Origin of the sequence: Pseudomonas sp. NS1(2017) (assembly GCF_002269425.1) — a bacterium.
GTDB classification, from domain to species: Bacteria; Pseudomonadota; Gammaproteobacteria; order Pseudomonadales; family Pseudomonadaceae; genus Aquipseudomonas; species Aquipseudomonas reactans.
Genome location: NZ_CP022960.1, coordinates 2,651,726 through 2,708,773 on the forward strand (window position 1 = coordinate 2,651,726; position 57,048 = coordinate 2,708,773).

At 59.7% G+C, this 57,048-nt stretch carries 54 protein-coding genes (2 of these 54 only partly in view); 28 read left to right on the forward strand and 26 right to left on the reverse strand.

Annotation, left to right across the window (positions count from 1 at the left end; translation table 11 throughout):
• From CI807_RS12505 to CI807_RS12540, 8 genes are all read left to right on the forward strand, one after another.
• Window positions 1-317, forward strand: the 3' end of a protein-coding gene (locus tag CI807_RS12505; RefSeq protein WP_095014879.1) for a carbon-nitrogen hydrolase family protein. 505 nt of this gene lie to the left of the window's left edge; only the last 317 of its 822 coding nucleotides appear in the window; the start codon falls outside the window, past its left edge; the stop codon is at window positions 315-317.
• A gap of 118 nt (window positions 318-435) precedes the next feature.
• On the forward strand, window positions 436-1,761 hold the full coding sequence (locus tag CI807_RS12510) for an APC family permease (RefSeq protein WP_095014880.1): 1,326 nt from the start codon (window positions 436-438) through the stop codon (window positions 1,759-1,761).
• A gap of 100 nt (window positions 1,762-1,861) precedes the next feature.
• Complete coding sequence (locus CI807_RS12515) at window positions 1,862-2,134, forward strand: type B 50S ribosomal protein L31 (protein WP_016970719.1); 273 nt, start codon at window positions 1,862-1,864, stop codon at window positions 2,132-2,134.
• Window positions 2,135-2,299: 165 nt separating this feature from the next.
• The gene (locus CI807_RS12520) at window positions 2,300-2,578 is read left to right on the forward strand and encodes a type II toxin-antitoxin system RelE/ParE family toxin (protein ID WP_095014881.1); all 279 of its coding nucleotides are present in this window, start codon (window positions 2,300-2,302) and stop codon (window positions 2,576-2,578) included.
• An 8-nt stretch (window positions 2,579-2,586) separates the two neighbouring features.
• The gene (locus CI807_RS12525) at window positions 2,587-2,892 is read left to right on the forward strand and encodes a HigA family addiction module antitoxin (RefSeq protein WP_095014882.1); all 306 of its coding nucleotides are present in this window, start codon (window positions 2,587-2,589) and stop codon (window positions 2,890-2,892) included.
• Window positions 2,893-3,078: 186 nt separating this feature from the next.
• A complete protein-coding gene (locus tag CI807_RS12530) occupies window positions 3,079-4,425 on the forward strand; it encodes an HD domain-containing phosphohydrolase (protein ID WP_095014883.1) in 1,347 nt (448 codons plus the stop codon).
• A 49-nt stretch (window positions 4,426-4,474) separates the two neighbouring features.
• Window positions 4,475-4,882: an NUDIX domain-containing protein gene (locus CI807_RS12535; protein WP_095014884.1), complete on the forward strand. Its 408-nt coding sequence runs from the start codon at window positions 4,475-4,477 to the stop codon at window positions 4,880-4,882.
• The gene (locus CI807_RS12540) at window positions 4,879-5,382 is read left to right on the forward strand and encodes a GNAT family N-acetyltransferase (protein ID WP_095014885.1); all 504 of its coding nucleotides are present in this window, start codon (window positions 4,879-4,881) and stop codon (window positions 5,380-5,382) included. The genes CI807_RS12535 and CI807_RS12540 overlap by 4 nt, the downstream gene beginning before the upstream one ends.
• Here the strand turns inward: CI807_RS12540 and metR are convergent.
• On the reverse strand, window positions 5,379-6,296 hold the full coding sequence (metR, locus tag CI807_RS12545; RefSeq protein WP_068936992.1) for a transcriptional regulator MetR: 918 nt from the start codon (window positions 6,294-6,296) through the stop codon (window positions 5,379-5,381). The genes CI807_RS12540 and metR overlap by 4 nt on opposite strands.
• 265 nt (window positions 6,297-6,561) lie before the next feature.
• Between metR and CI807_RS12550 the strand changes: the two genes are divergently transcribed.
• The 6 genes from CI807_RS12550 (at window position 6,562) to CI807_RS12575 (ending at window position 15,284) form a co-directional block, all read left to right on the forward strand.
• Entirely contained in the window at window positions 6,562-11,520 is a 4,959-nt protein-coding gene (locus CI807_RS12550) for a dermonecrotic toxin domain-containing protein (protein ID WP_256578749.1), read from the forward strand.
• Window positions 11,521-11,775: 255 nt separating this feature from the next.
• Window positions 11,776-12,795, forward strand: a complete 1,020-nt coding sequence (locus CI807_RS12555; RefSeq protein WP_095014886.1) for an alpha/beta fold hydrolase — start codon at window positions 11,776-11,778, stop codon at window positions 12,793-12,795.
• Window positions 12,796-12,850: 55 nt separating this feature from the next.
• Window positions 12,851-13,504, forward strand: a complete 654-nt coding sequence (locus CI807_RS12560) for a DsbA family oxidoreductase (RefSeq protein WP_095014887.1) — start codon at window positions 12,851-12,853, stop codon at window positions 13,502-13,504.
• A gap of 81 nt (window positions 13,505-13,585) precedes the next feature.
• Window positions 13,586-14,506: an arginase gene (locus CI807_RS12565; RefSeq protein ID WP_033896393.1), complete on the forward strand. Its 921-nt coding sequence runs from the start codon at window positions 13,586-13,588 to the stop codon at window positions 14,504-14,506.
• A complete protein-coding gene (locus tag CI807_RS12570) occupies window positions 14,503-14,883 on the forward strand; it encodes a transporter (RefSeq protein WP_010212789.1) in 381 nt (126 codons plus the stop codon). Before CI807_RS12565 ends, CI807_RS12570 begins: the two co-directional genes overlap by 4 nt.
• On the forward strand, window positions 14,880-15,284 hold the full coding sequence (locus tag CI807_RS12575) for an EamA family transporter (protein ID WP_033896394.1): 405 nt from the start codon (window positions 14,880-14,882) through the stop codon (window positions 15,282-15,284). Before CI807_RS12570 ends, CI807_RS12575 begins: the two co-directional genes overlap by 4 nt.
• A 4-nt stretch (window positions 15,285-15,288) precedes the next feature.
• Here the strand turns inward: CI807_RS12575 and CI807_RS12580 are convergent, their stop codons facing one another.
• Window positions 15,289-16,155, reverse strand: coding sequence for a fatty acid desaturase (locus tag CI807_RS12580; protein WP_095014888.1), 867 nt, complete (start codon window positions 16,153-16,155; stop codon window positions 15,289-15,291).
• Window positions 16,156-16,210: 55 nt separating this feature from the next.
• Window positions 16,211-16,981 carry a MipA/OmpV family protein gene (locus CI807_RS12585; protein ID WP_095014889.1) on the reverse strand — a complete coding sequence of 257 codons (771 nt, stop codon included), beginning with the start codon at window positions 16,979-16,981 and terminating at the stop codon, window positions 16,211-16,213.
• Window positions 16,982-17,209: 228 nt separating this feature from the next.
• Between CI807_RS12585 and CI807_RS12590 the strand changes: the two genes are divergently transcribed.
• The 6 genes from CI807_RS12590 to CI807_RS12615 are packed head-to-tail and all read left to right on the forward strand — an operon-like array spanning window position 17,210 to window position 24,458.
• Window positions 17,210-17,911, forward strand: a complete 702-nt coding sequence (locus CI807_RS12590) for an MtnX-like HAD-IB family phosphatase (protein ID WP_016977484.1) — start codon at window positions 17,210-17,212, stop codon at window positions 17,909-17,911.
• A complete protein-coding gene (locus CI807_RS12595) occupies window positions 17,904-19,298 on the forward strand; it encodes an aspartate aminotransferase family protein (protein WP_016977483.1) in 1,395 nt (464 codons plus the stop codon). Before CI807_RS12590 ends, CI807_RS12595 begins: the two co-directional genes overlap by 8 nt.
• Entirely contained in the window at window positions 19,295-20,161 is an 867-nt protein-coding gene (locus CI807_RS12600; RefSeq protein ID WP_095014890.1) for a carboxylesterase, read from the forward strand. Before CI807_RS12595 ends, CI807_RS12600 begins: the two co-directional genes overlap by 4 nt.
• A 16-nt stretch (window positions 20,162-20,177) precedes the next feature.
• Window positions 20,178-21,302: a GNAT family N-acetyltransferase gene (locus tag CI807_RS12605; protein ID WP_095014891.1), complete on the forward strand. Its 1,125-nt coding sequence runs from the start codon at window positions 20,178-20,180 to the stop codon at window positions 21,300-21,302.
• Complete coding sequence (locus tag CI807_RS12610; protein WP_095014892.1) at window positions 21,302-23,071, forward strand: HAMP domain-containing sensor histidine kinase; 1,770 nt, start codon at window positions 21,302-21,304, stop codon at window positions 23,069-23,071. The genes CI807_RS12605 and CI807_RS12610 overlap by 1 nt, the downstream gene beginning before the upstream one ends.
• Window positions 23,061-24,458 (forward strand): sigma-54 dependent transcriptional regulator, encoded by a 1,398-nt coding sequence (locus CI807_RS12615; RefSeq protein ID WP_095014893.1) that lies wholly within the window; start codon window positions 23,061-23,063, stop codon window positions 24,456-24,458. Before CI807_RS12610 ends, CI807_RS12615 begins: the two co-directional genes overlap by 11 nt.
• 71 nt (window positions 24,459-24,529) lie before the next feature.
• Here the strand turns inward: CI807_RS12615 and CI807_RS12620 are convergent, their stop codons facing one another.
• The 11 genes from CI807_RS12620 to CI807_RS12670 form a co-directional block, all read right to left on the reverse strand.
• On the reverse strand, window positions 24,530-24,868 hold the full coding sequence (locus CI807_RS12620; RefSeq protein ID WP_016977478.1) for a GlpM family protein: 339 nt from the start codon (window positions 24,866-24,868) through the stop codon (window positions 24,530-24,532).
• A complete protein-coding gene (locus CI807_RS12625) occupies window positions 24,868-26,217 on the reverse strand; it encodes a sigma-54 dependent transcriptional regulator (RefSeq protein WP_095014894.1) in 1,350 nt (449 codons plus the stop codon). Before CI807_RS12625 ends, CI807_RS12620 begins: the two co-directional genes overlap by 1 nt.
• Window positions 26,214-28,115, reverse strand: coding sequence for a sensor histidine kinase (locus CI807_RS12630; protein WP_095014895.1), 1,902 nt, complete (start codon window positions 28,113-28,115; stop codon window positions 26,214-26,216). Before CI807_RS12630 ends, CI807_RS12625 begins: the two co-directional genes overlap by 4 nt.
• A 55-nt stretch (window positions 28,116-28,170) precedes the next feature.
• Entirely contained in the window at window positions 28,171-28,905 is a 735-nt protein-coding gene (locus CI807_RS12635) for an amino acid ABC transporter ATP-binding protein (protein WP_003188952.1), read from the reverse strand.
• The gene (locus CI807_RS12640) at window positions 28,902-29,573 is read right to left on the reverse strand and encodes an amino acid ABC transporter permease (protein WP_010212763.1); all 672 of its coding nucleotides are present in this window, start codon (window positions 29,571-29,573) and stop codon (window positions 28,902-28,904) included. The genes CI807_RS12635 and CI807_RS12640 overlap by 4 nt, the downstream gene beginning before the upstream one ends.
• Complete coding sequence (locus CI807_RS12645; protein ID WP_010212762.1) at window positions 29,573-30,319, reverse strand: amino acid ABC transporter permease; 747 nt, start codon at window positions 30,317-30,319, stop codon at window positions 29,573-29,575. The genes CI807_RS12640 and CI807_RS12645 overlap by 1 nt, the downstream gene beginning before the upstream one ends.
• 193 nt (window positions 30,320-30,512) lie before the next feature.
• Entirely contained in the window at window positions 30,513-31,439 is a 927-nt protein-coding gene (locus CI807_RS12650; protein ID WP_016977962.1) for a glutamate/aspartate ABC transporter substrate-binding protein, read from the reverse strand.
• 375 nt (window positions 31,440-31,814) lie between these two features.
• The gene (glpD, locus tag CI807_RS12655) at window positions 31,815-33,353 is read right to left on the reverse strand and encodes a glycerol-3-phosphate dehydrogenase (RefSeq protein ID WP_095014896.1); all 1,539 of its coding nucleotides are present in this window, start codon (window positions 33,351-33,353) and stop codon (window positions 31,815-31,817) included.
• A gap of 227 nt (window positions 33,354-33,580) precedes the next feature.
• On the reverse strand, window positions 33,581-34,336 hold the full coding sequence (locus CI807_RS12660) for a DeoR/GlpR family transcriptional regulator (RefSeq protein ID WP_025856881.1): 756 nt from the start codon (window positions 34,334-34,336) through the stop codon (window positions 33,581-33,583).
• 83 nt (window positions 34,337-34,419) lie between these two features.
• A complete protein-coding gene (gene glpK, locus CI807_RS12665; RefSeq protein ID WP_095014897.1) occupies window positions 34,420-35,925 on the reverse strand; it encodes a glycerol kinase GlpK in 1,506 nt (501 codons plus the stop codon).
• 75 nt (window positions 35,926-36,000) lie between these two features.
• A complete protein-coding gene (locus CI807_RS12670; RefSeq protein WP_010212751.1) occupies window positions 36,001-36,858 on the reverse strand; it encodes an MIP/aquaporin family protein in 858 nt (285 codons plus the stop codon).
• 327 nt (window positions 36,859-37,185) lie between these two features.
• On the opposite strand from CI807_RS12670, the gene ybaK reads away from it, so the two are divergent.
• The gene (gene ybaK, locus CI807_RS12675; RefSeq protein WP_095014898.1) at window positions 37,186-37,656 is read left to right on the forward strand and encodes a Cys-tRNA(Pro) deacylase; all 471 of its coding nucleotides are present in this window, start codon (window positions 37,186-37,188) and stop codon (window positions 37,654-37,656) included.
• 102 nt (window positions 37,657-37,758) lie between these two features.
• On the opposite strand, the gene CI807_RS12685 is transcribed toward ybaK, so the two are convergent.
• Window positions 37,759-38,805: an ABC transporter ATP-binding protein gene (locus CI807_RS12685; protein ID WP_095014899.1), complete on the reverse strand. Its 1,047-nt coding sequence runs from the start codon at window positions 38,803-38,805 to the stop codon at window positions 37,759-37,761.
• Window positions 38,802-39,722 carry an ornithine carbamoyltransferase gene (argF, locus tag CI807_RS12690; RefSeq protein ID WP_038847844.1) on the reverse strand — a complete coding sequence of 307 codons (921 nt, stop codon included), beginning with the start codon at window positions 39,720-39,722 and terminating at the stop codon, window positions 38,802-38,804. The genes CI807_RS12685 and argF overlap by 4 nt, the downstream gene beginning before the upstream one ends.
• A gap of 435 nt (window positions 39,723-40,157) precedes the next feature.
• Between argF and CI807_RS12695 the strand changes: the two genes are divergently transcribed.
• A complete protein-coding gene (locus tag CI807_RS12695) occupies window positions 40,158-42,266 on the forward strand; it encodes a molybdopterin oxidoreductase family protein (protein WP_095014900.1) in 2,109 nt (702 codons plus the stop codon).
• Window positions 42,267-42,343: 77 nt separating this feature from the next.
• On the forward strand, window positions 42,344-42,682 hold the full coding sequence (gene grxD / locus CI807_RS12700) for a Grx4 family monothiol glutaredoxin (RefSeq protein WP_095014901.1): 339 nt from the start codon (window positions 42,344-42,346) through the stop codon (window positions 42,680-42,682).
• 69 nt (window positions 42,683-42,751) lie between these two features.
• On the opposite strand, the gene bfr is transcribed toward grxD, so the two are convergent.
• Complete coding sequence (gene bfr, locus CI807_RS12705) at window positions 42,752-43,225, reverse strand: bacterioferritin (protein ID WP_016977953.1); 474 nt, start codon at window positions 43,223-43,225, stop codon at window positions 42,752-42,754.
• Between the two features lie 201 nt (window positions 43,226-43,426).
• On the reverse strand, window positions 43,427-43,645 hold the full coding sequence (locus CI807_RS12710) for a bacterioferritin-associated ferredoxin (RefSeq protein ID WP_010564137.1): 219 nt from the start codon (window positions 43,643-43,645) through the stop codon (window positions 43,427-43,429).
• A 244-nt stretch (window positions 43,646-43,889) separates the two neighbouring features.
• Here CI807_RS12710 and CI807_RS12715 point away from each other — a divergent pair, with 244 nt between their 5' ends.
• Window positions 43,890-44,492 (forward strand): peroxiredoxin, encoded by a 603-nt coding sequence (locus CI807_RS12715; RefSeq protein ID WP_003172097.1) that lies wholly within the window; start codon window positions 43,890-43,892, stop codon window positions 44,490-44,492.
• Between the two features lie 65 nt (window positions 44,493-44,557).
• Here the strand turns inward: CI807_RS12715 and rnt are convergent, their stop codons facing one another.
• Together rnt and pyrC are read right to left on the reverse strand one after the other, a co-directional pair.
• Window positions 44,558-45,229: a ribonuclease T gene (gene rnt, locus CI807_RS12720; protein ID WP_010212742.1), complete on the reverse strand. Its 672-nt coding sequence runs from the start codon at window positions 45,227-45,229 to the stop codon at window positions 44,558-44,560.
• Window positions 45,226-46,272, reverse strand: coding sequence for a dihydroorotase (gene pyrC, locus CI807_RS12725; RefSeq protein ID WP_028619063.1), 1,047 nt, complete (start codon window positions 46,270-46,272; stop codon window positions 45,226-45,228). The genes rnt and pyrC overlap by 4 nt, the downstream gene beginning before the upstream one ends.
• Window positions 46,273-46,428: 156 nt before the next feature.
• Here pyrC and CI807_RS12730 point away from each other — a divergent pair, with 156 nt between their 5' ends.
• From CI807_RS12730 to CI807_RS12740, 3 genes are all read left to right on the forward strand, one after another.
• Window positions 46,429-47,337 carry an OmpA family protein gene (locus tag CI807_RS12730; protein ID WP_095014902.1) on the forward strand — a complete coding sequence of 303 codons (909 nt, stop codon included), beginning with the start codon at window positions 46,429-46,431 and terminating at the stop codon, window positions 47,335-47,337.
• A 129-nt stretch (window positions 47,338-47,466) separates the two neighbouring features.
• Window positions 47,467-48,684 carry an argininosuccinate synthase gene (locus tag CI807_RS12735; protein WP_010212738.1) on the forward strand — a complete coding sequence of 406 codons (1,218 nt, stop codon included), beginning with the start codon at window positions 47,467-47,469 and terminating at the stop codon, window positions 48,682-48,684.
• Window positions 48,685-49,306: 622 nt separating this feature from the next.
• Window positions 49,307-49,939 (forward strand): response regulator transcription factor, encoded by a 633-nt coding sequence (locus CI807_RS12740; RefSeq protein ID WP_028619065.1) that lies wholly within the window; start codon window positions 49,307-49,309, stop codon window positions 49,937-49,939.
• 84 nt (window positions 49,940-50,023) lie between these two features.
• On the opposite strand, the gene CI807_RS12745 is transcribed toward CI807_RS12740, so the two are convergent.
• The 4 genes from CI807_RS12745 to metG form a co-directional block, all read right to left on the reverse strand.
• Window positions 50,024-50,206 carry a PA3496 family putative envelope integrity protein gene (locus CI807_RS12745; RefSeq protein ID WP_012722492.1) on the reverse strand — a complete coding sequence of 61 codons (183 nt, stop codon included), beginning with the start codon at window positions 50,204-50,206 and terminating at the stop codon, window positions 50,024-50,026.
• A gap of 107 nt (window positions 50,207-50,313) precedes the next feature.
• Window positions 50,314-50,952 carry an endonuclease III gene (gene nth / locus CI807_RS12750; RefSeq protein ID WP_038847851.1) on the reverse strand — a complete coding sequence of 213 codons (639 nt, stop codon included), beginning with the start codon at window positions 50,950-50,952 and terminating at the stop codon, window positions 50,314-50,316.
• 58 nt (window positions 50,953-51,010) lie between these two features.
• Window positions 51,011-51,967: an electron transport complex subunit RsxB gene (gene rsxB / locus CI807_RS12755; protein WP_095014903.1), complete on the reverse strand. Its 957-nt coding sequence runs from the start codon at window positions 51,965-51,967 to the stop codon at window positions 51,011-51,013.
• A 112-nt stretch (window positions 51,968-52,079) separates the two neighbouring features.
• Window positions 52,080-54,131 (reverse strand): methionine--tRNA ligase, encoded by a 2,052-nt coding sequence (gene metG / locus CI807_RS12760; RefSeq protein WP_095014904.1) that lies wholly within the window; start codon window positions 54,129-54,131, stop codon window positions 52,080-52,082.
• Window positions 54,132-54,303: 172 nt separating this feature from the next.
• Between metG and apbC the strand changes: the two genes are divergently transcribed.
• Window positions 54,304-55,398: an iron-sulfur cluster carrier protein ApbC gene (gene apbC, locus CI807_RS12765; protein WP_095014905.1), complete on the forward strand. Its 1,095-nt coding sequence runs from the start codon at window positions 54,304-54,306 to the stop codon at window positions 55,396-55,398.
• 491 nt (window positions 55,399-55,889) lie between these two features.
• Here apbC and fdxA read toward each other — a convergent pair whose 3' ends face one another.
• Both fdxA and mutS read right to left on the reverse strand, forming a co-directional pair.
• Window positions 55,890-56,213: a ferredoxin FdxA gene (gene fdxA / locus CI807_RS12770; protein ID WP_003208688.1), complete on the reverse strand. Its 324-nt coding sequence runs from the start codon at window positions 56,211-56,213 to the stop codon at window positions 55,890-55,892.
• A 142-nt stretch (window positions 56,214-56,355) separates the two neighbouring features.
• Window positions 56,356-57,048, reverse strand: the final stretch of a protein-coding gene (gene mutS, locus CI807_RS12775; protein ID WP_016977945.1) for a DNA mismatch repair protein MutS. 1,899 nt of this gene lie beyond the right edge of the window; 693 of the gene's 2,592 nt are visible here — the last part of the coding sequence; the start codon falls outside the window, past its right edge; it ends in the stop codon at window positions 56,356-56,358.

Sequence of the window (57,048 nt, forward strand, 5' to 3'; positions counted from 1 at the left end):
CCTACGGTCCAACCCACCGCACCGCGATCATGGCCCGAGCCCAGGAAAACCAGGCGTTCGCGCTGATGGTCAACCGGGTTGAAGCGGGCGATGGCGACCTGGTGTTCGCCGGCGGCAGTGCGTTGGTGGACCCGTTTGGCACGCTGCTGTTTGAAGCGAAGCGTGAGGAGGGGCAATTCGCGGTTGAGCTGGATCTCGACCGACTGGCAGCGGCGCGCAAGGACTACCGCTACCTGGATGACCAGCGCATGAAATTGCCGGGTGAGGTGATTGAGCACAGCGATGGGACGCGCGAGCTGTTGATTCCACAATCTTAAGACTGGCCCTGAGGCAAGGGAGCAAGCTCCCTCGCCACAAGTGATAACTCTAAAAACAGATTCCGCTTCACCGACTTCAGTTCTGCCATAAATCTAATAATTGCGCGGAGAATCACCCATGGCTCGTTTGCAACGCACCCTGTCATTAGGGTCGGTGGTGCTGTTTGGCATCGCCTATATGACGCCGATCATTGTGCTCGGCACCTTCGGCATCCTGGCGCAATCCACTGCGGGCATGGTCCCCGCCGCTTACCTGGCCGCCCTGGTGGCGATGTTTTTCACCGCCATGAGCTACGGGCGAATGGCCTCGGCGTTTCCGGTGGCCGGTTCCGCCTACAGCTACGTGCGCAAGGCCATCAGCCCCAAGCTGGGCTTTATCGCCGGTTGGGCGGTGTTGCTCGACTATCTGTTTTTGCCCATGGCCATCTGGCTTATTGGTGCGGCGTACCTCAATTCGGCGTTCCCGGCGGTGCCGCAGTGGATCTGGGTGCTGGCCTTTATCGGCATCACCAGCGCCATCAACATCGTCGGCCTCAAGCTGGCCAACGGCATCAATGCGTTGCTGATGCTGGTGCAATTTCTGGTGTTGATTGCGTTTGTGGCGCTGTGCATTCACTACATCGGCGGTGATGCAAGCAAGCCACTGTGGACCATCGCTCCATTCTTCAACGGCCAGATGCACATGCCGTTGATCATGAGCGGCGCGGCCATCGCCTGCTACTCGTTCCTGGGCTTTGACGCGGTCAGTACGCTGACCGAAGAAACCCGCGACCCACGTCGCACCATCCCACGGGCGATCATGTTGATCACTCTGATTGGCGGCCTGATCTTCGTGGCGGTGTCCTACTTTGTGCAGATTGCCCATCCGTCATTCGAGTTCGCCAATGTGGATTCGGCGGCGTATGAAATCGCGCGCAATATCGGTGGCGACCTGTTCGTGTCGATCTTCCTGATCGGCCTGATTGTCGGCCAGTTCGCCTCGGGGCTGTCGGCCCAGGCCAGCGGTTCGCGCCTGTTGTTCGCCATGGGCCGTGACGGTGTGTTGCCCAAGTCGTTCTTCGGCGCCTTGCATGCGCGCTTCGGTACGCCGGTCAACAGCATCCTGTTGTGTGCGGTGGTGGCGCTGTTGGCGTTGAAGCTGGACGTGACCACCTCCACCTCGTTCATCAACTTCGGTGCATTCCTGGCGTTCAGCCTGGTCAACCTGTCGGTGATCTTCCATTACTGGATCGGCGCCAAGCAGCGCGGCCTGCGTGAGTTGATCCTGTTCCTGGTGTTCCCGTTCATCGGCCTGCTGGCGGACCTGTGGCTGATGGTCAGCCTCGATCACTTGGCGATCTACTTGGGCCTGGTGTGGTTGGCGATCGGCCTGATTTACCTGGGCGTGCTGACTCGCGGGTTCTCACGACAACCACCGGAAATGGACTTTCAGGAAGTCGCATAGAAGCGACGGGCCTATTCTTATTGCAATCGGTTCTCGTTTGGGCGCATGATTTGTGTTACTGTATAACAAATCGAATGCACCCAGACGCCCCGGAGGCCTTATGAAAGCTGGTATCCATCCTGACTACCGCACCGTGCTGTTCCACGACACTGCCGCCGACGTGTTCTTCCTGATCGGCTCCACCGCCGACAGCGACCGCACCCATAAACACAGCGACGGCAACACTTACCCGTACATCCCGCTGGACGTGTCCAGCGCTTCGCACCCGATCTACACCGGCCAACAGCGCAAGACCCAGGCCGAAGGTCGGATTGCCGGGTTCAACAAGCGTTTCGCTTCGTTCGGTTCGAGCCCGAAAAAAGCTGACGCGTGAGGTTTACAGGTTTCACCTCGAAGGCCGCTCCGGTATTTGGAGCGGCTTTTTTGCTTCGGTGCTGACCGTTTGTCGCTACATCCCTGAGCGTGCTCAATGACCCGTTGAATATCCTGGGAACCCGTGTAAAGTTCGGCGTTAACGAATAACGTTAAGCATTAAGCGATGATCAGAAGCTTCAAATGCGCGGATACCAAAACCCTTTTTGAAACCGGTCGAACCCGGCGCTGGTCTGCCATCGTGTCGGTGATTGAACGAAAGCTCAGCATGCTCGATGCGGCCATTGATCTTGCCGACTTGCGCTCGTCACCTGGGAACAGGCTGGAAGCACTGTACGGTGACAGAGAGGGGCAGCACAGCATCCGAATCAATGGTCAATTCCGGATCTGTTTCATTTGGGGACCTGACGGTCCGCAAAACGTTGAAATTGTGGATTACCACTGAGGTGAATCATGTTTAAAAACGGCATGCGTCCCGTACACCCTGGAGAGATTCTCAAGGAAGAGTACTTGGAGCCGTTGGGCCTTACGGCTGCAGCCCTTGCGCGGGCGCTGCATGTCTCCGCGCCCACGGTGAATGACATTGTGCTGATGCGCCGTAGCATCAGTGCTGATGTGGCGCTTCGCTTGTCCGCTGCGTTGGAAACATCCGCGCAGTTTTGGCTTAACCTGCAGACTGCTTATGATTTGCGTACGGTGGAAATTGCCAAGGGCGCTCAGATATCCAAGGAAGTGGTGAAAGTCGCGCATTGCGCCTGATGTTCCACTACTTCTTCAAACCCGGCGAGAGTGCCGGGTTTTTATTGGTGGTTGAAAAGGGGTGATACTGAAAGGCCATCACTTCCCAAAAAACCGACTAAGCTACTCAGTAATAGGCAAGTCAGTATTCGCCAGGGAGGCAGACCCCGACCATAAGGACCGCACACCGACGATCCGAGGTGTCTCATGGGAGAGTCAGTCACTTTTACCGATGCCGAACGTGCCGTGGTGCTGCTGATCGACGCTCACCCGGATGTACTCCACAGCCTCACCCAACTCTTGCGGCTGGAACCCTTCGACCTGCACAGCGCCACCTGCGCTGCGGATGCCCTGGCCATTCTCGCCAGCCAACCCGTCGACCTGGTGATGAGCGCCGCGCGCCTGCCCGACATGGACGGCGCCTCGTTGCTGGCGCATATCCATCAACACTACCCTTACACCGTGCGCATTCTGCTGACTGGCGAGACTGATTTGACCCTGATCGTCAAAGCCATCAACGAAGGCGAGATCTACCGCTACCTGAGCAAACCCTGGAAGGATGAGGAACTGTTGCTGGCGCTGCGCCAATCCCTGGCCCATCAGCATTCCGAACGCGAACGCCTGCGTCTTGAACAACTGATCCAGCAGCAGAACGATGAACTCAAGCAGCTCAACGCCACCCTGGAAAAGCGCGTGGTCTCGCGCACCAGCGAGTTGCAGCAGACCGCCGACATGCTCGACCTGGCCTACGAAGAACTCAAACACAGCTACGCCACCGGCACTGAGGTGTTCTCGCTGTTGGCCAACCTGCGCCTGCCCCGGGCCAAACAGACCAACCGGCAGATCATCGAGTTGGTACGCACCTGGTGTGTGACTCATGGCGTGGACGAGGCCAGCAACCGGGACCTGACCATGGCCGCCGCGCTCTACAACATCGGCAAGCTGAGCTGGAGCGACAGCATGATGGCCTCGCCCTCGGACCTGCTGCACAGCAGCGACCGCGAACGCTATCGCGCCTACGCCACTCAGAGCGAATCACTGCTGATGACCCTGGAACCGATGAAAGACGCTGCCCGCTTAATCCGCCATCACCAAGAGCGCTGGGACGGCAGCGGTTTCCCCGATCACCTCAAAGGCGAAGCGATTCCCGCCGGTTCGCGCCTGTTGAAACTGGCGGTGGATTTCATCGAGCTGCAAAAAGGCCTGATCCTGGAGCGGCAGATGAACAGCGACGAAGCGCTGTTGTACATCCGTAAATACGCTGGTCGGTTGTATGACCCGGTGATGGTCGAGGACTTTGTGTTGGTCTGCGCCACTTACCTCAATGACGTGACCCTGGGCGACCCCAATGTCAAAGTCCTCGGCACCCGGGAGCTGGCGGAGGGCATGGTGCTCGCGCGCAACCTCAATGCCGACAACGGTATGCTGTTGCTCAACGCCGGCAAGGTGTTGAACCTGCCATTGGTGGATAAATTGATTGCCTTCGAGACCATGGAAGGGGCGCGCTACAGTGTCTTCATCAAGGATAACGGCGATGGACTGCTTTGCGGCTGAGCCACTTCATGTGATCCTTGCGCCCTTTTGCAGCCAAGGAAGATCGTTCATGCCCTCCACCATCCGCATCGCCGCCGCCCTCCTGATCGGCGCTGACGGCCAAACCTTGCTGGTGCGCAAGCGCGGCACCCAGGCCTTCATGCAACCTGGCGGCAAGATCGATGCCGGCGAGCAGCCTGCCGAGGCCTTGGCCCGTGAGCTGCACGAAGAACTGAACCTGCGTATCGAGCCAAGCGCCGCCGTCTATCTCGGCAAGTTTTCCGCGCCTGCGGTCAACGAGCCAGGTTTCACCGTGGAAGCCGAGTTGTTCCAGGTGCAGATCGATGTGGCGGTCACGCCTGCCGCCGAGATTGAAGAAGTGCGCTGGATCGACCCGGCCGGAGATGGCGGCCTGCAATTGGCCCCGCTGACGCGCGATCTGATCCTGCCGTTTTACCGTGCCTCGCTGACGGCATGATCATTCGCACGCTGGCGGCCAGCGACGCCGAAGCGTATCGGGCGTTGATGCTGGAGGCGTATGGCGTCTATCCCCAGGCGTTCACCTCCAGCGTGGTGGAGCGTGCGGCAATGCCGCTGAGCTGGTGGGAAAAACGCTTGAGCAGCCCGTTGGATTGCCTGCTCGGTGCGTTTGACGGGGATGAGCTGGCCGGCATTGTCGGCCTGGCCTTTGAGCCGCGAGAAAAAGCGCGGCACAAGGTGACCCTGTTCGGCATGTACGTGAATGCGGACCACCAACAAAAAGGCTTGGGCCGTCAGTTGGTGGAAGCGGCACTCGACGAAGCGCGCAAACAGCCGCGCCTCAAAGTGATCCAGCTGACGGTCACCGCTGGCAATGAAGCGGCGTTTGCCTTGTACCAGCGCTGCGGCTTCATCCAGTACGGCCTGGAGCCGCTGGCGGTGCGAGTCGGTGTGGATTACTTCGATAAGATCCACATGTGGCGCGAGGTGCCGGTTTAGCGCACCGCGCTGACCCCATCCAGGGTGGAAAACGACGTGTCCTTGGCCGTCAGCAGGAAGTCGCGCATGTAGGGTGCATCCAGCATGTCCGCACGAATCCCCGCGTACAGTGTGGCAAACAAACCTTTCTCACCCAGGCGCTTGGCCTTCACGTAGCCACGCGAGCTGTACTCATGCAACGCCCAATGGGGCATGCCGCACACGCCACGGCCGCTGGCTACCAGTTGCATCATCATCACTGACAGCTCGGACGTACGCACCTGAGCCGGTTCCACATCGGCAGGCTCCAGGAAGCGCGTGAAGATGTCCAAGCGGTCGCGTTCCACCGGGTAGGTGATCAGGGTTTCGGTCAGCAAGTCTTCCGGCACGATGTACGCCTTGTTCGCCAGCGCGTGCTGGTTGGCGACCGCGAGCATGGCTTCGTAGGTGAACAGCGGCACATAGGTGATGCCCGGCAGTTCCAGCGGGTCGGAGGTCACCACCAGGTCCAGGTCGCCACGGGCCAGCGCCGGCAGCGGGGCGAAGGCGAAGCCGGAAGCCAGGTCCAGCTCGACTTCCGGCCAGGCATCGCGGAACTGGTCGATGGTCGGCATCAGCCATTGGAAGCAGCTGTGGCATTCAATCGCCATGTGCAGACGCCCGGCAGTCCCGCCGGCCAACCGCGCAATGTCACGCTCGGCACCGCGCAGCAGCGGCAGGGTGGCGTCGGCCAGTTGCAACAGGCGCAGGCCGGCACTGGTGAAGCGCAGCGGCTTGGTCTTGCGCACGAACAACGGCATGCCCAGGCGCTCTTCCAGCTCTTTGAACTGATGGGACAGGGCGGACTGCGTCAAGTGCAGGCGTTCGGCGGCTTCGACCAGACTGTCGGCCTCGCGCAAGGCGTGCAGGGTTTTCAGGTGGCGGATTTCCAGCACCGTGGCCTCCATGAGGAATATTGATGATTAACTCGAGTTCGTTGAGTTTGTCTCATGTTGCTTAGGCTGTCGACCGAGGCGTTCATATCCCGCCATACATCGCGAAAAAAACGCTCATCCATGGGGCTAGCGGCTTACACGTTGTTGGAAATAGCCAATTACGCATTTCCTGTTTCATCGTGGGGGGCGTTCGGTATTTTTCTGCGAGCCTCGTCTCGACGCGGCGTTGGGATGAGCCCATTTTTTACGCCAAGGATGCGCCTTCATGATCTACAGAAACTCATCAAGCCTGTTCGTACCTCACCAACCGTCGGCAGTGCCTGCGACCCCGCTGCACAATGTCACCTCCCTCCTGAGCGCAACGCGTGCGCCCGCCGCCGATGTGCAGGCTGGTCTGGTGTCGTCACCCCCTTCTGGACCGACCCACCTTGCAGCTCGTGCCGTAAACAGCCAGTTCGCGACACGGCCTACCGTGCACTCGGTGGTCAGCAAAATGTTGGGTGATGCCATCAAAAGCCTGTATCCCGATCTGGAACTCAACCTGGCACAGACCTCAGTGGCGGAACCGATTTCGGATAACCCGGTGCAGTACCGGCTGACGCCGTTGCTGGATATGGCGTTAAAGCAAGTGGCGCAAGGTGGTGAACTGGACTTCACCGACAAATACGGGTTACCCCAGAAACTGATCGATCAACGTACAGGTGCCACCCTCAGGGTTCCTGCCTCTTCAGGGAACCGCAGGGATGATTTAGACATGTCGGCCATCGAGCTGGCGATTCGTACCTTGCGACCGGCGTTGAAAAACGCTTTTGCGCAGGCGTTGACGGACTACTGGGGGCAAAGCGCCCCAGGCGCAACGGGTCCCGCTGCGGACAGTCGTTGGTTGTGGTTGAGCGGCATGCTCAGTGACAGCCTCAGGAGTGCGTCACTCAAACAACCTGGCCTCACCGACGCGCAACGCGCCACGCTTGACCAGGTCGTTACCTATCCCAACCGCTCGGAGCGCCTGAGTGCCAAGGGGGATGACGCGGCCAGGGTCTTTGTCTTGGATTCCAGCGTCCGCTATGGTGGCGACACGGCCACGCAGCTCAGCCCCGACCTATTGATCACCCGTCAGATTGGCGGCAGCACCCAGGTGTTGCATGTACGTCCCAACGGGCAGGTCACCCCTTACGAGTCGTTGGAAGCCTTTGGCAGGGCGTGGGGCGAACACCTGGAGAAGGATTTTGTGTTCGACAGCCTGACCTGGAAGCGTCATGAGCCGGACGCGAATGTCTTCGATGCACAGGCGGCCGTCATTCTGAATAATCAGCTGCAAGCGGTGGCAGCCACCGAACTCCCGCCAACCAGCAGTCCAAGCGACCTGGAGCAGCGGTTCTCGTTGATCAGCGATCCCAGCCCTTGGCTGGTCGACGCCTACGCGCCTGATTCCGGGAAGGTGGCGCGGCTGCAGGAAAAACTGCCGGCGTGGCTGCGCAATGCCAACGAAGCCGATCGTTTTGCCTACCATCGCCATGCGCTGGAGCTGGCCAGCGATGTACAACGTAATCAGGGCCGTAACTTCCTTGCGGATATTCCCGATATTCGCGCCTATACCCAGCAACAACTCCAGGCCCAATTGCAGAACACCGGGTTTCTCGCGCAGCACCTGGAAGTCACCTTCAAGGTGCCCGTAGGCACTTTGGGCGGCGGCTACATCGAGCGAGTGACCATGAGCTTCACCGACATGGCCTTGCGCAATCTGGCCGGGCTGCCCAAGGGCGAAATGGAAGTGCGCCACCTCGGTCAACTGATCACCGACCCGACAACGCCCCAGCGCCTCAAAGACATCATCACCCAGGTGGATATCGGCAAGCACTATCCTGAACTGCTGCAACAACGGCTGCTCGGCGACAGCGCGGAATCACGCCAGCGCAGCGCCTTGTTTGCCGAGCAAGTACCCCTGCAACTGACGATGCAGGCCCTGGAACTCAAGCTCAAGGGCGAAGCGGGGATCACCGCGCGCGGCTACTCATATGTCGAGGCCGTGTTCACGCCGGGTGGGGGAGCCAAGCAAGTCGATGAACAAGACATCGTTGTTCGCCCACTGGCTTTTTTACGCAAGCCCGGCGCGACACCGGATGTCGTCGAGAACATGTTTGTGATTGAGCCTGCGGACTCCGCTACTGGCCCGCATGTTCTCTACCGGCCGATGTTGTCGCCCGCGTTGCAGGAATTTGCGACACGCCAGGCGTTGCTGGAGGCGATACAACAACCCGGCCCCTTGCAGCAAAGTGTTCTAGCCTGGTTGCCCGATGACAGAACCCGCGCGGTGTACGGTAACGGTGGATTCAAGACCCCGAACATTGCCCGCTACGGTATGTTCAACGAGTTCGACGCGCCTCCCACTCCGGCACCGACCGTACTGGCCGTGGATGGCTATGGTGCGGCCAGCACCTTGCGCCAGGACCTGGAGCAAGGCCGCCTGATGCAGCACTTGTTTCAAAGCAATACCCACAGCCTGGTCCACCTGGCCCAGGGGCAATCCGTATCGGATGCACAAAGCCGCTGGGCTTCCTATAAGGAGCTGGGTGGGTTGCTGTTCAATACACTGCTGCCAGTGATGCGCGGGCCGGGGGCGATGGCCGGGTGGCTGCTACAGTTGGCCGGTAGCGAGGACGACATCAGGAAGCTGTCTGACCCCAATAACCAGGGAGACTCAGCGGTGGTAGTGGTGGACTTGTTGCTCAACATGGGCATGTTGTTGACCCACTCTGTACCGGCTGACATGACTCGGCCCCCCGTGACGCTCGACACGATCAAGGAGATTCCTTTGGCCGGTGGCCCTCGGCGCCGTGCGCCGAGCCAGGAGCCGATCACCCATCGCGCGACCATCAGCCAAAGCCCAGTGGAGCCGACTGTCGGGGTCATTGGCGATAACACGACCGAGCTGGATTTTGCGTTTTCAACGCCTCGCCGATTGACCGAGCGCCAGCGGGCACACATAGATTCGTTTGTAGTTCCCGCTCCCGAAGACGTCGGCGTAGCGATTGCCGATGGGCCAAAAAAGGGCTTGTACCTGAGTCAGGATCGGCTGTATGCCAAGATCGACCATCGCTGGTTCAGGGCGGCTAATGACGTTGACGGTGTATTCATCATCGATGAGCACAACAAGGCACGTACCGGGCCGCCGGTGAGCAGTAACGGGCAGGGTCAATGGCATTTCGATAACAGCCTCCGGTTACGGGGAGGTATGCCGAAAAAAGGCGGAGTTGCCGAAACGGTCAAACAGAACCTGCAAGCCAGGCAAGAGCGAAAGGCTCGCTTCGATCAAAGCCTGCAGGACGCGGCGCCACTGAACGGAGCGCGGGAGACGGCGCGCGATGAGCTGGTGGCGACCATCAGCGACTACCACAGTGCCCGTAAAAAGCTGCGCACGCTCTGGGGCCTGTCCACCACCGGAGAGCAGCAACAGCGCTTTATCGATCCCTACATGAAGCAATTGGAAGCCACGAAAAACCTCAGGGAAAAAGTCGATCGTGAGTTCGAAGAACTCAAGCAACGAACTCAACGCAATAGTGCGGCCCTTCAAGATGCCATCGACATCATCCAGCCAAAAAAAATGGGTGCACTGGATGACCTTTCCGAGGACAAGCAAACACGTTCCACGCTCTATGGCGAAATACTCTACAACTACCGCCAAATCGAAACGTTCTACACAAGCCTGGTTGACGACAGTAACCAGTTCCTCCCGAGTGGAAGGCCCATGGCAGAAGTGGTCCGTGAGGCGAGGACAGGTTCGGTCAGTGCCTACGGCGAGGTAATCGACAATTTCGCTAAGGTCTACAAGGACCAGGAAAACGTGAAAGAAGCCGCCCTTGTCTCTGCTACCGCCCTTGAGCAATGGACGAACGACTCTTCGTTTGGCAAGACGAAGGCTGCGCTCTTTCTCAAGCTTCAAGACAAGCAACCACCCGCCAATACCGCCCTGCGCATGAAACTGTCCACACTGTCGAATCTGAAAGAGTTGAGCCAGGACCGTAATGTCCGAACGGTTGACCCGGTTGAGTTGTTTCACCTGAGGCGATTCAAGGAAACCAACTTGATCCCGATCTACCGGGCTCACATGGACCAACGGCAGTACACCGGCTACACCTTGAGTGAGCGCAAGGCGACGCTGGAAACCGTTATCGGCAAGTACCAGCAGGTGCTCAGCGATAGCCTGTCGCTGCAGGAAGCCAATCCCGGCTTGATGCGGGCTCAATACCAGCAACTTTTTGTCGAGCGCCTCAATGAAGCTATCGGTGATGCCCAAGCGGATCTGGCCGAAGTGATTCGAGAGGAACAGTCGCTGGTGCCTGCGGCGGTTGCACGCATCGACCAACAACAAAAGCCGGCGGGTCAGCGAACGTTCAGGACCCGTGACAAGGAAACCCTGATTGGCACCACTCGCCCTCAAGCGTCAGGCTCAAAAACCACCATCATTGATGTGATGGATCTGCAAACCGGCAAGCCCGTCGCCAGTTACAGCGAACACCCCAGTGACGGCGAGTGGGTAAAGATCGTGCCTGCTGAATCCCCAAGGCCCGCGCCGTCGCCTAAGTCCCTTGCGACGCTCAAAACCGAAGCCCAGAAACTGCTCGAAGACAGTGCCGGGATTGAACGCTCGATAGCCTTTCAGAAAAAGAAACTCAACGACCCGCAGCGCAGGGAAGGCATCAACCCGCTGGACTGGAACGACATGCTGGAAGCTCAAGCCGACCGACTGCAAGCCACGGCCTTGCAAGCCGAAAACAGCCACAGCGCAAGGCCCGAAACCGAGCAACTGGTCAAGCAATGGCGCGCGCAGGCCGACGATCTGCTGAAGAAAGCTCGCCAGCATTGCGCCGACGGCTACAAGGTGCTCCCGCCCAAACCGGAAAATATCGACTACCTGTGGAAGCATGGCTTCGTCGATATCAACCTGGTACGGCGGGATACAGCGACCCAAAGCGGCGACGTCTTCACCGAGTACGCGGTACGTGACAAAGGCAAAGTCGATGTCCTTTGGTACGCCCACTTTCATTACCCGGTAAAAGGCTCACCCCGCAACCTCTATACCGCTGCGCACTTGAAAATACCTTCCCAGCGCGCCAAGACTCAAAAAGACTTGGTCGCGGAGGCGGGTAACAACCGTGTCGTTGAGCAGATCGTCAGGGCCCGCATAGGCCCGCCTCTGGATGAAAAGCTGTTTCTGAAACTGTGACTCCTACGCCTTGATGAAAAGCCGCAGCGCCCTGCGGCTTTTCATGCTCTACGGCTATTGGGCCACCCACAATGGGCGGATATAAGCCAATGCCACGGACTGCCTGCCAATGTCGGAGACGATGCTGAGGGATAGAGAGTTAGAGAGCCGACCGTTGAGCGGCATTCATGAAATTGTCACGCAACTGTGGCAGCGCGCTTGAACAAACTTCATCAGACTCGCGCTCTACTGGGGTTCTGCGTTTCGGTGTTTTTCATGCGCGTGTTGTTTTTACTGGCCGCTCTGTTGTTCGGCCTGCCGTCCTTTGCGGCTTCTCGATGTGACGTCAATGTCCCGACCCAAACGGTCGACCTGGCTCAGGTGAGCATCGCCTACCAGAGCATCGGTCGTGCGTCCGATCCGGCGTTGCTGCTGGTGATGGGCCTGGGCGGGCAGTTGATCCATTGGCCGGATGAAGTAGTGGTTGCCCTGTGCCAACAGGGTTTCCGGGTGATCCGTTACGACAATCGTGATGTCGGCCTGTCCACTTGGCGCCAGGCGCCGGCTAATGCCAACCTGACTTTTGAAGTGCTGCGCTACAAGCTTGGGCTGCCGGTGGCGGCGCCCTACACGCTGACCGACATGGCCGACGACGCCATCGGCTTGATGGACGCCCTGCAGATCCAGCAATTCCACGTGCTGGGCGCGAGCATGGGCGGCATGATCGCCCAGCACCTGGCTGCGATGGCACCGCAGCGGGTCGAGAGCCTGACGCTGATCATGACCAGCTCCGGTGCCGAAGGCTTGCCTGCGCCGAATGCGGCGCTGGTACAACTGCTGTCGCGGCGTAGCGCACCGAACCGTGAAGTGGCCCTAGAGCAGCAAGCCGATTTGCTGGCGGCCCTGGGCAGCCCGAATGTGACGGATGATCGCCAGGCGCTGTTGCACCAGGCGGCGCTGTCCTACGACCGCGCCTTCAACCCCGACGGCGTGAAGCGCCAGATCATGGCGATCCTCGCCGAACCCAGCCGCGTGCCCTTGCTCAACCAACTGCGCGTGCCAACTCTGGTGGTGCACGGCACCGCCGACCCGCTGTTACCGGTGATGCACGGCGTGCACCTGGCGGCGCATATCCAGGGTAGCCAGTTGAAACTGATCCCTGGCATGGCCCATCGTTTCCAGGAAGCGTTCAAGGCGCCACTGCTGACGGCGGTGCTGCCGTACTTGCAAGCCCATCGCCAAGACGCGGCGCACTGGGCGCAGATTGACCTGGGCGAGCCTTCGAAGGTGCTGTGACATTGGTGTATCGTGCAACCTTTGTGGCCCATTTGCGCCTGCGAGGTTGCCTGTCATGAGTACTCCCCTGAAAATCGATTTCGTCAGCGACGTGTCCTGCCCCTGGTGCATCATCGGCCTGCGCGGGCTGACCGAAGCCCTCGACCAGTTGGGCGCCGAAGTCCAGGCCGAGATTCATTTCCAGCCGTTCGAGCTGAACCCGAACATGCCCGCTGAAGGGCAGAATATCGTCGAGCACATCACCGAAAAATACGGCTCCACCGCCGAGCAATCCCAGGCCAACCGCGAACGTATCCGCGACATGGGCGCCGGGTTGGGCTTTGCCTTTCGCACCGACGGCCAGAGCCGCATCTACAACACCTTCGACGCTCACCGCCTGTTGCATTGGGCCGGGTTGGAAGGCTTGCAGTACAACCTCAAGGAAGCGCTGTTCAAGGCCTACTTCACGGATGGGCAGGACCCGTCCGACCACGCCACCCTGGCGATCATCGCCGAAAGCGTCGGTCTGGATATCCAGCGTGCGGCCGAGATTCTCGCCTCCGATGAATACGCCGCTGAAGTGCGCGAGCAAGAGCAGCTGTGGATCTCCCGTGGCGTGACCTCGGTGCCGACCATCGTCTTCAACGACCAGTACGCCGTCAGCGGCGGCCAGCCGGCGGAAGCGTTTGTAGGGGCGATCCGCCAGATCATCCAAGAGGCCAAAGGCTAAGCGCTGGCCCGTCCCTTGCATTGACCCCCTAAAGCCCATCCGGTACCGGATGGGCGCTGCCATTAGGGGTGAAACATTACCTTGAATATTCTTGACCTCGACCACAGCCTCACCGGCCAGGCACCGATTGCCCGGCGTCTGGCCAGCGGCCGTGCCACGCGTATCGACCTGCTGGACCTGGGCCCCAAGCTGCGCCTGTGGTCCACCGAAAAAACCTGGAAACGCTTCGCCGAACGCCTGGCCCAACGGCCACGGCCCACCGATGCGCGACCGGAAATTCTGTTTGTCGGCTCCGGCGACTATCATCACCTCACGCCGGCCTTTCTCGCCGACCTGAAAGAACCCATCAGCCTGATCCACTTCGACAATCACCCCGACTGGGTACGCTTTGCGCCCAAGCGCCACTGTGGTTCGTGGGTCAACCGCGCGCTGAAGATGCCGGCGATCAAGCGCATCGTCACCCTCGGCCCGTGCAGCGACGACCTGCACAACCCGCAACTGCGCGGCGGTAACCTCGGTGCCCTCAAGCGCGGGCACTTGCAGTTGTTTCCCTGGCAGCATCCGCCGTCGAAAGTCTGGGGCCGGGTAGGGGATGGCGCCGGTCACCAGCAGCAGGAAAACCACCTGTATTGGCGCAACCTGGCCGAGCTGGATTGGGCGCAATTCCTCGATCAGATGATCACCAGCCTGCCCACCGAAGCGATCTGGATCACCATCGACAAAGACGTACTCGCCAGCGAAGACGCGGCCACCAACTGGGACCAGGGCGGCATGCGCCTGACCCATCTGCTGCAAGCCCTGCGGGCCTTGGCAGCGCGTAAACGCATCATCGGCATCGACGTGTGCGGCGAGTTCGCCACGCCCGCCTTCAGCAATGCGTTCAAGCGTTGGGAAGCCAAGTCCGACCAGCCACCGCCCGAGCGCTGGAGCGCCGAAGATCTGCAGCGCAACGCCGCCACCAATGAAGCCCTGATCGACCTGTTTGAGGAGCTGTTCCCGTGACGTTGACCGTGGTGTTGCTGGTAGCGTTTTCCATCGTGCTCGATGTGATCGGCCAGTTGTGTTTCAAGATCGGCCTCGACCGTTTGCCTGAACTGGACGGCGGTTTTCGCCTGAATGCGTTCTGGGGCCAGGTGTTCAATGCGCCGTTGTTGTGGGCCGGGATCGGCGCCTATGCCATTGAGTTCTTCGTGTGGCTCGAAGCCTTGTCCCGTGCGCCGTTGAGCCTGTTGTTCCCGGCCGCTGCGCTGGCTTATTGCGGCGTGGTGCTGGCGGGCAAGGTGGTGCTGGGCGAAACCGTCAGCCGCCGCCGCTGGCTGGGCACGCTGGTGATTACCTTAGGCGTGATGTTGGTAGCCATTGCAGGGAGTCAGGCATGAGTACGCAAACGATGAATAATGGATGGCTGCACGGGCGCCTCGGCACGGTGGTGCTGTGGGCATTGTTGATCTGTACCGAAAGTGCCGGCCAGTTGTTTACCAAAGTGGCCGGGGATCAGTTGGGGCAGATGGATTTGAGCTGGCAGTGGCTGGCGGACGTGGCGCGTAACCCTGGGATTCTGGCAGCGATCGCCAGCTACATCGGCGCGTTTTTCGTGTGGATGCTGATCCTGCGGCGCAGCAGCTTGTCCCTGGCGTTTCCGCTGAGTTCACTGGTGTTTGTCGTGGTGTTGCTGGGGTCGTGGCTGGGGCTGGGGGAACATATCAGCCCGCTGCACTGGGTGGGGGTGGCGGTGATTATCGGCGGTATCGCCCTCCTGGCAGAGGGCGAAGAAAACTGAGTGCCTAGGGTTTGCGGTGTGCCACCAAAAACCCTAACCCATGGGACACCGCAAGCGCCTTGACCCCCGCCGCACGCTGCTGCTCGGCAATCTCGCGATGAAACGCCTTTACCTGGGTCCAGTGCATCTTGGGCCGGTAGTGGTGCTCGGCGTGGTAGCCGTTGTTCATCCAGATCAGGTTGTACAGCACGCTGTAAGAGCTCACCCCCCAGGCAATCGGCAGGTCCGGGTTGCCGCCGAAATGTTCGTAGTAGCCGTTGAGCGATGACAGGCACTGGCCCAGGTACCAGAACGGCAACAGCCACAGCACCGCCTGCCAGTTGTAGAAGGCCAGGGCGATATAAAACGCCACCGTCATGCCGATCTCGACTTTGACCCAGCGTGCATCGGCCGGGCGCTTGCGCTTCATCTCGTCATAGAACGGCTTGGGATCGTCGCGGAAAAAACTCAGGAAAGTGTAAGCCCACGGATTTTCCGGCTGGCCATTGTGGCCGCGCTGGTAGATCGACAGCGGGTCGATGGTTTTACCGTCCGGGCCCGGCAGGTCGGCGTTGCCACGGTGATGGCGGTTGTGGATATCGCGGTAGAGCGTCTGGGAAAAACCGATGGTCACCGACAGCAGCAGGTCGAACGCCCGGTTCATCGCGCGATGGGTGAAGTAGGCGTTGTGGATCTGGTTGTGGGAGATGCTGTTGATGCTCCACGACAAGCTGATCGCATAGATCAGCGCCAGGGGCACGAGCGCCCACCAGCTCAGGCTGTGGAACGCGCTGACCAGCCAAATGACAAAGGCGAAATGCGCCAGGCCCAGGGCAATGGGGATCAGGTCCCACAGCGAATGATGCAACAGGCGATAAGCGGGGCGAGCCATGAAGAGTGTCCTGGAAAAATGGATTCCAGGACCTCATTGCAAACCCCAGACCAACCTAGTCGAACTTGTAGCTGATGGCCGTCTGCACCTGGCCCTGGTTCACGTCGCCGGTCTGCCGGACGATGCTGCTGTCGGCCGCCGAGCCCACCAGGTGAACCCAACTGGCGCTGGTCAGCAATGACCATTTAGCCGCCAGGGGAAACTCGAAACTCTGGGTCAGCGTCAGGTTCTGGAAGCCGCCACTGGCGTTATAGGGGCGAAAGCCCGTGGCCGCGGCCTCGTTGTCATCCACGCCGAAAAACGTGTTGGTCTGGCGTGCGTCGGCAAAATGCGCGACCAGGCCGCTGCTGCCGATAATCCCGCCACCCAGGGGGTACCCCAGTTCGCCGCCGACTTTGCCCAGGGCACCGCTCTGCGAATGCCCCCCGCCCACGGCTTGCCCCAGTTGCGCATAGACCCGCCAGAAATCAGCCGGGGCGTATTGGATGAAACCACCGACTTCCGCCATGTCCGACACATTGCGCAGGCCCTGCAGATCGCCATTGGACGTGCGGCCCGACAGGTAATTGATGTAGGGGCCGGCGGTCAGGCCCTGGGTGTTGAGCGCGCTCCAGGTCAGGCCGTCATCGGTGCTCAGGCTGACATCGCCCCAGTCCAGGTCGAAATAGGGAACGGGCCGCGTTTCGTAGCGGCTGCCGGTAGGGTCATGAGGTTGGTAGCTGACGCCCGCGCCCACTTCACCGGTGATGCCCTCGGCCACCGCAGCGTTTGAAAAGCCCCACAGGCCAAGTAAACCGGCGAGTGCAGCGCATGTGATCCTCAACATGGTCACAGTTCCTTGATTGAATATGCGCGCATGAACGCGCAAAGCATCCTTTCCACGCAAGCACTCATCTTGTTTGTAGCAAGCTACAAAAATTGTAGCTCCTGCGACACAAATCGCTGGCCATGCCAGGCAAAACCCCAGCCCTGCTGGGCGGTGGCCAGTTGGCACACTCTCTGCTCTACACCTTGTTGCAAGCGCACACAGCGCGCTCCTCCAAGGTAAACAACGATGATCCAGTGGCATATCGTGTGTGACTTCGACGGGACCATTACCCCCACCGATGTCATCGACAACGTCCTCCAACGCTTCGCCGGCCCCGAGTGGGAAACCATCGAACAGGAATGGCTGGATGGGCATATCGGTTCACGCGAATGCCTGAGCCGCCAACTGGCGCTGATCAAGGCGACGCCTTCCGAATTGCTGGCGTATTTCGACAGCGTCGAGATCGACCCGGACTTCCCGGACTTCGTCGACCACGTCATGGGCCTGGGCGCAACCATCGAAGTGGTCAGCGACGGCATCGAGCAGGGCATTGCGCGGATCCTTTCACGCAACTACGTGACCTTGCTGCCGATCCTCGCCAACCGCCTGCGCCAGGTCGACCAGAACAGCTGGCGCATCGACTTCCCGTATTCCAGCGACGCCTGCCGTGCCGCCTCCGGTAACTGCAAGTGCAAGTCCACGCCGCGCAACAAGCGCGTGCTGGTGATCGGCGACGGCAAGTCCGACATGTGCGTGGCTTCCACTGCCGACTTTGTGTTCGCCAAAGGCAGCCTCGCCAAGTACTGCGAAGCCAACAACATTCCTCACGCACGCTTCGACACCTTTGCCGAACTGCCTGCGCTGCTGGCCCGACTGCCGCAAGGCATCGCCGCCAACGCCACCTCCTTTACTGCTGCTGACAATCAGGAACTCTTCCACCATGTCTGATATCCGTATCGCTACCGCCGAAGACCAGATCCTTCTGGATAAAGAAGCCAAATACTGCTCCTACGGCGACACCGTCCACTACATCGAGCCGCCGCGCATTTTCAGCCGTTGCGAAGGCTCCTACGTGTGGGACACCGAAGACCAGGCCTACCTCGACCTGCAAATGTGGTACTCGGCGGTCAACTTCGGCTACGCCAACCCGCGCCTGAACAATGCACTGAAACAGCAGATCGACACCCTGCCGCAAATCGCCAGCCAGTACCTGCACAAGGGCAAGATCGAGCTGTCGGAAATGATCGCAGTCGACGCCAAGAAGAAATTCGGCCTCGACGGTCGCGTGCACTTCAACGTTGGCGGTTCGCAGTCCATCGAAGACTCCCTGAAGGTCGTGCGTAACGCCACCAATGGCAAGAGCCTGATGTTCGCCTTCGAAGGCGGCTACCACGGGCGTACCCTCGGCGCTTCGTCGATCACCTCCAGCTACCGCTACCGTCGCCGCTACGGCCACTTCGGCGAGCGCGCGCAGTTCATCCCGTTCCCGTATCACTTCCGTGGCCCTAAAGGCATGACCAAGGAAGAGTACGGCAGCCACTGCGTGCAGCAATTCGCCCGCCTGTTCGAAACCGAATACAACGGTGTGTGGGACCCGAAAGTCGGTTCCAGCGAATACGCTGCGTTCTACGTTGAGCCGATCCAGGGCACAGGCGGCTACGTGATCCCGCCGATGAACTTCTACCGTGAGTTGAAGCACGTGCTGGATCAGCACGGCATCCTGATGGTCTCCGACGAGATCCAGATGGGCTTCTACCGCACCGGCAAACTGTGGTCGATCGAACACTTCGACGTGCAACCGGACGTGATTGTGTTCGGCAAGGCGCTGACCAACGGCCTCAACCCACTGGGCGGCATCTGGGCCCGTGAAGAGTTGATCAACCCGAAGATCTTCCCGCCAGGTTCGACCCACTCCACCTTCGCCTCCAACCCATTGGGCACGGCGGTAGGCCTGGAAATGTTCAAGATGACCAACGAAGTCGACTACGGCGCGATGGTCATGGCCAAGGGCAAGTTCTTCCTCGAAGGCCTGCAAGACCTGCAGAAGCGTTTCCCGATCATCGGCGACGTCGACGGCCTGGGCTTGGCCCTGCGCTGCGAAATCTGCGGCCCGGATGGTTTCACGCCGGACAAGGCGACCCTGGACTATATGGTCGAAGAAGGCATGAAGGGTGACATGGTGGTGGACGGCCAGAAACTCGGCCTGATCCTCGATGTGGGCGGTTACTACAAAAACGTGATCACCCTGGCACCGTCCCTGGAAATCAGCTACCCGGAAATCGAACTGGGCCTGAAGCTGCTTGAGCAACTGCTGGTGCGGGCGACCAACCGGTGAACACAGCAGAGATCGACCTCGGTGAAGGTGATGCCGGTTTCGTTCTCGGTGATGGTCCGGTCGGGATCCTGTTGATCCACGGCCTGACCGGCACCCCGACGGAATTGCGCCAGGTCGCCAAGGGCCTGGCCAAGGTGGGCAATTGCACGGTGTACGTGCCCACCCTGGCCGGGCACTGCGGTGATAACAGCGACCTGCAAGCCACCGGCTGGCGCGACTGGTATGAAGGCGTGCGCAGAACCTTCGTGGCTGTGAAACAGCGCCATGAACAGGTGTTCGTCGGTGGCTTGTCCATGGGCGCGGTGATGTCGATGTACGTGGCCGCCGAGCACCCTGGGCAAGTCGCCGGGCTGCTGATGTATTCCACCACCCTGAAGTACGACGGATGGAGCATCAACAAGCTGGCGTTTCTCACGCCGTTGCTTATGAAAATCCCCTTTGGCGTGCATATCTGCCGCTTCGAAGAGAAGCCGCCGTATGGCATCAAGAACGAGCGCCTGCGTGGCATCGTCGAGCGGCAGATGAAGGAGGGTGAGAGCAGTGAGGCGGGCTTGCTGACCATGGAGGGCATCACTGTGCGCGAGTTGCACCGGATGAACGCCGTGGTCAAGAAGCGTATGCCGCAGGTCAAGGTGCCGGCGTTGGTGTTGCACTCCATCGAGGACGATATCACCAGCCGTTGGAACGCGGACTATGTGGAACGCCACCTCGGTGGGCCGGTGACCAAAATCCTGCTGGACAACTGCTACCACATGATCACCGTCGACTTGCAATACCGCCGTGTGATCGAGTTGAGCGCGGAGTTTGTCGGGCAGCATGCCGAGTCCATTCCGGCCCCTCAAGATTATCGACAGCGGGCTTGAGCCTTAAGGAAACCCTGTGATTACCGCCCAAGCCTTCCCGACCATCCGGGCCCTCCAGCGTAGTGCCTGGAACGACTGTTTCCCGGGTGCCCTGGAGGACTGGGACTATTACGTCGCCGTGGAAAACGCCGCCATCGATGATTTTCAGTGGCGTTACCTGGCGGTTTACGACGATGGAACGTTGGTGGCTGTGGCCGCGGCGTTCATCACCCATTATCGCCTCGACACCACGGTGTCGGGCGCCGGCAAACGCTTGACCGAGCGTGTGGAGCGACTGTGGCCGGGGCTTTTGCAACTGGGGCTGTATGCCCTCGGTTCCCCCGTGGCGGAGCGCTGCGACGTTGGTTTTGCCAGCAATGTAGCGGATGCACGCCGCCCGCTGCTGCTCAAGCACCTGCTGGAAGCCGCGCGCCAGGATGCCGATGACTTCGGTATCGGCCTGGTGGCGGTCAAGGACGCACCGAGCAAAGACCCGCACTGGGTCGAGAGTTGCCGCGCGGCAGGCTTCCAGAGCATGCCGAGCTTGCCCACGGGGGTGTTGCCGCTGCCCTACGGCTCGGTGGACGCTTACCTGGGGTCCCTGGGCAAATCCACACGCAAGGACCTGCGCCGCAAACTGCGCGCGCCGGGGCCACGGGTGGAGTGGCGGCGAAATATCGACGACGTGTTGCCCGAGGTCATGCGCTTGTACGAGGCCACGCTGACGCGTGCGGAGTTGCAGTTTGAGCGGCTGCCCGCCGGCTACTTCACCGGAGTGCTGGAACGGCTTGATGAGCGGGCGGTCTGTGTTCTTTACTGGGTGGATGAGCAACTGGTGGCGTTCAACCTGATCCTGGTGGACGAACACCGGCTGGTGGACAAGTTTTTCGGGCATGACGTGGAATTCACCCGTGACTACAACCTGTACTTCCGTAGCTGGCTGACCAATGTGGACTACTGTATTCAACACAATATTGCCGTGTATGAGTGCGGCCAGGCCGGGTATGCCAGTAAGCTGCGCCTGGGTTGCGAGTTCCAGGGCAACAGCGTGTTTTTCCGCCACCGCAACCGGCTGGTCAACGGCCTGCTCAAGCTTGTAAAACTGTTTATTCGACCGGATCGTTCCGACCCTGCCATGGCTGCTGCGATAAGCGAAACCTGATGATCACCAAGACCCGCCAGAAAGCCCGCCCCTTTGCCATTTCGCGCTGGAGCGTCCAGCGCAAGCTGGTGCTGGCGTTCTGGTTGGTCAGCGTGATTCCCACCATGATCGCCGCCGAACTGGCGGCCACCACGTTGTCGCAGATATTCGACAGCAACGTGCGCATCTGGCTGCAGGAGTCGACCAAGATCGTCAAGGACGAGATCGGCGACATCCTTCACGACAACGCGCGCATGGCCAAGCTGTTCCTGCGCTACACCAGCCCGCCCTCGAGCCGGCAAGCCGCCAAGCACGACCGCCTGACCGCCGACATTGCCGACGCCACCGATATCGACGTGGTGGCACTGATTCGCGTGAGCGACCACAAGCTGGTGTTTAGCACTGCCTCTGACGACATCATCAAGCAGATCAGCCTCACCAGTAACGCCGTATTACAGACCGTTCAGGTGGCTGGGGTGAGCACAGGTGTGGTGGTGTCCACCTTCGAGACCACCCAGGACGGCGTCGATTATGTGCTGCTGGTAGCCACTTACCTGGACAGCAGTTTCCTCACCAGCGTGGCCGACGTGCACTCCCTCGACCTGCGCCTGTACCTGGCCAACCCCAATGGGTTCTCAGAGATCTTCTCGACCCAACGCTTTGAAGATCACCCGTCGCGCATCCCCAAGAACGTCGAAATCGCCATGCGCAGCACCAAGCAACCGAGCGAGCAGTTCACCAACAACTACAGCGGGTTGTACTGGCCGATCTTCAACGACGCCGGTGAGCTGCAAGGTGTGATCTTCAGCGGCTTGTTGCGCCACACCAGCCTGGTGGGGTTGGTGAACCAGAGCAACCTGTTCGTGCTGATCTTCCTGCTCAGTTCGGCGCTGTCGCTGGCCGCCGGCGTGCTGGTGTCGCGGCGCTTGACCAAGCCGCTGCGGGACCTGTCCCAGGGCGTAAGCGCAGTGATTTCCGGTGATTACGCGCACCGCGTGGTGGTCAGCGGTGGCGACGAACTGGCGCAGTTGAGCAGCACCTTCAACCATATGACCGAACGTCTGGGCGAGCTGCATCACCTTGAAGCCCAGCTACGTCGACGTGATCGCCTGCACGCCCTGGGTGAGGTCGCCATGGGCCTGGCTCACGAAATCCGCAACCCGCTGGGCATCATCAAGACGGCGACACAGTTGCTGCACCGCCGCGCCGACCTGGCGGAAACCGACAAGCGCCATCTGGAATATGTGGTCAGCGAGGTCAGTCGCATCAACGACCTGATCACCGAGTTCCTCGACTTTGCCAAGCCCAACCCGCCATTGCGCGTGTTGCTGCCGGCGCGCCCGTTGGTGGAGGAAATCCTCGGCTTCTGCGCGCCGGAACTGGCCACCCATAACATCGACGCGCACATCGACGACCAAGCACCCGGAGCGACGATCTACGCGGATGCCAAGCAGCTCAAGCAGGCGTGCCTCAACCTGATCCTCAACGCCATCGACGCGATGCCCGAAGGCGGGCGCCTGACCCTGGGCATTCGCACGGAAGGCGAGAACACGCTGATCAGCATTACCGACACCGGCCAAGGCATTCCGGCGGACATGATCGAGCGCATCTTCACGCCATTTGTCACCACCAAGGCGTCGGGCACCGGGTTGGGCCTGGCCAAAGTCTATTCGATCATGGAAAGTCACGACGGCAGCATCGAATGTGCCAGTGAGAAAGATGCCGGCGCCACCTTCAGCCTGTACATTCCGGCGAGTGGCGAAGACGACGAGGACAGTCATGACGCATAACATTCTGGTAGTCGACGACGAACCCAAGCTCTGCGACCTGCTGGCCTCGGCCCTGGGCCAGAACGACGTGCAGGTGTTTGTCGCTGGCAACGGCCTGCACGCGCTCAAGGTGCTGGAGCAGGAAGACATCGACCTGGTGATCAGTGACTGGCGCATGCCAGGCATGGACGGGCCGGCGTTGCTGGCCGAGATCAAAGTGCGCTACCCCCATGTGCCGGTGATCGTGATGACCGCCTACAGCACAGTGAAAAACGCCGTGCAGTCGATGCGCAACGGCGCCTACGACTACATCGCCAAGCCGTTCGATATCGACGAGCTGGACATCACCGTGGCCAAGGCCCTGCAATTTCGCGACATCATGCGCGACAACGCGCGCATGCGTGCCGAGCTGGACGAACACGCCCAGTTCGACAGCCTGGTGGGCGACAGCCCGGCGTTTCGCAAGGTGCTGCAAGCTGTGGACTCGGTGCGCGACAGCAGCGCCACCATCCTGCTGACCGGCGAAAGCGGTACCGGCAAGGAGATGGTCGCCCGCGCCATCCACAAGCATGGCAGCCGCGCCGACAAACCCTTCGTGGCGGTCAATTGTGCGGCAATCCCGGAAGGGTTGCTGGAAAGCGAAATGTTCGGCCATCGCAAAGGCGCGTTTACCGGCGCCGTGGCGGACCGGGTAGGGCGCTTCCAGCAAGCGGACAAGGGCACGCTGTTTCTTGATGAAGTGGGTGATATGCCCCTGGCGTTGCAGGCCAAGATCCTGCGGGCGTTGCAGGAGCGGGTGATCGAACCGGTGGGCGATCCCCGTGAACGCAAAGTGGACGTGCGCGTGATCGCCGCGACCAACAAAAACCTGCTGGAGGCAGTGGCCAACAAGGAATTTCGCGAAGACCTGTACTACCGCCTCAACGTGTTCCCGATCCCGCTGCCGTCGTTGCGCGAACGGGTCGAAGACATCGCGCCCCTGGCCCGTCACTTCGCCCAGACCCTCAGCGCCACCGCCGGTAAACGCATCACCGGCTTCAGCCCGGAGGCGTTGCAGGCCATGGCGGCGTATCACTGGCCGGGCAATATCCGTGAGCTGCAGAACTGCGTGGAGCGCGCGACTATCGTGGCGGCGTCGCCTGTGATCGAAGACATCGACTTGCCGGGTTACTTGTTTGCTTCGAAACCAAGCGAGGAGGGTGTGACGGCGATCCTCAGCGATGGGCCAGGCATTCCCCAGGACCTGGATGCGGCGCTGGCAGAGGTGGAGAAGGCCTACATACTCGCGGCGTTGCAGGAGAGCAACGGCGTGCAGGCTGCGGCGGCGGCGAAGATCGGGATTTCGGAGCGCAGCTTTTGGTACCGGCTGAAGAAGCTGGGCATTCAGGTCGACAAAATCGTCCGCTGACCTGTCTGATACACCTCAATCCAAATGTGGGAGAAGGCAAGCCAGCTCCCACAGTTTTTGACCGAGTTGTGTCAGGCGTGTAGGCGGACCCAGACGCTCACCAACACCGTCGCGGCTATTAGCCATGCGACTGCGGCCACAGCTAATGAAGCCTCCAACCGCATCCGATCCACCATCACATACAACGTCGCCAAATACACAAAATACGGAATGATCGACCACATCCCGAACAGGATCGTGGTCTTCAAGTCGTCCACCGAACGGCCTTTGCCGACGATGTAGTGGGCAATCAACGCAAACGTCGGAAACAGCGGCACCAGGCCTGCGATGTAGTAGTTCTTGGTCTTGGCCAGCGCCGCCAGGATCAACACCACCGCCGCGCCCAGGGCGGCCTTCAAGAACAGATCCATCAGTGGCTCAACCCGTATTTTTTGACTTTGTCGAACAGCGTGGTCTTGGCCATCCCCAGTTCCTGGCTGGCCTGGGTCAGGTTGCCGCCGCTGCGTTGCAAGGCATCGTTGAGCAGGTTGCGTTCGAAGGCTTCCACCGCTTCGGTGAAGGCCAGGCCCTGGTTGCCGCTGCTGGCGCCGCTTTTCTTGAAGGCCGGCAGGCCCAGGGCGAAGCGTTCGGCGACGTTGCGCAGTTCACGCACGTTGCCCGGCCAGTCGTGGCTCATCAGGCTCGACAGGGTCTGGTTGTCCAACTCCGGCACACTGCGGTCAAAACGCAGCGACGACTGCTGCAGGAAGTGCTCGAACAGTTGCAAGATGTCTTCGCGACGCTCGCGCAACGGCGGCAGTTCCAGCGTCACTACGTTGAGGCGATAGTACAGGTCGCTACGGAACTGATTGGCACGGCTCAGTTCATCAAGGTCCGACTTTGTGGCGGCGATCACCCGGCAATCCACCGCCACGCTCTGGTTCGACCCCAGGCGCTCCAGGGTGCGCTCCTGCAACACCCGCAGCAGTTTGATCTGCAGGTTGATTGGCATGCTTTCCACTTCATCGAGGAACAGCGTGCCTTCGTGAGCGTGTTCGATCTTGCCGATGCGACGTTTGCCTGCACCGGTGAAAGCGTTGGCTTCGTGGCCGAAAATCTCGCTTTCGAAGAGGTTCTCCGGCAGGCCGCCGCAGTTCAGGGCGACGAACTGGTGGGAGTGGCGCCGGCTGAAATCATGCAGGCAGCGCGCGACCAGTTCCTTGCCGGTGCCAGTCTCGCCTTCGATCAGCACGTTGGCCGAGGTGTCGGCCACATTGGCGATCAGCTCGCGCAGGTTCTGCATGGCCGGCGAGCGGCCGATGATGCGGCCTTCCAGTGAATCGCGCTCGGCCAATTGGCGGCGCAGCGACCAGACTTCCCGTGCCAACCCGCGCTGCTCCAGGGCGCGACGGGCGACGTCGACCAGGCGTTCGGGGGAGAAGGGTTTTTCCATGAAATCATAGGCGCCGTTGCGCATCGCGCCGACAGCCATGGAGATATCGCCGTGCCCGGTGATCAGCACCACTGGCAGGCTTTTATCCAGGGCCTTGAGGCGGGTGAGCAGTTCCAGGCCGTCAATGCCTGGCAAGCGGATGTCGCTGATCACGATGCCCGCGAAGTTCTCGCCGATACGTTTCAACGCTTCTTCAGCGCTGCCCACGCCGACACTGGGAATGTCTTCCAGGGCCAGGGCCTGCTGGCAGCCGAGCAGCACATGAGGATCGTCTTCGACGATCAGCACCGTGAGTTCGTCTTTAATGGCTTTAGCGTCTGTATTCATGTCGACTCAGCTTTTTGAGCGCCCGCCAACGGCAGGCACAAGACAAAGGCCGTTCCACCACTGGCCGGGTGTTCCACGGCAAGGTTGCCGCCGGTGGCTGCCGCGAGGCTGGCGGACAGCGTCAGGCCCAGGCCCAGGCCTTGCTCGCCGGGCTTGGTGGTGAAGAACGGTTCAAACAAATGCTTGCGCGCCTCGGCGTCGATACCGTGGCCATTATCGCGCACGTGCAGGCGGTATTTGCCCTCGCTGCTGCTGCCCTCCAGCCACAGCTCGGGCGTGGGCTGGGCCTGCATGGCGTCCAGGGCATTGCCGATCAGGTTGACCAGTATCTGCTCCAGGCGCGTCTGATCGATTTGCAATTGGGCGTGGGAAAAGTCGCGATGCAGAGTCAGCGGCAGGCTGTCCAAGCGTGCGCCAAGTACCTGGAAGGCGGCGTCGACCGCTTTGGCCAGGCTGGCTTCACCCTGGTCATCGCCGCGCCGGGCGAAGGAGCGCAGGCTGGCGGTGATGCGGCCCATGCGGTCGATCAGTTCGTTGATGGTCTTGAGGTTGGCGCTGGCGGTGTCGAGGGCGCCGCGCTCAAGGAAGCGCACGGTATTGCCGGACAAGGTGCGCAGCGCCGCCAGTGGCTGGTTCAATTCATGGGCGATGCTGGTGGACATCTGGCCGATGGCCGCCAGTTTGCCGGCCTGCACCAGCTCATCCTGGGCGCGGCGTAGCGTCTCTTCGGCCTGGCGTCGTTCGCGGATCTGGCCCTTGAGTCGCTCGTTGCTGGCGCGCAGGTCGGCGGTGCGCTCGGCGATCCGCCGTTCCAACTGGCTGTTGGCTTCCTGCAAGGCCTCACGGGCTGCGAGGCGGGTGGCGATGACCTTGCGCCGCTCATTCCAGGCGATTAGTAAAAACGCGACCAAGCCGAACGCGACGGCCACCAGGATGCCCTGATTGATGGCGGCGCGGCGCAGGTCATTCAGGGGGGTGAGCAGGGTGAAATTCCATGGCGTGTCATTCAGCGGCCGGGTCTGCGCCAGGTAGCTGACCTCGTGCTCGTCGTTGACCACTTCACTGTTGGCCGGGAAGGTCAGTTTCTCGGTGCCTTCGTTGAGACGCTCGCGGGCCAGGGGCTCAAGTTCGTTCAGCGTTGCCCAGTAATATTGCAGGCTATGGGCCAGGCGGTCCTTGGTGTCATCGCTCAGCGGACGCACGGCCTTGAGGCGGCGGGCCGGGTCGCTGGAAAGGATGATGATGCCGTTCTCGTCGCTCACAAAGGCTTCAAGGCGCGCGCGCTGCCAGCGCTCTTCGAGGGCTTCGAGGCGCACCTTGACCACCGCGACGCCGATGATCTTGCCGTGCTCTTCCAGGCCATGGGCCAGGTAGTAGCCGGGTTCGCCGTTGGTGCTGCCGATACCGTAGAAACGGCCCGGCTGGCCACGCACGGCATTCTGGAAATAGGCACGGAAGGACAGGTCTTCACCCTGGTAACTGTCAGCATCGCGCCAGTTACTGGTGGCCAGCACGCGGCCAGTGGTGTCCATCACGTAGATGGCCCGACTGCGACTGCGTCGGTTCAGGCCTTCGAGGTAATCGTTGACGGTCTTGCGGGTTTCCTGGTTCGGATCGGCCAGCAGCGTGGAGACGCTGGACTCCAGTTCGAGCAGGCTGGGCAGGTAGGTGTATTTGCTCAGTTCGCTTTCGACGGTGCGGGCATGCAGCTCCAGCTGGCGTTCGCCGGTGTCGCTGAGGGTGCGGATGCCGTAGTACTCACTGACCCAGAAGCCGATGAAACCCAGGCCGATCATCAGGGCGATGATCAACGGCGGCAGGAACAGTTGGCGGATCAGGCGTGGTTTCACGGCAAGTGATGGCGGTGCGGCGCGAAATTGGTTGGGGTCGCATTTCATCACAGATGCCTTGGGTCAGCTACCGCGGCTGCCTACTGTAGGAGCGAGTTGCTTTTTAGTGCTGCAGGATTTTCTCAAGGAAGTGCTGCGCGCGTTCGGAGCGGGCGCTGATGTCGCCGAAGAACTCTTCTTTCGGGCAGTCCTCGATGATCTTGCCAGCGTCCATGAAGATCACGCGGTCGGCCACTTTGCGGGCGAAGCCCATTTCGTGGGTCACGCACATCATGGTCATGCCTTCGTGGGCCAGTTGCACCATCACGTCGAGCACTTCGTTGACCATTTCCGGGTCCAGCGCCGAGGTCGGTTCGTCGAACAGCATGACGATCGGGTCCATGGCCAGGGCGCGGGCAATCGCCACACGTTGTTGCTGACCACCGGAGAGTTGGCCAGGGTGCTTGTGGGCGTGTGCCGACAGGCCGACGCGGTCGAGCAGTTGCAAGCCTTTCTTGGTGGCTTCTTCCTTGCTGCGGCCGAGCACCTTGATCTGCGCGATGGTCAGGTTTTCGGTGATGGTCAGGTGCGGGAACAGCTCGAAGTGCTGGAACACCATGCCCACGCGCGAACGCAGTTTCGGCAGGTTGGTCTTCGGGTCGGCGATGGAGGTGCCGTCGACCACGATGTCGCCCTTCTGGAACGGTTCCAGCGCGTTGACGCACTTGATCAGGGTGGATTTGCCCGAACCGGACGGTCCGCACACCACGATCACTTCGCCTTTTTTAACCTCGGTGCTGCAATCGGTCAGCACCTGGAAGTCGCCATACCACTTGTTGATGTTCTTGATAGAGATCATACGGCAAACCTTTTTTGCAGACGCTTGACCAGCAGCGAGGCGGAAAAGCTGATGATGAAGTAGACGACACCGGCAAAGATCAGGAACTCGTTGGAGCGGCCGATGATGTCGCCGTTGGAGCGGGCGGAGTTGAGGAAGTCCACCAGGCCCACGGTGTAGACCAGCGAGGTGTCCTGGAACAGGATGATCGACTGTTGCAGCAGCAACGGGGTCATCTTGCGGAACGCCTGGGGCAGGATGATCAGGCGCATGGTCTGGCCATAGGTCATGCCCATCGCCTGTGCCGCCGCCATCTGGCCTTTGGGGATCGACTGCACACCGGCCCGTACGATTTCGCAGAAGTACGCGGCTTCGAACATCATGAAGGCCACGACGCAGGAAGTGAACGCACCGATCGGCGTGTCTTCGCCAGTGATCCAGCGCAACACGAACGGCACCGCCAGGTAGAACCAGGTGATCACCAGCAGCAGCGGGATCGAGCGGAAGTAGTTCACATAAGCGCCGGCAACGCGCGACAGCAGTTTGCTGGACGACAGGCGCATCAGCGCCAGGACCGTACCCAGCGCAATGCCGCCGACCACGCCCATGACCATCAACTGCAAGGTCATGACCATGCCGTTCCACAGGCCTGGGATAGCGGGGATGATGCCGCTGAAATCGAAGTCCATTATTTACCCCCCACGGAGATCAGGCCGGGCACTGCGACTTTCTTCTCGACCAGGCGCATGAGCAGCATCAGGCTCATGTTCAGGGTGAAATAGATCAGCGTGGCCAGGGTGAAGGCTTCAAACAGGTTGGCCGAGAATTCGGCGGTCTGTTTGGTTTGCGCCAGCAGTTCCATCAGGCCGATCAAGGACGCTACGGAGGAGTTCTTGAAGACGTTAAGGAATTCCGAGGTGAGCGGCGGAATGATGATCCGGTAGGCTTGTGGCAGCAGCACGTTCCAGTAGATCTGCGGCAGCTTGAAGCCCATGGCGCGCGCAGCGGATTCCTGGCCGCGTGGCAGCGCCTGGATGCCGGTACGCACTTGCTCACACACACGGGCGGCGGTGAACAGGCCCAGGCACACGACAACGCTCAGGTAGGCCGAGGTGGTCGGGTTGAGGTCTTGTTTGTACCAGTCCTGCAGGTTCTGCGGCAGCATGTCGGGTACCAGGAAGTACCAGATGAACAGCTGAACCAGCAGCGGCACGTTACGAAACAGTTCCACGTAGCAGGTCGCGATGCCCGATACGATGCGGTTTGGCACGGTGCGCATGACGCCCAGAATGGACCCCAGCAGCAAGGCGATAATCCATGCCACGACAGCGATGGCGATGGTCCAGCCCAAGCCGGCGATGTACCAGTCGAGATAAGTCTCGCTGCCCACGCCAGTGGACTTGAAGAACACGCCCCAGTCCCAGTTGTAATTCATTAGGGTCTCCCCTCGAAGTCGATCGATGTACAAGCACCCGCTTGGGGAAGATCCTTTCCCGCCTGACGGTGAACGCCAGGCACACGCGATCGGCTCGAAAACCGCCAGGTCGAGTGTTCCAAAATAAAGCCAGCAGGTAGTAACAGACGCCTGAGGGAGGGTGGCTCCCTCAGGAGATAAGCTTAGTCAGGTATCAGATTTTTACGTCAGGCGCTGGCTTGTCGCTCGGGTTGGCGATCAGCTCCTTCACCTTGTCGCTCATCGGGAAGTTCAGGTTCAGGCCTTTTGGTGGGATCGGGCTCTCGAACCACTTGCTGTAGATCTTGTTGATTTCGCCGGATTTGTACAGGGCAACGATGGCGTCATCGACCGCTTTCTTGAAGGCCGGGTCGTCTTTACGCACCATGCACGCGTAGGCTTCGAAGGACTGCGGAGTACCGGTGATGACCCAGTCGTCCGGCTTCTTGGCCTTGGCTTCTTCACCGGCCAGCAGGGCATCGTCCATCATGAAGGCAACGGCGCGGCCGCTTTCCAGCATCTGGAAGGATTCGCCGTGGTCTTTGGCGGAGATGACGTTCATGCCCATTTGCTTGTCGGCGTTCATCGCTTTGATGATGCGCTCGGACGTGGTGCCAGCGGTGGTCACGACGTTCTTGCCTTTCAGGTCAGCGAAGTCGGCGTAGGTGGGCTTGCCATCCTTGTCTTTCTTGACCAGCAGACGGGTGCCGATTTCGAAGATGTTGACGGTGAAATCAACTTGCTGGGCGCGTTCGGCGTTGTTGGTGGTGGAGCCGCACTCGAGGTCCGCGGTGCCGTTCTGGATCAGCGGAATACGGGTTTGCGAAGTGACCAGGTTGTACTTGGCCTTCAGATCGGGTTTGTTCAGGTCTTTTTTCAGTTGCTCGACGACGGCCAACTGAATGTCGTGGGAGTAGCCCACGGGTTTGCCCGAACCATCCGCGATGTAGGAAAACGGAATGGAGCTGTCGCGGTGAGCGAGAGTGATGGTGCCGGAGTCGTTGATCTTCTTCAGCGTGCCGGTGAGTTCGGCGGCGAAAACTGGAGTGCTGATCAGAGCAGCAGCGATAGCTGCGCCCAGAATATGGGGAACGATGCGCATCAATACTTCCTCGACATTTGTTTTTTTTATGAAGCCGGCTAAACGGCTCTCTTGTACAGCGAATGCCCGTGACGGCTCCTGAGGCGTCCCAGGCAATCGTCCAAGAGTGTAGAGCATGAGTCGTGCCAGGCCTGAAATAAATGATTAACTGTTTGATATATATGAAGATTAACTTTGTATGACGCGCTGAATTTCACATTTTAATCCGGCAAACCGAATTGCCCTTAGTGCGGCGTTCGGAAAACCGAATGTTGTGCGACATCTCTGTAGGAGCGAGCTTGCTCGCGAAAAAACGCAAAAACGCCGCGTTTATTCTGGATAAACGCGGCGTTCTCAGGTGTTTCGCGAGCAAGCTCGCTCCTACACAGGGAGGGATCAGGCTGCTTCGATCTTGCTGCGGTTCTGCTCAACGGTGGACAGGTAACGCTGCACGTTGGCCTGTTCTTCCGGGGTGGTGAACAGACCCAGCTTGGTGCGACGCCACAGCACGTCCTGAGGTTGGGTCGCCCATTCCTCTGCGCACAGGTAATCAACCTCGCGGGTATACAGGCCACCGCCCAGGTGCTCACCCAGGTCCGCCAGGGACTGCACACCTTCCAGCAGGCGCCAGGTGCGGCTGCCGTAGGTGGTAGACCAGCGGCGTGCGATTTCAGTCGGCACCCAGTCGAATTTGCTGCGAATGGCCTCTGCCAGGGCTTCTGGCGTGGTCATATCTTCGCCGCCCGGCAGGCTGGCTTTGGCGGTCCAGCTTGGGCGCATCTGGGTGAAATACGGGGCCAGTTGCGCCATCGCCGATTCGGCGAGCTTGCGATAGGTGGTCAGCTTGCCGCCGAACACCGACAGGATCGGCGCGTCGCCCGTGCCGCCGGACAATGCCAGGGTGTAGTCGCGGGTGATGGCCGAAGGGTTGTCCGATTCGTCGTTGCACAGTGGGCGCACGCCGGAGTAGGTGTGCACGATATCGTCGCGGCTCAGTTGTTTCTTGAAGTGAGCGTTGACCACCTTGAGCATGTAGTCGGTTTCACCTTCGGTAATGGCGACTTTTGCCGGGTCACCGGTGTATTCGCGGTCGGTGGTGCCGATGATGGTCAGGTGGTTCAGGTACGGAATCGTGAAAACGATGCGCTGGTCTTCGTTCTGCAGGATGTGCGCGTGGGCGCCCTCATACAGTTTTGGCACGATCAGGTGGCTGCCCTGGATCAAGCGGATGCCATAGGGCGAATCCAGCTTCAGGTCGTCCTTGATGAACTTGGCGACCCACGGGCCGGCGGCGTTCACCAGTGCGCGAGCACGGATCGAGAACAGGCTGCCATCGGCGCGTTCCATGTTCATTTCCCACATGCCATTGCTGCGGTGGGCGCTGATGCAACGGGTCTGCGTGTGGATGTGCGCGCCTTTTTCGCGGGCGGCCATGGCGTTCAGCACGACGAGACGGGCGTCATCCACCCAGCAGTCGGAATATTCGAAGCCTTTGGTGATTTCGCTTTTCAGCGGGCTGTCGGGGCCGAACTTAAGGCTTTTCGAACCGGCTAGCTTTTCGCGCTTGCCCAGGTTGTCATACAGGAACAGGCCGGCGCGGATCATCCACGCCGGACGCAGGTGCGGGCGGTGCGGCAACACGAAGCGCATCTGCTTGACGATATGCGGGGCCTTGGCCAACAGCACTTCGCGTTCGGCCAGTGCTTCGCGCACCAGGCGGAATTCGTAATGTTCGAGATAGCGCAGGCCGCCGTGGATCAGCTTGCTGCTGGCGGACGAGGTGTGGCTGGCCAGGTCGTCCTTTTCGCAAAGGAATACCGACAAACCGCGCCCGGCTGCGTCTGCTGCAATGCCGACGCCATTGATCCCGCCACCGATAACGGCAACGTCATAGACTTCGGCAAGCGGTGGAGCAGGCAAGGTGGAAGGGTTCATCGGCTGGCCTCGCGATTTTTTCGTCTTGGAATTCGAACATTAATGTTCATTTGCGAAAATGGTAGCTGATAAACGCGCGCACAGCCACCCGACTTCGATTGAAAAAACTCATCGAAGCGTCGGGAAAGGAAAATTTGCGAACATAAAACGGTAGGAGCCGGCTTGCCGACGATGGCGTCCGTGAGATCGCTATCGCCGGCAAGCCGGCTCCTACAAGGTCGGGGGTGTTACACGACTTCCAATCGAACCTTATGCTGGCTCAACAGCTGCACCAGCGCCGGCACTGGCTGCTGGTCGGTCACCAGGCAGTCCACCAAGCTGATCGGCCCCAGGCGAATCATGGCGTTGCGCCCGAATTTGCTGGAGTCCGCTGCCAGGATCACCTGGCGTGCATTGGCGATAATCGCCTGGGATACGCGTACTTCCTGGTAGTCGAAATCCAACAGACTGCCGTCCTCATCGATACCACTGATACCCACAAGCGCAAAGTCGACCTTGAACTGGTTGATGAAGTCGACACTCGCCTGGCCCACTACACCACCGTCACGCCGCACGTTGCCGCCGGTCAACAACACGTCGAAGTCGTCCTTGGCACTGAGCATGGTGGCGACGTTGAGGTTGTTGGTGATGATTTTCAGGTGATTGTGGTTGAGCAGCGCGCGAGCGATGGATTCGGTGGTGGTGCCGATATTGATGAACAGCGAGGCGTGATCGGGGATCTGCGCGGCGATGGCTTCGCCAATGCGCTGTTTCTCGTCGCGCATCTGGTCGGCGCGCATGGCGTAGGCGGTGTTCTCGACACTGGAGTCATAGGCCGCGCCGCCGTGGTAGCGGCGCAGCAGATTGGCGTCCGCCAGTTGGTTGATATCGCGGCGGATGGTTTGCGGGGTGACAACGAATAGCTGCGCCATTTCCTCGATGCTGACGTAGCCGCGTTCGCGGACCAGCTCGAGGATTTGTTGTTGGCGGGGAGGCAGATTCATGGGGCGTCCTTTGGGCTGCCATACAAAAGTGGCCCATGATGACGCAGGAATCCGCTCCCTGCCAGTTACAACCGGACGTTGGCTTATTCAGCGCCTTCGTGGGGCTCCCAGTCGCGGGTGCGGCTGACCGCTTTTTGCCAGCCGGCGTAGAGCTTCTCTTTGGCCGCTTCGTCCAGTTGCGGTTCGAATTCGCGCTCGATCACTGCCTTGCCGCGTAACTCTTCCAGGCTGCCCCAGAAGCCGCACGCCAGGCCGGCTAGGTAGGCGGCGCCCAATGCGGTGGTCTCGCGCATTTGCGGGCGCTCAACCTGGGTGCCGAGGATGTCTGCCTGGAATTGCATCAGGAAGTTGTTGGCCACGGCGCCGCCGTCCACACGCAGGGCTTTGAGGCGTTCGCCGGAGTCCTGTTGCATGGCGTCGAGTACGTCGCGGGTCTGGTAGGCAATCGACTCCAGGGCTGCACGAATAATGTGATCTACGCGTACGCCACGGGTCAGGCCGAACAGCGCGCCACGGGCGTACGGGTCCCAGTACGGAGCGCCCAGGCCGGTGAAGGCCGGCACCAGGTACACGCCGTTGCTGTCCTTGACCTTGCCGGCGAAGTATTCGGTGTCGTGGGCGTCGTTGATGATTTTCAGCTCATCACGCAGCCATTGCACGGTGGAACCACCGTTGAACACCGCACCTTCCAGGGCGTAGGCCACTTCGCCACGCGGGCCGCAAGCGATGGTGGTGAGCATGCCGTGCTTGGATTTCACCGCTTTGTCGCCGGTGTTCATCAGCAGGAAGCAGCCGGTACCGTAGGTGTTCTTGGCTTGGCCGGCTTCGACGCACATCTGGCCGAACAGGGCGGCCTGCTGGTCACCGGCGATACCGCCGATGGCGATGCCGCTCTTGGTACGGCCGTAGATTTCGGACGAGGACTTAACTTCCGGCAGCATCTCGCGTGGGATGTCGAGGATCTCCAGCATCTTCGCATCCCACTCCAGGGTGTGGATGTTGAAGAGCATGGTGCGCGAGGCGTTGGTGTAGTCGGTGACGTGGGTCTTGCCGCCGGTAAATTTCCAGATCAGCCAGCTGTCGATGGTGCCGAACAGCAGTTCGCCGTTGCGCGCACGCTCGCGGCTGCCTTCGACGTTGTCGAGGATCCACTTGAGCTTGGTGCCGGAGAAGTACGGGTCGGTGACCAGGCCAGTGGTGTCACTGATGTACTGCTCGTGGCCGTCGCGCTTGAGCTGCTGGCAGATCTCGGTGCTGCGGCGGCACTGCCAGACGATCGCGTTGTAGATCGGGCGGCCGGTGACCTTGTCCCACACCACGGTGGTTTCACGCTGGTTGGTGATACCGATGGCGGCGACCTGGTCATGGTGCAGGCCGGCCTGGGCCAGGGCCTCGACCATCACCGCGCTCTGGGTGGCGAAGATTTCCATCGGATCATGTTCAACCCAGCCCGCTTGTGGGTAGTGCTGGGCGAACTCACGCTGGGCAGTGCAGACCACGTTGGCGTCACGATCGAAGATGATCGCCCGGGAACTGGTGGTGCCTTGGTCAAGGGCAATGATGTAGTTCTTATTCTGAATATCGGTCATGTCGAATGCCTTGGAAAATAAGAAAATCGGTAATCAGCCTGGGCTACAAAAGGGCAGGTGCCCAGGCTGGCGCTATCAGGAAATACGGGTCTTGCCGTTGACAGCCGTGTCAGGTGTTTCTTCATCTATAGCAGGTGCAGCGCTTGGCAGATGACGGGCAATCAGCCCGCGATAGGCAGCAGCACCGAGGCAGGCGCCGACGATCGGCGCGAAAATCGGCACCAGGAAGTAAGGAATATCACGGCCACCAGTGAAGGCCATTTCACCCCAGCCTGCGAAAAAGGTCATCAGCTTGGGCCCGAAATCCCGTGCCGGGTTCATCGCAAAGCCGGTCAGCGGGCCCATGGCGCTGCCAATCACCGCGATCAGCAGGCCGATCAGCAGCGGGGCCAGCGGGCCGCGTGGCAGACCGTTGTTGTCATCGGTGAGGGCCATGATCACGCCCATCAGGATTGCTGTAATGACCATTTCGACCAGGAACGCCTGAGCGGTGCTCAGCAGCGCATGGGGGTAGGTGGAGAACACCGACGCCAATTCCAGGCTGGCCTGGGAGCCGCGCACCATGTGGTGGGTTTGTTCGTAATCGAAAAACAGGTTGCTGTAGAGCGTGTACACCAAGGCCGCCGAGCAAAAGGCGCCGGCGATCTGGGCGAGGATATAGAAGGGCAGTTTGCGCTTGTCGAAGTCAGCGAAAATACACAGGGCAATACTGACGGCGGGGTTGAGGTGGGCCCCGGAAATCCCGGCGCTCAGGTAGATCGCCATGCTGACGCCGACCCCCCAGATGATACTGATCTCCCACAAGCCAAAGCTGGCACCCGCGACCTTGAGCGCAGCGACACATCCTGTACCGAAGAAGATCAGCAGCGCAGTCCCCAGGAATTCGGCCATGCATTGGCTCGAAAGTGAAGGCTGTTGAAGAGCAGTTGTCATGGAAAACCTCAGTTGTTGTTCTTGTCTGGCGCACAACCTCAACGGATTGTTGCGCGATTTTCACCGTGGCAAGGATCCCCATCCCGGTCGCGGCTTACTGCTTCAATACTGTGGGGCTATTCCTACAGTATTCGGAAACGAAAAAATATAGACAAGAATGACGGCTGTCAAAGGTCGAAAGTGAACCGTCAGTCACTTTCAAACTATTGGTCTGGTGAATGATCACGCTTGTCACATTGCGTGCGCATCTTAAGAGTGGGCGGACTAGAGCGTTTTGAGTGGGCTTGGCCTAGAATTGGCCATCTGTTTGCCACGCCCGGAGACGTCATGACCCCCGCATTGGACCTGTTGAAAAAAGTTCGCGCCGAACATCGTATCCACAGTTATGAACACGACCCCAAGGCGGCGTCATATGGGCTGGAGGCCGCGGAAAAATTGGGCCTCGACCCGGCGCAGGTGTTCAAGACTTTGTTGGCGAGCAGTGAGAAGGGCGAATTGTTGGTGGCGGTGGTGCCGGTCGTCGGAAGTCTGGACCTGAAGGCCCTGGCTCACGCGGCAGGCGTCAAGAAAGTCGAAATGGCCGACCCGGCAGCGGCGCAGCGTTCAACCGGTTACCTGTTGGGTGGCATCAGCCCGCTGGGGCAAAAGAAACGCCTGCGCACGTTTATCGATACAACGGCGCAACCCTTTGCAACGATTTTTGTAAGCGCGGGGAGAAGGGGCTTGGAAGTTGAATTGCCGGCGGCTGTGCTGGCTGAACATACCCAGGCCAAATTCGCAGAAATTGGCCGGGCATAACGATCACTGTAGGAGCGAGCTTGCTCGCGAAAATCGCGAATGATAACGCGGGCTTCCTGAATGAGCCTGTTGCTCTCAGTTTTTTCGCGAGCAAGCTCGCTCCTACAGGGCCTGGAACAACACCAGGTGTTCGGCGGCCACACGGATCCCCACGTCCGCGCCGACCTGATGGTCGGAATGGCTCGGGAAAATCGACTCCAATTGCGCGCCGGTCGGCAGTTGCAGGCGGTACAAGGTCGATGCGCCGAGAAAGGTCTTGCCGACGATCCGTGCTTTCAACGGGCTGTCCGGTGCGTAGACGATGTCATCCGGGCGCAGCAACACATCCACCGCACCGCCGGTAGGCCAGGTGTAGGCGCGGTTGCCGCGCAATTCACCCAGTTCGGTGCTGACCGATTCCGGCGAACTCAATTGGCCACGGATGAAGTAACCCTGGCCGATAAAGCTGGCGACGTAAGGCGTCTGCGGTTCGTGATAGAGGTTGTAGGGTGTATCCCACTGCTCCAGACGACCCTCCTTGAAAACCCCGACCTGGTCGCTGACGGCAAAGGCTTCTTCCTGGTCATGGGTCACCAGGATCGCACTGGTGCCGCGTGCCTTGAGGATGTCGCGCACTTCATGGCTGAGCTTGCGGCGCAGCTCGCCGTCCAGGTTGGAGAAGGGTTCATCCAGCAGCAAGAGGGCCGGCTCCGGTGCCAAAGCGCGGGCGAGGGCGACGCGTTGTTGCTGGCCGCCGGAAAGCTCGTGGGGAAAGCGTTTACCCAGGTTCTTCAAGTTGACCAGCTCCAGCAACTCAGCCACCACGCGGTCTTTCTGCGGATGCTTGCGAATGCCGAAGGCGATGTTGTCGGCCACGCTCAGGTGAGGAAACAGCGCGTAGTCCTGGAACACCATGCCGATACGACGTTTCTCCGGTGCCAGTGTGAAACCGGCACTGGAGATCACTTCGCCCGCCAGGCTTATTTCACCGTCATGCACCGGCTCAAACCCGGCAATCGCGCGTAACGTGGTGGTCTTGCCGCAACCCGAGGAGCCCAGCAGGCAACCGATGTCGCCGGCATTGAGGTGCAGGTTGAGGTTCTGCACCACCCGTTGATCTTGATAGCCGCATGCCAGATTGCGCAGGTTCAGCAGTAATGAGTGGCTCATGCGTGGTGGTACGACGGCGGTACGAGGAATTCGAGCAGGGCTTTTTGCGCATGCAGGCGGTTTTCAGCCTGGTCCCAGGCGACCGAGCGTGGGTCGTCAAGCAGGTCGGTGCTGATCTCTTCGCCACGGTGGGCTGGCAGGCAGTGCATGAACAGCACGTCGGGCGCGGCCAGGTCGAGCAGGGCACGGGTCACCTGATAAGGGGCGAACAGGGCCAGGCGCTTGGCGGTTTCCTCTTCCTGGCCCATGGAGGTCCAGACGTCGGTGCTCACCAGGTGCGCGCCGATCACCGCGTCACGCGGGTCGCGGACCAGGGTCACGCGGTCACCGGCCTGGGCCAGGAAACGCGCGTCAGGCTCGTAGCCTTCCGGACAGGCAACGCGCAGTTGGAAGTCGAACTGGATCGCCGCTTCTATATAGCTGTTGCACATGTTGTTGCCGTCGCCGATCCAGGCCACGGTCTTGCCCTGGATCGAGCCGCGGTGCTCAAGGAAGGTTTGCATGTCGGCCAGCAACTGGCACGGGTGCAGGTCGTCGGTCAGGCCGTTGATCACCGGTACGCGGGAGTGGGCGGCAAATTCGGTCACGGTGCTGTGGGCAAAGGTACGGATCATCACGGCGTCGAGCATGCTCGACATCACCTTTGCACTGTCGGCGATCGGCTCGCCACGCCCCAGTTGGGTGTCACGCGAGGACAAGAAGATGGCCTGGCCACCCAACTGGATCATGCCGGCTTCGAATGACACGCGGGTGCGGGTCGACGACTTCTCGAAGATCATGCCGAGCACGCGGTTTTTCAAAGGCTCGAACAGTACGCCGCGGTTACGCAGGTCTTTAAGCTCAATGCCTCGACGGATCACGCTGACCAGCTCTTCGGGCGTGCAATCCATCAGGGAGAGAAAGTGCCTTGCGCTCATCATTAACTACCTTTTTGCAACAGACCGCAGATACTCAAAGCCTTGTTTATTGTGACAACGGGCGAGACCTGCGGCGAAAGCCGCACGGGGCGACGAAATAGGGGAAGGCGCGATCTTATAATTAAATGTCGCGTCTTACCAATAGGGCTACGGTTTTTAAGGGTGTTCAAGAAGGGCGCCGGGGCGCTTTTGAAGACTATTTCCAGACAGCAGCGAGCCATTTGTACACTGGCGCCGAGCCCTTTTGCAACGTGCGGGGGCGGGCGCAGGCCAGGCTGCGTCGGTTTCAGAGGCGGTATGCCGGGTTTTGAAACATTTGCTCACGCTTGCCCATGGCCGGGCCTGATGCGGGGCGATTCACGGGACGAACGTTGGTGGCGCCTGCAACCGTCGCGGCCCATAGTGGGATCAAAGCCCCTATAAAAGAGACTGGCCATGACCAAGACTCTCCACCACCGTGCCTGCCATCTGTGTGAAGCCATTTGTGGCCTGACCCTGGAAACCACCCAAGCCGACGATGGCAGCCTGGCGATCACCTCGATCAAGGGCGATGCGTTGGATACGTTCAGCCGTGGGCATATCTGCCCCAAGGCCGTCGCGTTGCAGGATATCCAGAGCGATCCCGACCGCCTGCACCAACCCATGTTGCGGGTCGGTAGCGAATGGCAGCCGATTGCGTGGGAAGACGCCTTTGCGCTGGTAGCCGAGAGGGTGTCAGGTATCCAGGCGCGGCATGGGCAGAATGCGGTGGCGGTGTACCAAGGCAACCCCAGCGTGCACAACTATGGGCTGATGACCCACAGCAACTACTTCCTGGGGCAGTTGAAGACGCGCAATCGGTTTTCCGCGACGTCGGTGGACCAATTGCCCCATCACCTCACCAGTTACCTCATGTACGGCCACGGCCTGTTGCTGCCGATTCCGGACATCGACCACACCGACTTCATGTTGATCCTGGGGGGCAATCCGCTCGCGTCCAACGGCAGCATCATGACCGTGCCCGACGTGGAGAAGCGCCTCAAGGCGATCCAGGCGCGGGGCGGCAAAGTGGTGGTGGTCGACCCTCGGCGCAGTGAAACGGCGGCGATGGCCGACCAGCATCTGTTCGTGCGCCCAGGCGGCGATGCTGCCTTATTGTTCGGGGTGCTCAACACCTTGTTCGGCGAGAACCTGGCGCGCGACAGCCATTTACCGATTGAGGGCCTTGAGGACGTTCGTCGTGCCATCGCCGGGTTTACCGCCGAGGCCATGAGCCGCCAATGTGCGGTGCCTGCCGAGCAGATCCGCCAGTTGGCGCGGGACTTTGCTGCAGCCGACAAGGCCGTGTGCTACGGGCGCATGGGCGTGTCGACCCAGGCATTCGGCACGCTGTGCCATTGGCTGGTGCAGTTGATCAACCTGGTGACTGGCAACCTGGACCGCGTCGGAGGCGCGTTGTGCACCACGCCGGCGGTGGACCTGGTGGCGTCGACCGGTGGCGGGCATTTCAATCGCTGGCAGAGTCGGGTTTCCGGACGTCCGGAGTACGGTGGCGAATTGCCTGTGTCGGCTTTGGCTGAGGAAATGCTCACCGAGGGTGAAGGACAAATCCGTGCATTGGTTACGGTGGCGGGTAATCCGGTGTTGTCGACGCCCAACGGTCGACAATTGGAGCAGGCGCTTGATGGTCTGGAGTTTATGGTCAGCATCGACCTCTACATCAATGAAACCACGCGCTATGCCGACCTGATCCTGCCGTCTACGTCGGCGCTGGAAAACGATCATTACGACACCACCTTCAATATGTTTGCGGTGCGTAACGTCACCCGCTTCAATCGGGCGATCTTGCCCAAGCCTGCTGGCGCGCTGCATGACTGGGAGATTTTCGTCGGCCTGGCCAAAGCCTTCGCTGCTCACAATGGTGTCGCGCTCAAGCCGACGATGCCCCCTGCGCAAATGATTGATTTTGGCCTGCGTGCGGGCGCCTATGGTGATGGATCCAACCACAAGTTGTCCGTGGCCATGCTGGCGGATTATCCCCACGGCATCGACCTAGGGCCGCTGCAACCCAACCTTTCATCGCGTTTGAAAACCGCTGATGGCAAGGTGCAAGCGGCGCCGCCAGTGATCCTTGCCGACCTGGTGCGTTTTGCCGCGCAACCGGTGCCTATCGATGACGAACTGCTGCTGATCGGTCGTCGCCATGTGCGCAGCAATAATTCCTGGATGCATAACTATCACCGGCTGGTGAAGGGCAAGCCGCGCCATCAATTGCTGATGCATCCGGACGATCTGGCCAGCCGGCAATTGAGCGATGGCCAGCGGGTGCGGGTCAGTTCGCGCATTGGCATGATCGAAGTGGAAGTGCTGGCCAGCCCGGACATGATGCCCGGCGTGGTCAGCCTGCCCCATGGTTGGGGTCATGGGCGCCCAGGCGTGCAGATGACGATCGCCAGCGGGCAGCCAGGGGCGAGTGCCAACGATCTGACCGACGAACGGCAACTGGACGAGCTCTCGGGCAATGCGGCCTTGAACGGCGTCCCCGTGCAGGTGGCAGCCGCCTGAGCACCGCGCTGGAATTTTGCGTTACAATGCGCCACCGTGCCGACCTGTGAGTCGCAAAGTTCCAGCCGAGGTGTTCCATGGATATCATCGAAACGATCAAAGAGCAGATTGCCAACAACACCATTCTGCTTTACATGAAGGGCGCGCCAAACGCTCCTCAGTGCGGTTTCTCCGCGAAAGCTTCCCAGGCCATCATGGCGTGTGGCGAGAAATTCGCTTACGTGGATATCCTGCAAAACCCTGAAATCCGCGCCAACCTACCGAAATACGCCAACTGGCCGACTTTCCCACAACTGTGGGTGGCCGGTGAGCTGGTCGGCGGTAGCGACATCATCACTGAAATGGCCGCAGACGGTTCGTTGCAGTCGTTGATCAAAGATGCAGCGGCAAAAGCGGCAGCCAAGACTGAAGCTTGATCCGGACGCAATAAAAAGCCCCGCTTCTCGTGAGAGAGCGGGGCTTTTTTGTACCTGCGTGCCGGGGGCTTATTCTTCGCCCATCTGCGATTGCAGGTAGTTTTCCAGGCTGACTTTGTCGATCAGGCCCAGTTGGGTTTCCAGCCAGTCGATGTGTTCTTCCTGGTCTTCCAGGATGTCTTCCAGCAGCTCACGGCTGCCGAAGTCGCCCTTGGTCTCGCAGTGAGCGATGGCGGCCTTGAGGTCGCTGTGGCTCTTGTGTTCGAACTTCAGGTCGCTGCTGATCATTTCCTGGGTGTGCTCGCCGATGTTGAGCTTGCCCAGGTCCTGTACGTTCGGCAGGCCTTCCAGGAACAGGATGCGCTTGATCAGCGCGTCCGCGTCTTTCATGGCCTTGATGGATTCTTTGTATTCACGCTTGCCCAGCTTTTCCAGGCCCCAATCGTCATACATGCGCGCATGCAGAAAGTACTGATTGATCGCGACCAGTTCATTGGCAAGGATTTTGTTGAGTTGCTGGATGACTGAGATGTCGCCTTTCATGACTGGGGTCCTGCCCTGTAATAGCTGTGTATAAGGCGGAGTTTGAGCGGCGAAATCCCTAGTGTCAAACCTAAGTTATTGAATAATAAATGAAAATTAATCGGAATAAGAATGTTTGTGTTCCGCGTCTTAGCGCTAACTTATTGAATTGCGGGCATAAAAAAACCGGACACTAAGTCCGGTTCTTTAAAACACGCCCAATCAGGCGTGTGTAAATTCTGCTGAATAGGGGAGCGCGGCCTGGGCTGTCTGCAGCTGCGTCAGGGTTTCCCGTACCACTTGCTTGGCGAGGCAAGCACATTTACCGCACTGGCTGGCAACGCCGGTGGTTTCACGCACTTCCTTGTAGCTGCAGCAACCTTCATAGATTGCTTCGCGGATTTGTCCGTCGGTGACGCCAGTACAGAGGCACACATACATAAGGGAGAACCGTCGCGGGTTTAAGGCTTAAGTGCGATGGATCTTAATGTTAACGAGAATGATTGTCAAAGTAGATTCGTAGGGTATTTGCTGGCATCGCGCCCGCACTGACGAACGGTTTTTTCAGTGTATGATGGTCGGTCTTCACGAAGCGTGACTGCGTCACAGGGCTGTCGCTTGAATGCGGCAGACTCGGGGCCGGTCCTTTTACTTCAATCGTCACCCTCACATCAGGAGATACCCAATGAGCGTACTCGTCGGCAAACAAGCCCCGGATTTCGACGTCCCAGCCGTCCTCGGCAATGGCGAAATCGTAGACAGCTTCAAACTGTCTGAAGCCATCAAAGGCAAATACGGCCTGGTGTTCTTCTACCCGCTGGACTTCACCTTCGTCTGCCCTTCGGAGCTGATCGCTCTGGATCACCGCATGGACGATTTCAAGGCGCGCAACGTTGAAGTGGTAGCCGTCTCCATCGACTCCCATTTCACCCACAACGCCTGGCGCAACACCGCCATCAATGATGGCGGCATCGGCAAAGTCAAATACACCATGGCTGCCGACATGAAGCACGACATCGCCAAGGCCTACGACGTTGAGTCCGAAGGCGGCGTGGCCTTCCGTGGCGCGTTCCTGATCGATGACAAGGGCGTTGTCCGCTCCCAGATCATCAACGACCTGCCACTGGGCCGTAACATGGAAGAGCTGATCCGCCTGGTCGACGCCCTGCAATTCCACGAAGAGCACGGCGAAGTTTGCCCTGCCAACTGGAAAAAAGGCGACAAAGGCATGAACGCTTCGCCAGAAGGCGTTGCGGCATACCTGACCGAGAACGCTGGCAAGCTGTAAGCCTGGTTCGAGGTACAAAAAAACCGGCCTGAGAAGGCCGGTTTTATTATGGGCGGGATATCACCTCAATCGTTGAAGTCTTCCCAGCCGCCCATGTCTTTCCAGCGGTTGACGATGCCGCAGAACAGCTCGGCGGTCTTCTCGGTGTCGTAGCGAGCCGAGTGGGCCTCACGCCCGTCAAAGTCGATACCGGCTGCCTGGCAGGCTTTCGCCAACACGGTCTGCCCATACGCCAGGCCGGCGAGGGTGGCCGTGTCGAAGCTGGAGAACGGGTGGAACGGGTTGCGCTTCATGTCCAACCGCGCCACGGCGGCGTTGAGGAAGCCCAGGTCGAAGCTGCTGTTGTGGCCGACCAGGATCGCGCGTTTGCAGCCATTGGCCTTCAACGCCTTGCGCACGCCACGGAAGATATCGGTCAACGCCGCTTCTTCACTCACCGCCATGCGCAGTGGGTGATCGAGCTTGATCCCGGTAAATTCCAAGGCCGCCGCTTCGATGTTGGCACCTTCAAACGGCTCGACGCGGAAGAAGTGGGTGTGTTCCGGAAACACAAAACCCTGTTCATCCATGCCGATGGTGGTTGCGGCGATTTCCAGCAATGCGTCGGTGGCGCAATTGAAACCACCGGTTTCTACGTCGATGACAACCGGCAGATAGCCGCGAAACCGCTCGGCCATCGGGTGACGCGAACCGCCACCACTGTGCTCGTGTTCGTCGTCGTAATGGTCTTCACTCACTTGCTTTCCTCCAGCAGGCGCCAGCGCAGTGTTTCACCGGCGCGCAGCGGGATAACAGTCAGCTCGCCAAACGGCAGGCTGGCAGGGGCGGTCCAGTCTTCACGAACCAGGGTGATGCGGTCGGTATTCGCCGGCAGGCCGTAGAAACGCGGGCCGTTAAGGCTGGCGAAACCTTCGAGCTTGTCCAGGGCGTTGCGTTGTTCGAACGCTTCGGCATACAACTCGATCGCTGCGTAGGCGGTGTAGCAACCCGCACAGCCACATGCCGCTTCTTTGGCGTGTTGGGCATGAGGCGCGGAGTCGGTGCCGAGAAAGAACTTCGGATTGCCGCTGGTCGCCGCATCCAGCAAGGCCACCTGGTGAGTGTTGCGCTTGAGGATCGGCAGGCAATAGAAGTGCGGCCGAATCCCGCCCACCAGCATGTGGTTGCGGTTGTACAGCAGGTGATGCGCAGTGATGGTTGCGCCAACGTTGGCCGAGGCCTCGCTGACGAACTGCACGGCATCGGCGGTGGTGATGTGCTCGAACACCACCTTGAGGGTCGGGAACAGCTCGACCACTCGGCGCATATGTTCGTCGATGAAGATCTTCTCGCGATCGAACACATCCACGTCGCCACGGGTGACTTCACCGTGGATCAACAGTGGCATGCCGACTTCGGCCATGGCTTCGATGGCCGGCAGGATCTTGTCGATACTGGTCACGCCGGAATCGGAGTTGGTGGTCGCGCCGGCCGGGTACAACTTGGCGGCGTGCACAAAACCGCTGGCCTTGGCCTCACGAATCTCTTCGGGCTGGGTGCGGTCGGTGAGGTAGAGCACCATCAACGGTTCGAAGCGGCTGCCGGCCGGTCGTGCAGCGAGGATACGCTGGCGATAGGCATCGGCTTGCTCGGCATTACGCACCGGAGGTACCAGGTTAGGCATGATGATGGCGCGGCCAAACGTGCGCGCGACATCGGCCACGGTGTGGGGTAACGCAGCACCATCGCGAAGATGAATATGCCAGTCGTCGGGACGCAGCAGGGTCAGGCGGTCGGACATTGGGGATTCCAGGCGGGTCAATCTGGTGGGAATGCTACCGGAAAAGACTCTATCAGGCACTCGCTATCAAGTTTTGCAGGATGCAACCGATAGCCTTGGGTATGCCTTATCGATGTATGACGCTTTGAAGTGTTGTAGAAACCAGTGGAGCCGCCCGTGCGCCAGCAATATCTAGCCCTGCTCAGTGTGTTCGCCAGCCTGCCTGCGATGGCCCTCACGTTCCAGACACGTCTGGAGAATATTGAGTGGAAGGTGGAAGGCGACCAGTTCGAGTGCCGCCTGACCCAGCCGATCACCGATTTCGGTTCGGGTGAGTTCGTGCGCCGGGCCGGCGAGCAGGCGACATTTCGTCTGAAAGCCTACAACGGCTCGCTGGGCGCTGGTTCGGCCACGTTGCTGGCCGCCGCAGCGCCGTGGCAGCCGGGGCGAGGTGATATCAACCTCGGTGCCGTGCGTGCCGGCAGTGGTGATGTATTGTTCAACAGCTCCCAAGCCCAGGCCGGGCGCCTGTTCAATGGCTTGCTGGAAGGGCGCAGCCCGACCGTGCGGCACTATGGGCGTGAAGGCGGCTATTCGGAAATCCGCCTGCTGCCGGTCAAGTTCAACAAGGCCTACAACGATTACCAATTGTGCACCGCCAAGCTGCTGCCGATGAATTATGACCAGGTCAAACAGACCGAAGTCGGCTTCCCCGGTGGCGGAATCGAACTGGACGCGGCCGCCAAGAAGAAACTCGACGTGATTCTCGCGTTTATGAAAGCCGACCCCACCGTCAACCATATCGAGTTGAATGGCCACTCGGACAACAGCGGCAACCGCCTGACCAATCGCGACGTCTCGCGCCGTCGCGGCTTGGCGGTCATGGACTACTTCAAGGCCAACGGGATCCCGGAATCGCAGATCACCCTGCGTTTCCACGGCGAAAGCTACCCACTGGCGCCCAACACCAATGCGGCCAACCGGGCACGCAACCGTCGCGTGAATATCCAGCTTGAACGCGTGGCTGCCCCCGAGAAACCGGCGCCTCAGGCCACCGGGCCAAGCAACCCCGCACACACGTCCTAAGGTGCGACCATCGGTCGCCCGTTCGACATAATCTGTCGCTTTATCTTCATTTGCTGTCGCGCCCCTGTAAATTCACGGTTTTGGTCGGTAGAATCGACGCCTTTCCGTACAACCCCGTGGAGTGATGGCATGGCCGACGTAAACAAGGTCGTTCTCGCGTATTCCGGCGGCCTGGACACTTCGGTGATCCTCAAGTGGCTGCAGGATACTTATAACTGTGAAGTGGTGACCTTCACCGCTGACCTGGGTCAGGGCGAAGAGGTCGAACCTGCACGTGCCAAGGCGCAAGCCATGGGCGTGAAAGAGATCTACATTGACGACCTGCGCGAAGAATTCGTCCGCGATTTCGTTTTCCCGATGTTTCGCGCCAACACCGTCTACGAAGGCGAGTACCTGCTGGGTACCTCCATCGCACGTCCGCTGATCGCCAAACGCCTGATCGAAATCGCCAACGAAACCGGCGCCGACGCCATTTCCCATGGCGCTACCGGCAAGGGCAACGACCAGGTGCGTTTCGAACTGGGTGCCTACGCCCTCAAGCCTGGCGTGAAAGTGATTGCCCCTTGGCGTGAATGGGACCTGCTGTCCCGTGAAAAGCTGATGGATTACGCTGAAAAGCACGCAATCCCGATCGAACGTCACGGCAAGAAGAAGTCTCCGTACTCGATGGACGCCAACCTGCTGCACATCTCCTATGAAGGCGGCGTGTTGGAAGACACCTGGACCGAGCACGAAGAAGACATGTGGAAGTGGACCGTCTCCCCGGAGAACGCGCCCGACAAGCCGCAGTACCTGGAGCTGACCTACCGCAACGGCGACATCGTCGCGCTGGACGGCGTCGAAATGACTCCGGCCACCGTACTGGCGACCTTGAACCGTATCGGTGGCGAACACGGTATCGGCCGTCTCGACATCGTCGAGAACCGTTACGTGGGCATGAAGTCCCGCGGCTGCTACGAAACCCCGGGCGGCACCATCATGCTGCGCGCCCACCGCGCCATCGAGTCCATCACCCTGGACCGCGAAGTGGCTCACCTGAAAGACGAGCTGATGCCCAAGTACGCCAGCCTGATCTACACCGGCTACTGGTGGAGCCCTGAGCGTTTGATGCTGCAACAGATGATCGACGCTTCTCAGGTCCACGTGAACGGCGTTGTGCGCCTGAAGCTGTACAAGGGCAATGTGATCGTGACCGGTCGCAAATCTGATGAGTCGCTGTTTGACGCCAACATCGCCACCTTCGAAGAAGACGGCGGTGCTTACAACCAGGCGGACGCAGCGGGCTTTATCAAGTTGAACGCATTGCGCATGCGCATTGCGGCCAACAAAGGTCGCTCGTTGTTCTAAGCCTCAGCGCGGTATGAAGAATGGCCCCTTGTTCAAGGGGTCATTTTTTTTGCCTGTGATTTTGTAGAGACGCTCATGTTTATAACGATTAAACGTCTGTGGATTTTTTCCTCAAAATCGTTATCAGAGATGGGGTTTTAATGAATTGTTGTTGAAAGTTTGTAGGGGGAATGATTTTTTTACATCTTTGTAGGAACTAGTCTTACAGATAATTCACTCATGTAAGTGCGGCGAAGATACAAAATACCGAATGGTCTGTAGGAATTAAGGATGTAAGTGAATATGTTGAATGGAACCAAAGCAGACGTATTGTTCTGGCCGTTTTCCCCTGCAACAGGCGAGAGGCAAGGGGCATTTCCTGATAGTCATGTGCGGCACGTTTACCCAAGCCCCTATAAGTCAGGGATATTTCACTCAAAGTATGTAAGTTCCCGGAAAGGTCTGAAAGGCTCCGTAAAACCCGATGCCTCAGAGAGGGCGTTTTTTTGTAGGGGAATTCCTTTATCGCTGTGGGGTGGGTCTCTGCTTGCTGTTGCTTGGGGGGGGACGCTATGCCAACTAGGAAACGACTAGGCTATTGTGCTTGCTCTAAATAATTCGAACAGCGAAATTGGACTTTCTCATGAATAAAGTGCTGATCGTGGATGATCATCCCGTCATTCGTCTTGCTGTGCGTATGCTAATGGAGCGTCATGGTTATGAGGTCGTTGCCGAGACCGATAACGGTGTCGATGCATTGCAACTTGCACGGGAGCATATGCCGGACATTGTCATACTGGACATTGGAATTCCCAAACTTGATGGCCTGGAAGTTATTTGCCGGTTGTCTTCCACCAAGCAGGCTGTGCCATTCAAAGTACTGGTTCTCACGTCTCAGGCCCCTGGTCATTTTTCCATGCGTTGCATGCAGGCTGGGGCCGCCGGCTACGTGTGCAAGCAGCAGGACCTCACCGAATTGCTGAGTGCCATCAAGGCGGTCCTGTCGGGCTACAGCTACTTCCCCAATCAGGCGCTCAATTCGGTACGTTCCACCATGGGCAATGCCAGCGAGGCCGATATGGTCGAGCGCCTGTCCGGGCGGGAAATGATGGTGTTGCAGCAGTTGGCGCGAGGCAGGACCAACAAGGAGATTGCCGACGGCATGTTCCTCAGCAACAAGACCGTCAGCACCTACAAGACGCGTTTGCTGCTCAAACTCAATGCGCGCTCGCTGGTGGACCTGATCGAACTGGCCCAGCGTAACGGTTTGGTATAGAGGAGGACGTAGCACAGCGTACAGCTCGGTTGCCCGGCAGAAAAAAGCCTCCGTGAAGGAGGCTTCCGGCTGTCGATCGCTCGATCAGAGATCGAAGTCGTAATCGGCCAGTTGTTTTTGCAAGCGTCGCTCTTCCAGAAGATTGTCGATAGTGCGGCGTTTGCTCAAATTGGTCTTGGCGACCTCTGCTACAGGTGTCTCTGCCCCATCGTCGTCCGACTCAACGAGGTCGTCTTCCACTTCCAGTTGCTCTTTGCCAGTGCTCATAAGGTTCACTCCGGGCTAAGACTGCCGTTGGCGCTCCTTATAACGATAATCCATGATCCGGTAAAAAAGATTTTTTCAATCGACTGATCGAGAAAAGCAATGATCCGTCAATCGTCGGACGTCTTGTCCTTATATTCGCACAGGTCTTCGATGCGACAGCTGCCGCAGCGTGGCTTGCGGGCCTGGCAAACGTAGCGTCCGTGAAGGATCAACCAGTGGTGGGAATCCAGCAGATAAGGCTTGGGCACGAACTTCATCAACTGCTTTTCTACCTCCACTACGTTCTTGCCACGGGCAATGCCGGTTCGGTTGCTGACCCGGAAGATGTGGGTGTCCACAGCCATGGTCAGTTGCCGGAACGCGGTGTTTAGCACCACGTTGGCAGTTTTTCGGCCGACGCCTGGCAGCGCTTCCAAGGCTTCGCGGGTTTGGGGCACTTCACTGCCGTGCAGTTCCACCAACAGGCGGCAGGTTTCGATGACGTTCTTGGCCTTGCTGTTGTACAGGCCAATGGTCTTGATGTATTCCGACAACCCCTCCACACCCAAGGCATAGATCGCCTCTGGCGTATTCGCCACGGGGTACAGCTTGGCCGTGGCCTTGTTCACGCCGACGTCGGTGGATTGGGCCGACAAGATCACTGCAATCAGCAACTCGAACGGCGTGGTGTAGGCCAGTTCGGTTTTGGGTTCTGGATTGTCTTCGTGGAGCCTGCGGAAAATTTCCAGGCGTTTTGCGGCGTTCATGGGGTGGGGTTTCCCTGGCAGTCGGTCGGCGGGATTGTAGCAATACAGGTTTTGCGGGTCAGGTGTTGCCATGGGCATCCACTTGGCGCTGCGCCTCGTCGAGGTTGTGCTGCGCCTCGGCCAGCTGCTGCGGGTTGGCGTTCAAGTCCTGGGCTTTCTTCAACGCTGCGCGGCGCATCGCCAGCTGGATTTTGGCGCGTTTCAGGTCGGCAGTATTACCGGTTGTAGCCATTGCCCTCGGTGCGGTGCCCAACTCCAGTGTCGTCAGAGCTTGTTCTGCCGCTTCGAACTGCTGCTGCAAGACGATCAACTGTGACTGCTGTTCAAAGGTTGGCGGATGACCGAAGGCCTTCAAGGATTTATGCAGTTGGGCGCGACTCATGGCGACCGTGATTTTGGCTTTCTTGATCGCGGCGTCCTGTGCTGTACCGACCTGCACAGGTAAATCCGGTACTGAGCGTTTGGCCCGAGCCAGGCGTTCAGCGAGCTTCTGCGCTTCTTCCCGTTGCAGCCGTGCATTGCGTTGTTCATAACGGCGTCTTGCCCGGTCGCGCTTGAGAGCTCGTCCTTGCCGTTGCTGATCGTTGGTGGTCAGGCCACCCACAATCGGTAATACGGTGGCGGTCGGACGCATTTCAATGCAGTCAACGGGGCAGGGCGCGACGCAGAGGTCGCAACCGGTGCACTCGTCGACGATGACCGTGTGCATCAACTTGGCTGCGCCGACAATGGCATCCACCGGGCAGGCCTGGATGCACTTGGTGCACCCGATGCACTCGGCTTCGCGGATGTAGGCGATCTGGGCCGGCGCTTTCCCTCGGGTAATATCCAGTTCCAGCACCGGCACGCGCAACAATTGTGCAAGACCTGCAATGGTTTCCTGTCCACCGGGCGGGCACTTGTTGATCGCTTCGCCTTGAGCAATACCCTCAGCGTAAGGCTTACAGCCTGGGTGCCCGCATTTGCCGCATTGGGTCTGCGGCAGCAGCGCGTCGATACGTTGAATGAGGTTCATGGGATGATCATGGACATGCCGGTTAACAAACAGAGCCTGATTATCCGGCAAGCGAAAAGAGGGGACTAGCTGAAAAGCCCGGCCGCCGAAACGACAGGGCTTTCTCACAGGCTTACTTGATGCGTTGACCCGGCTTGGCACCGCTGTCAGGGCTGAGCAGGTAGATCTCCTCCCCACCAGGGCCGGCCGCCATCACCATGCCTTCGGAAACGCCGAACTTCATCTTCCGCGGCTTGAGGTTGGCGATCATCATGGTCAGGCGACCATCGAGCTTGGACGGGTCCGGATAAGCGCTCTTGATGCCGGAGAACACGTTACGTTGCTCGCCGCCGAGGTCCAGGGTCAGGCGCAACAGCTTGTCAGCACCTTCCACGGCTTCGGCCTTGACGATCAGCGCGACACGCAGGTCCACGGCAGCGAAAGCGTCAAAGTCGATTTCCGCAGAGATCGGGTCCTTGGCCAACTCACCATTGCCCGCGGGTGCGGCCGAACCGGTATCGGTCTGGCTGGCGACCAGGTCTTCTTTCGAAGCGTCGGTCATGGCCTGGACTTTCACCGGGTCGATACGGGTCATCAGTGGCTTGAACTCGTTCAACTGATGGTTGCTGAGCAAGGTGGCGTGATCGTTCCAGGTCAGCGGCGCCACATTGAGGAATGCTTCGGCGTCGGCAGCCAGCAGCGGCAGCACGGGCTTGAGGAAGATCACCAGTTGGCGGAACAAGTTGACGCCCGTGGCGCAGATCGCCTGTACTTCCGCCTGCTTGCCTTCCTGTTTGTTCAGCGACCAAGGTGCCTTGTCGGCGATCCAGGCGTTGGCGCGGTCGGCCAGGCCCATGATCTCGCGCATGGCGCGGGCAAAGTCGCGGGCTTCATAGGCATCGGCGATGCTTGGCGCAGCCGCCAGGAAGGCGTCGGTCAGTTCCGGAGCGGCGTTCTCGGCCACCAGCAGGCCAGCGTTGCCCTTGTGGATAAACCCGGCACAACGGCTGGCAATGTTGACGACCTTGCCGACCAGGTCCGAGTTGACCTTCTGTACGAAGTCTTCCAGGTTCAGGTCCAGGTCATCGACGCCACGGCCCAGTTTGGAGGCGTAGTAGTAGCGCAGGTATTCCGGCGACAAGTGGTCCAGGTAGGTGCGCGCCTTGATAAAGGTGCCACGGGACTTGGACATCTTCTGGCCGTTGACCGTCAGGTAGCCGTGCACTGCGATGGCGGTCGGCTTGCGATAGCCCGAACCTTCAAGCATTGCAGGCCAGAACAGCGCGTGGAAGTTGACGATGTCCTTGCCGATGAAGTGGTACAACTCGGCAGTGGAATCCTTGTTCCAGAACGCGTCGAAGTCCAGACCCGGCGTGCGATCGCACAGGTTCTTGAAGCTGGCCATGTAGCCGATCGGCGCGTCCAGCCACACGTAGAAGTACTTGCCCGGCTCGCCCGGGATTTCGAAGCCGAAGTACGGCGCATCGCGGGAGATGTCCCACTGTTGCAGGCCGCTGTCGAGCCATTCCGAGAGTTTGTTGGCCACAGCGTCCTGCAGGGTGCCGCTGCGGGTCCAGGTTTGCAGCATCTGCTGGAAATCCGGGAGCTTGAAGAAGAAGTGCTGGGAATCCTTGAGCACCGGGGTGGCGCCAGAGATCGCTGACTTAGGGTTCTTCAGCTCGGTGGGCGCATAGGTCGCACCGCATTTCTCGCAGTTGTCACCGTATTGGTCTTCGGTGCCGCATTTCGGGCAGGTGCCCTTGATGAAGCGGTCGGCCAGGAACATTTTCTTTTCCGGGTCGAAATACTGGGTCACCGAACGCTGGTCGATATGCCCGGCTTCTTTCAAGCGCAGGTAGATCTGGCTCGACAGCTCGCGGTTTTCTTCGGAGTGGGTCGAGTGGAAGTTATCGAAATCCACCAGGAACTCGGCAAAGTCGGCGCTGTGTTCAGCCTGCACGTTGGCGATCAGTTGCTCCGGGGTGATCCCTTCCTTTTCGGCGCGCAACATGATGGCCGAACCGTGGGCGTCGTCCGCGCAGACATAGATGCATTGATTGCCGCGATGCTTCTGGAAGCGCACCCACATATCGGTCTGGATGTACTCAAGCATATGGCCAAGATGGATGGAACCATTGGCATAGGGCAGGGCGCTGGTGACGAGGATCTTGCGTGGCTCGGACATGGGGCTCGGCTACTTGATGAAACGGAGGTCGGCCACTATAAAGCGCCGGGAAATATATTTCACCCCGTGGCGCTGTTTCAGAATCTTCCGAACCTGTGAAAGCATGCCGTTACGCCGCTGGAACGGTTAGGATAGCCGCCTGTTTCAGTCAGTCTTTTTTCGGGAGTAGCCCATGAGCGCCGTCAATCGCGCAGCGGTGGAAGCCGTGCTTCGCCAGTACACCGACCCTTATTTGAACCAGGACCCGGTCAGTGCCGGCTGTGTGCGTGCCATCGACGTCCAGGGCGACCAGGTGTCGGTCCAGTTGGAACTGGGTTACGCCGCCGGCCTGTTCAAGAGCGGTTGGGCGCAGATGTTGCAAATGGCCATCGAGGGCTTGGACGGCGTGCGTTCGGCCAAGGTCGACATCCAGTGTGTGATTGCCGCGCACAAGGCTCAGGCGCAAATCCCAGGGCTGGCAAACGTCAAGAACGTGGTGGCTGTGGCCTCCGGCAAGGGCGGCGTGGGCAAATCCACCACGGCGGCCAACCTGGCTCTGGCCTTGGCTCGCGAAGGCGCACGCGTGGGCATCCTTGATGCGGATATCTACGGCCCGAGCCAAGGTGTGATGTTCGGCATCCCCGAAGGCACGCGGCCGAAGGTCAAGGACCAGAAGTGGTTCGTGCCGATCGAGTCCCTGGGCGTGGAAGTGATGTCCATGGCCTTCCTTACTGATGACAATACGCCGATGGTCTGGCGCGGGCCGATGGTTTCCGGCGCCTTGCTGCAACTGGTCACCCAGACCGCCTGGGGCGACCTGGACTATCTGGTGATCGACATGCCCCCAGGCACCGGTGATATCCAGTTGACCCTGGCGCAGAAAGTCCCGGTGGCCGGCTCGGTGATCGTCACCACGCCTCAGGACCTGGCATTGCTCGACGCGAGAAAAGGCGTGGAGATGTTCCGCAAGGTCAATATCCCGGTGCTGGGCGTGGTGGAGAACATGGCGGTGCACATCTGCTCCAACTGCGGCCACGCCGAGCACCTGTTCGGCGAAGGCGGTGGCGAGAAGCTGGCCACCCAGTACGGGGTGGAACTGCTGGCTTCATTGCCGCTGTCGATGGTGATTCGCGAGCAGGCTGACGGTGGCAAGCCGACTGTCGCGGCGGACCCTGACGGCCAGATCGCCATGGTCTATCAGGAGCTGGCCCGCCATGTGGGCGCGCGTATCGTGCTGCAGGAAGCCGCTACGCCGGCGATGCCGACCATCACCGTCAGCGACGACTGAGGGCATTGAAGGGAAAAAGCCTCGACGGTGTCGGGGCTTTTTCATGTTTGGACGGTGGTCAAGGCGGGTTTATTTCTCATTTACGCAATTGGTCGTGTAAGCATTTGCTTACTTTTTCGTAAGCGTTTGGTTTTTTTGCCCGCCAAGTACGTCCCAGTTCGTCGAGAGAGTTTTCTATCCTGTTGAAAAATAACAATTAATTATCGTCTGTTGAGCATGAAAGCCTGTCAGTCGCAGGAATGGATCCCGTTGAACTTCCTTTGGAACTCTCTAACATCAGCCCTGTGTCCACGGATTGACACAGCCATCAAGGAGCGATGGTTTAGGGAACGTCGCAGGATGCGATTCATCAGGATGATGAAAAGGAATACAGGGACTAGGGAAAAATGTGGGCGGGTCATACCGCCCCTTTTTTTTGCCTGTAGAAAAGTGAAACCGGCTTTCCAGAAACGCAAAAAGGCCCGCAAGGGGCCTTTTGGGAGGCGAGGCTATCAGCGCTCGAGGTCTGCAATCTTACCTTTTTTGCCATCCCACTCCGCTGCATCCGGCATCGGGTCTTTGCGTTCAGTGATATTCGGCCAGATTTCCGCCAATTCGACGTTCAACTGAATGAATTCCTGCATCTCTGCCGGGACTTCGTCCTCGGAGAAAATAGCGACGGCCGGGCATTCAGGTTCACACAGGGCGCAATCAATGCACTCGTCCGGGTGGATGACCAGGAAGTTCGGGCCTTCGTAGAAGCAGTCCACCGGACATACTTCCACGCAGTCGGTGTACTTGCACTTGATGCAGTTGTCGGTAACGACGAAGGTCATTTCTAATTCTCTCCTCAGGCGGCGGCAGCGAAACCCTTTGTGGCAGGGCTCGCGAGGTTCGGGAGCGATAGTCTGCAGGCCAGGCTAATAGCCTGCAGCATCCCAAACCGCGCGAGAGTCTACCAGCTTGCTGGTCTCAGCGTTATATCCGAGTCTTCAGTGCATATAACATTTCGAGCGCTTTTCGCGGCGTCAAGTCATCCAGGTCAAGCTTTGCCAACTCATCCAGCACTGGATGGGGCAGGCTAGCGAACATGTCGCTCTGATGTGGCGCAGCCGGTTTGCTGGAGGCTTTGGCAGGGCTGGCGACCACGGTTTCATGGGGCAGCGCCGTGGTTTCCAGGCGGCTGAGGTGTTCGCGGGCGCGGGTGATCACGTCATTCGGCACACCGGCCAGTTGGGCCACGGCCAGGCCGTAACTCTGGCTGGCCGGCCCCGGCAGCACGTGGTGCAGGAACACGATACGCTCGTTGTGCTCGGTGGCGTTCAGGTGCACGTTGGCTACCAGTGGTTCGCTTTCCGGCAGCACGGTCAGCTCGAAATAGTGCGTGGCAAACAGCGTGTAGGCACGCAGATGCGCCAGGCGTTCGGCTGCCGCCCAGGCCAGGGACAGGCCGTCGAAGGTGCTGGTGCCGCGGCCCACTTCGTCCATCAGCACCAGGCTGCGTTCGGTGGCGTTATGCAGGATGTTGGCGGTTTCGCTCATTTCCACCATAAAGGTCGAACGACCACCGGCCAGGTCGTCACTGGAACCGATCCGGGTGAAAATGCGGTCCACCAGGGACAGCTCGCAACTAGCCGCCGGCACAAAGCTGCCGATATGCGCCAATAGCAC

Excerpts from the sequence above, each read along its gene's own strand:
- CI807_RS12510 (WP_095014880.1), top strand. The coding sequence starts at position 436 with ATGGCTCGTTTGCAACGCACCCTGTCATTAGGGTCGGTGGTGCTGTTT.
- CI807_RS12515 (WP_016970719.1), top strand. The coding sequence starts at position 1,862 with ATGAAAGCTGGTATCCATCCTGACTACCGCACCGTGCTGTTCCACGAC.
- CI807_RS12520 (WP_095014881.1), top strand. The coding sequence starts at position 2,300 with ATGATCAGAAGCTTCAAATGCGCGGATACCAAAACCCTTTTTGAAACC.
- CI807_RS12525 (WP_095014882.1), top strand. The coding sequence starts at position 2,587 with ATGTTTAAAAACGGCATGCGTCCCGTACACCCTGGAGAGATTCTCAAG.
- CI807_RS12530 (WP_095014883.1), top strand. The coding sequence starts at position 3,079 with ATGGGAGAGTCAGTCACTTTTACCGATGCCGAACGTGCCGTGGTGCTG.
- CI807_RS12535 (WP_095014884.1), top strand. The coding sequence starts at position 4,475 with ATGCCCTCCACCATCCGCATCGCCGCCGCCCTCCTGATCGGCGCTGAC.
- CI807_RS12540 (WP_095014885.1), top strand. The coding sequence starts at position 4,879 with ATGATCATTCGCACGCTGGCGGCCAGCGACGCCGAAGCGTATCGGGCG.
- CI807_RS12550 (WP_256578749.1), top strand. The coding sequence starts at position 6,562 with ATGATCTACAGAAACTCATCAAGCCTGTTCGTACCTCACCAACCGTCG.
- CI807_RS12555 (WP_095014886.1), top strand. The coding sequence starts at position 11,776 with ATGCGCGTGTTGTTTTTACTGGCCGCTCTGTTGTTCGGCCTGCCGTCC.
- CI807_RS12560 (WP_095014887.1), top strand. The coding sequence starts at position 12,851 with ATGAGTACTCCCCTGAAAATCGATTTCGTCAGCGACGTGTCCTGCCCC.
- CI807_RS12575 (WP_033896394.1), top strand. The coding sequence starts at position 14,880 with ATGAGTACGCAAACGATGAATAATGGATGGCTGCACGGGCGCCTCGGC.
- CI807_RS12580 (WP_095014888.1), bottom strand. The coding sequence starts at position 16,155 with ATGGCTCGCCCCGCTTATCGCCTGTTGCATCATTCGCTGTGGGACCTG.
- CI807_RS12585 (WP_095014889.1), bottom strand. The coding sequence starts at position 16,981 with ATGTTGAGGATCACATGCGCTGCACTCGCCGGTTTACTTGGCCTGTGG.
- CI807_RS12590 (WP_016977484.1), top strand. The coding sequence starts at position 17,210 with ATGATCCAGTGGCATATCGTGTGTGACTTCGACGGGACCATTACCCCC.
- CI807_RS12595 (WP_016977483.1), top strand. The coding sequence starts at position 17,904 with ATGTCTGATATCCGTATCGCTACCGCCGAAGACCAGATCCTTCTGGAT.
- CI807_RS12610 (WP_095014892.1), top strand. The coding sequence starts at position 21,302 with ATGATCACCAAGACCCGCCAGAAAGCCCGCCCCTTTGCCATTTCGCGC.
- CI807_RS12615 (WP_095014893.1), top strand. The coding sequence starts at position 23,061 with ATGACGCATAACATTCTGGTAGTCGACGACGAACCCAAGCTCTGCGAC.
- CI807_RS12620 (WP_016977478.1), bottom strand. The coding sequence starts at position 24,868 with ATGGATCTGTTCTTGAAGGCCGCCCTGGGCGCGGCGGTGGTGTTGATC.
- CI807_RS12625 (WP_095014894.1), bottom strand. The coding sequence starts at position 26,217 with ATGAATACAGACGCTAAAGCCATTAAAGACGAACTCACGGTGCTGATC.
- CI807_RS12630 (WP_095014895.1), bottom strand. The coding sequence starts at position 28,115 with ATGAAATGCGACCCCAACCAATTTCGCGCCGCACCGCCATCACTTGCC.
- CI807_RS12635 (WP_003188952.1), bottom strand. The coding sequence starts at position 28,905 with ATGATCTCTATCAAGAACATCAACAAGTGGTATGGCGACTTCCAGGTG.
- CI807_RS12640 (WP_010212763.1), bottom strand. The coding sequence starts at position 29,573 with ATGGACTTCGATTTCAGCGGCATCATCCCCGCTATCCCAGGCCTGTGG.
- CI807_RS12645 (WP_010212762.1), bottom strand. The coding sequence starts at position 30,319 with ATGAATTACAACTGGGACTGGGGCGTGTTCTTCAAGTCCACTGGCGTG.
- CI807_RS12650 (WP_016977962.1), bottom strand. The coding sequence starts at position 31,439 with ATGCGCATCGTTCCCCATATTCTGGGCGCAGCTATCGCTGCTGCTCTG.
- glpD (WP_095014896.1), bottom strand. The coding sequence starts at position 33,353 with ATGAACCCTTCCACCTTGCCTGCTCCACCGCTTGCCGAAGTCTATGAC.
- CI807_RS12660 (WP_025856881.1), bottom strand. The coding sequence starts at position 34,336 with ATGAATCTGCCTCCCCGCCAACAACAAATCCTCGAGCTGGTCCGCGAA.
- glpK (WP_095014897.1), bottom strand. The coding sequence starts at position 35,925 with ATGACCGATATTCAGAATAAGAACTACATCATTGCCCTTGACCAAGGC.
- CI807_RS12670 (WP_010212751.1), bottom strand. The coding sequence starts at position 36,858 with ATGACAACTGCTCTTCAACAGCCTTCACTTTCGAGCCAATGCATGGCC.
- ybaK (WP_095014898.1), top strand. The coding sequence starts at position 37,186 with ATGACCCCCGCATTGGACCTGTTGAAAAAAGTTCGCGCCGAACATCGT.
- CI807_RS12685 (WP_095014899.1), bottom strand. The coding sequence starts at position 38,805 with ATGAGCCACTCATTACTGCTGAACCTGCGCAATCTGGCATGCGGCTAT.
- argF (WP_038847844.1), bottom strand. The coding sequence starts at position 39,722 with ATGAGCGCAAGGCACTTTCTCTCCCTGATGGATTGCACGCCCGAAGAG.
- CI807_RS12695 (WP_095014900.1), top strand. The coding sequence starts at position 40,158 with ATGACCAAGACTCTCCACCACCGTGCCTGCCATCTGTGTGAAGCCATT.
- grxD (WP_095014901.1), top strand. The coding sequence starts at position 42,344 with ATGGATATCATCGAAACGATCAAAGAGCAGATTGCCAACAACACCATT.
- bfr (WP_016977953.1), bottom strand. The coding sequence starts at position 43,225 with ATGAAAGGCGACATCTCAGTCATCCAGCAACTCAACAAAATCCTTGCC.
- CI807_RS12710 (WP_010564137.1), bottom strand. The coding sequence starts at position 43,645 with ATGTATGTGTGCCTCTGTACTGGCGTCACCGACGGACAAATCCGCGAA.
- CI807_RS12715 (WP_003172097.1), top strand. The coding sequence starts at position 43,890 with ATGAGCGTACTCGTCGGCAAACAAGCCCCGGATTTCGACGTCCCAGCC.
- pyrC (WP_028619063.1), bottom strand. The coding sequence starts at position 46,272 with ATGTCCGACCGCCTGACCCTGCTGCGTCCCGACGACTGGCATATTCAT.
- CI807_RS12735 (WP_010212738.1), top strand. The coding sequence starts at position 47,467 with ATGGCCGACGTAAACAAGGTCGTTCTCGCGTATTCCGGCGGCCTGGAC.
- CI807_RS12740 (WP_028619065.1), top strand. The coding sequence starts at position 49,307 with ATGAATAAAGTGCTGATCGTGGATGATCATCCCGTCATTCGTCTTGCT.
- CI807_RS12745 (WP_012722492.1), bottom strand. The coding sequence starts at position 50,206 with ATGAGCACTGGCAAAGAGCAACTGGAAGTGGAAGACGACCTCGTTGAG.
- nth (WP_038847851.1), bottom strand. The coding sequence starts at position 50,952 with ATGAACGCCGCAAAACGCCTGGAAATTTTCCGCAGGCTCCACGAAGAC.
- rsxB (WP_095014903.1), bottom strand. The coding sequence starts at position 51,967 with ATGAACCTCATTCAACGTATCGACGCGCTGCTGCCGCAGACCCAATGC.
- metG (WP_095014904.1), bottom strand. The coding sequence starts at position 54,131 with ATGTCCGAGCCACGCAAGATCCTCGTCACCAGCGCCCTGCCCTATGCC.
- apbC (WP_095014905.1), top strand. The coding sequence starts at position 54,304 with ATGAGCGCCGTCAATCGCGCAGCGGTGGAAGCCGTGCTTCGCCAGTAC.
- fdxA (WP_003208688.1), bottom strand. The coding sequence starts at position 56,213 with ATGACCTTCGTCGTTACCGACAACTGCATCAAGTGCAAGTACACCGAC.